Annotated in this window: 56 protein-coding genes and 1 pseudogene (1 of these 57 only partly in view); 37 read left to right on the top strand and 20 right to left on the bottom strand. The window is 69.3% G+C overall.

Annotated features, from left to right (window positions below; translation table 11 throughout):
* The 12 genes from LSF15_RS16030 to LSF15_RS15975 form a co-directional block, all read left to right on the top strand.
* On the top strand, nt 1-123 hold the 3' end of the coding sequence (locus LSF15_RS16030; RefSeq protein ID WP_269756532.1) for a GntR family transcriptional regulator. It extends 564 nt beyond the left edge of the window; 123 of the gene's 687 nt are visible here — the last part of the coding sequence; its start codon lies off the left edge, out of view; its stop codon occupies nt 121-123.
* Between the two features lie 130 nt (nt 124-253).
* Nucleotides 254-1,270, top strand: coding sequence for a sugar phosphate isomerase/epimerase family protein (locus LSF15_RS16025; RefSeq protein ID WP_232499564.1), 1,017 nt, complete (start codon nt 254-256; stop codon nt 1,268-1,270).
* Complete coding sequence (locus LSF15_RS16020) at nt 1,267-3,027, top strand: dihydroxyacetone kinase family protein (RefSeq protein ID WP_232499563.1); 1,761 nt, start codon at nt 1,267-1,269, stop codon at nt 3,025-3,027. The genes LSF15_RS16025 and LSF15_RS16020 overlap by 4 nt, the downstream gene beginning before the upstream one ends.
* Before the next feature lie 36 nt (nt 3,028-3,063).
* The gene (locus tag LSF15_RS16015; protein ID WP_232499562.1) at nt 3,064-3,531 is read left to right on the top strand and encodes a ribose-5-phosphate isomerase; all 468 of its coding nucleotides are present in this window, start codon (nt 3,064-3,066) and stop codon (nt 3,529-3,531) included.
* Nucleotides 3,528-4,520, top strand: coding sequence for a 4-hydroxythreonine-4-phosphate dehydrogenase PdxA (locus tag LSF15_RS16010; RefSeq protein ID WP_232499561.1), 993 nt, complete (start codon nt 3,528-3,530; stop codon nt 4,518-4,520). The genes LSF15_RS16015 and LSF15_RS16010 overlap by 4 nt, the downstream gene beginning before the upstream one ends.
* On the top strand, nt 4,517-5,878 hold the full coding sequence (locus tag LSF15_RS16005) for an MFS transporter (protein ID WP_232499560.1): 1,362 nt from the start codon (nt 4,517-4,519) through the stop codon (nt 5,876-5,878). Before LSF15_RS16010 ends, LSF15_RS16005 begins: the two co-directional genes overlap by 4 nt.
* Nucleotides 5,875-6,798, top strand: a complete 924-nt coding sequence (locus tag LSF15_RS16000; RefSeq protein ID WP_232499559.1) for an amidohydrolase family protein — start codon at nt 5,875-5,877, stop codon at nt 6,796-6,798. Before LSF15_RS16005 ends, LSF15_RS16000 begins: the two co-directional genes overlap by 4 nt.
* On the top strand, nt 6,791-7,636 hold the full coding sequence (locus tag LSF15_RS15995; RefSeq protein WP_232499558.1) for a triose-phosphate isomerase family protein: 846 nt from the start codon (nt 6,791-6,793) through the stop codon (nt 7,634-7,636). The genes LSF15_RS16000 and LSF15_RS15995 overlap by 8 nt, the downstream gene beginning before the upstream one ends.
* A gap of 121 nt (nt 7,637-7,757) precedes the next feature.
* Nucleotides 7,758-8,735, top strand: coding sequence for a tripartite tricarboxylate transporter substrate binding protein (locus LSF15_RS15990; protein WP_232499557.1), 978 nt, complete (start codon nt 7,758-7,760; stop codon nt 8,733-8,735).
* A complete protein-coding gene (locus LSF15_RS15985) occupies nt 8,735-9,295 on the top strand; it encodes a tripartite tricarboxylate transporter TctB family protein (protein ID WP_232499556.1) in 561 nt (186 codons plus the stop codon). The genes LSF15_RS15990 and LSF15_RS15985 overlap by 1 nt, the downstream gene beginning before the upstream one ends.
* 3 nt (nt 9,296-9,298) lie before the next feature.
* Complete coding sequence (locus LSF15_RS15980) at nt 9,299-10,816, top strand: tripartite tricarboxylate transporter permease (protein WP_232499555.1); 1,518 nt, start codon at nt 9,299-9,301, stop codon at nt 10,814-10,816.
* Between the two features lie 247 nt (nt 10,817-11,063).
* A complete protein-coding gene (locus tag LSF15_RS15975; protein ID WP_232499554.1) occupies nt 11,064-13,430 on the top strand; it encodes an arylsulfatase in 2,367 nt (788 codons plus the stop codon).
* 101 nt (nt 13,431-13,531) lie between these two features.
* Here LSF15_RS15975 and LSF15_RS15970 read toward each other — a convergent pair whose 3' ends face one another.
* The gene (locus LSF15_RS15970) at nt 13,532-13,927 is read right to left on the bottom strand and encodes an SHOCT domain-containing protein (protein ID WP_232499553.1); all 396 of its coding nucleotides are present in this window, start codon (nt 13,925-13,927) and stop codon (nt 13,532-13,534) included.
* A gap of 268 nt (nt 13,928-14,195) precedes the next feature.
* On the opposite strand from LSF15_RS15970, the gene LSF15_RS15965 reads away from it, so the two are divergent.
* Complete coding sequence (locus LSF15_RS15965) at nt 14,196-14,543, top strand: carboxymuconolactone decarboxylase family protein (RefSeq protein WP_232499552.1); 348 nt, start codon at nt 14,196-14,198, stop codon at nt 14,541-14,543.
* A gap of 25 nt (nt 14,544-14,568) precedes the next feature.
* Here LSF15_RS15965 and LSF15_RS19090 read toward each other — a convergent pair whose 3' ends face one another.
* Entirely contained in the window at nt 14,569-16,818 is a 2,250-nt protein-coding gene (locus LSF15_RS19090) for a winged helix-turn-helix domain-containing protein (protein WP_232499551.1), read from the bottom strand.
* A gap of 92 nt (nt 16,819-16,910) precedes the next feature.
* On the opposite strand from LSF15_RS19090, the gene LSF15_RS15955 reads away from it, so the two are divergent.
* From LSF15_RS15955 to LSF15_RS15940, 4 genes are all read left to right on the top strand, one after another.
* Nucleotides 16,911-17,726, top strand: coding sequence for a hypothetical protein (locus LSF15_RS15955; RefSeq protein WP_232499550.1), 816 nt, complete (start codon nt 16,911-16,913; stop codon nt 17,724-17,726).
* 29 nt (nt 17,727-17,755) lie between these two features.
* Complete coding sequence (locus tag LSF15_RS15950; RefSeq protein ID WP_232499549.1) at nt 17,756-18,550, top strand: ferritin-like domain-containing protein; 795 nt, start codon at nt 17,756-17,758, stop codon at nt 18,548-18,550.
* Nucleotides 18,551-18,847: 297 nt separating this feature from the next.
* A complete protein-coding gene (locus LSF15_RS15945; protein WP_232499548.1) occupies nt 18,848-19,690 on the top strand; it encodes an aggregation-promoting factor C-terminal-like domain-containing protein in 843 nt (280 codons plus the stop codon).
* A 267-nt stretch (nt 19,691-19,957) separates the two neighbouring features.
* Nucleotides 19,958-20,827 carry an aggregation-promoting factor C-terminal-like domain-containing protein gene (locus LSF15_RS15940; protein ID WP_232499547.1) on the top strand — a complete coding sequence of 290 codons (870 nt, stop codon included), beginning with the start codon at nt 19,958-19,960 and terminating at the stop codon, nt 20,825-20,827.
* 75 nt (nt 20,828-20,902) lie between these two features.
* On the opposite strand, the gene msrA is transcribed toward LSF15_RS15940, so the two are convergent.
* Entirely contained in the window at nt 20,903-21,424 is a 522-nt protein-coding gene (gene msrA / locus LSF15_RS15935) for a peptide-methionine (S)-S-oxide reductase MsrA (RefSeq protein WP_232499546.1), read from the bottom strand.
* A complete protein-coding gene (gene msrB / locus LSF15_RS15930; RefSeq protein WP_232499545.1) occupies nt 21,421-21,909 on the bottom strand; it encodes a peptide-methionine (R)-S-oxide reductase MsrB in 489 nt (162 codons plus the stop codon). The genes msrA and msrB overlap by 4 nt, the downstream gene beginning before the upstream one ends.
* A 223-nt stretch (nt 21,910-22,132) precedes the next feature.
* Between msrB and LSF15_RS15925 the strand changes: the two genes are divergently transcribed.
* Both LSF15_RS15925 and LSF15_RS15920 read left to right on the top strand, forming a co-directional pair.
* Nucleotides 22,133-23,191, top strand: coding sequence for a YihY/virulence factor BrkB family protein (locus LSF15_RS15925; RefSeq protein ID WP_232499544.1), 1,059 nt, complete (start codon nt 22,133-22,135; stop codon nt 23,189-23,191).
* 50 nt (nt 23,192-23,241) lie between these two features.
* On the top strand, nt 23,242-23,748 hold the full coding sequence (locus LSF15_RS15920) for a nitroreductase family deazaflavin-dependent oxidoreductase (protein WP_232499543.1): 507 nt from the start codon (nt 23,242-23,244) through the stop codon (nt 23,746-23,748).
* Between the two features lie 5 nt (nt 23,749-23,753).
* On the opposite strand, the pseudogene LSF15_RS19230 reads toward LSF15_RS15920, so the two are convergent.
* A pseudogene (locus LSF15_RS19230) lies at nt 23,754-23,969 on the bottom strand (LysR substrate-binding domain-containing protein); the annotation flags it as partial.
* Between LSF15_RS19230 and LSF15_RS19225 the strand changes: the two are divergent.
* Genes LSF15_RS19225 through ligD form a run of 3 tightly spaced genes read left to right on the top strand, consistent with a single transcriptional unit; the run spans nt 23,944 to nt 25,792 of the window.
* Nucleotides 23,944-24,528, top strand: a complete 585-nt coding sequence (locus LSF15_RS19225; protein WP_372460041.1) for an EamA family transporter — start codon at nt 23,944-23,946, stop codon at nt 24,526-24,528. The pseudogene LSF15_RS19230 and the gene LSF15_RS19225 sit on opposite strands and share 26 nt — an antisense overlap.
* A complete protein-coding gene (locus LSF15_RS15915; RefSeq protein ID WP_232499542.1) occupies nt 24,435-24,719 on the top strand; it encodes a DUF2277 domain-containing protein in 285 nt (94 codons plus the stop codon). The genes LSF15_RS19225 and LSF15_RS15915 overlap by 94 nt, the downstream gene beginning before the upstream one ends.
* Before the next feature lie 53 nt (nt 24,720-24,772).
* The gene (gene ligD / locus LSF15_RS15910; protein WP_232499541.1) at nt 24,773-25,792 is read left to right on the top strand and encodes a non-homologous end-joining DNA ligase; all 1,020 of its coding nucleotides are present in this window, start codon (nt 24,773-24,775) and stop codon (nt 25,790-25,792) included.
* 8 nt (nt 25,793-25,800) lie between these two features.
* Here ligD and LSF15_RS15905 read toward each other — a convergent pair whose 3' ends face one another.
* From LSF15_RS15905 to LSF15_RS15895, 3 genes are read right to left on the bottom strand one after another with little or no spacing between them, the layout of a single operon-like run.
* Nucleotides 25,801-26,799, bottom strand: coding sequence for a PDR/VanB family oxidoreductase (locus tag LSF15_RS15905; protein ID WP_232499540.1), 999 nt, complete (start codon nt 26,797-26,799; stop codon nt 25,801-25,803).
* Complete coding sequence (locus tag LSF15_RS15900) at nt 26,796-28,514, bottom strand: HAL/PAL/TAL family ammonia-lyase (RefSeq protein WP_232499539.1); 1,719 nt, start codon at nt 28,512-28,514, stop codon at nt 26,796-26,798. Before LSF15_RS15900 ends, LSF15_RS15905 begins: the two co-directional genes overlap by 4 nt.
* Entirely contained in the window at nt 28,511-29,353 is an 843-nt protein-coding gene (locus LSF15_RS15895) for an IclR family transcriptional regulator (protein ID WP_232499538.1), read from the bottom strand. The genes LSF15_RS15900 and LSF15_RS15895 overlap by 4 nt, the downstream gene beginning before the upstream one ends.
* 126 nt (nt 29,354-29,479) lie before the next feature.
* Here LSF15_RS15895 and LSF15_RS15890 point away from each other — a divergent pair, with 126 nt between their 5' ends.
* Nucleotides 29,480-30,679, top strand: a complete 1,200-nt coding sequence (locus tag LSF15_RS15890; protein WP_232499537.1) for a cytochrome P450 — start codon at nt 29,480-29,482, stop codon at nt 30,677-30,679.
* 30 nt (nt 30,680-30,709) lie between these two features.
* Here the strand turns inward: LSF15_RS15890 and LSF15_RS15885 are convergent, their stop codons facing one another.
* On the bottom strand, nt 30,710-31,498 hold the full coding sequence (locus tag LSF15_RS15885; protein ID WP_232499536.1) for an isocitrate lyase/PEP mutase family protein: 789 nt from the start codon (nt 31,496-31,498) through the stop codon (nt 30,710-30,712).
* Nucleotides 31,482-32,321: a cytochrome P450 family protein gene (locus LSF15_RS15880; protein WP_232499535.1), complete on the bottom strand. Its 840-nt coding sequence runs from the start codon at nt 32,319-32,321 to the stop codon at nt 31,482-31,484. The genes LSF15_RS15885 and LSF15_RS15880 overlap by 17 nt, the downstream gene beginning before the upstream one ends.
* 64 nt (nt 32,322-32,385) lie before the next feature.
* On the opposite strand from LSF15_RS15880, the gene LSF15_RS15875 reads away from it, so the two are divergent.
* A complete protein-coding gene (locus tag LSF15_RS15875) occupies nt 32,386-33,066 on the top strand; it encodes an ArsR/SmtB family transcription factor (RefSeq protein ID WP_232499534.1) in 681 nt (226 codons plus the stop codon).
* A 28-nt stretch (nt 33,067-33,094) separates the two neighbouring features.
* Here the strand turns inward: LSF15_RS15875 and LSF15_RS15870 are convergent, their stop codons facing one another.
* Complete coding sequence (locus LSF15_RS15870; protein WP_372460043.1) at nt 33,095-33,739, bottom strand: GTP pyrophosphokinase; 645 nt, start codon at nt 33,737-33,739, stop codon at nt 33,095-33,097.
* 195 nt (nt 33,740-33,934) lie between these two features.
* Between LSF15_RS15870 and LSF15_RS15865 the strand changes: the two genes are divergently transcribed.
* Nucleotides 33,935-34,783, top strand: coding sequence for an MBL fold metallo-hydrolase (locus tag LSF15_RS15865; RefSeq protein ID WP_232499533.1), 849 nt, complete (start codon nt 33,935-33,937; stop codon nt 34,781-34,783).
* Here the strand turns inward: LSF15_RS15865 and LSF15_RS15860 are convergent.
* Nucleotides 34,762-35,172, bottom strand: a complete 411-nt coding sequence (locus tag LSF15_RS15860) for a YchJ family protein (protein WP_232499532.1) — start codon at nt 35,170-35,172, stop codon at nt 34,762-34,764. The two genes, LSF15_RS15865 and LSF15_RS15860, sit on opposite strands and share 22 nt — an antisense overlap.
* A gap of 144 nt (nt 35,173-35,316) precedes the next feature.
* Between LSF15_RS15860 and LSF15_RS15855 the strand changes: the two genes are divergently transcribed.
* A complete protein-coding gene (locus LSF15_RS15855) occupies nt 35,317-36,147 on the top strand; it encodes a DUF948 domain-containing protein (RefSeq protein ID WP_232499531.1) in 831 nt (276 codons plus the stop codon).
* Nucleotides 36,148-36,169: 22 nt separating this feature from the next.
* Here the strand turns inward: LSF15_RS15855 and LSF15_RS15850 are convergent, their stop codons facing one another.
* The 3 genes from LSF15_RS15850 to LSF15_RS15840 are packed head-to-tail and all read right to left on the bottom strand — an operon-like array spanning nt 36,170 to nt 37,545.
* Nucleotides 36,170-36,856 (bottom strand): NAD(P)H-hydrate epimerase, encoded by a 687-nt coding sequence (locus LSF15_RS15850; protein WP_232499530.1) that lies wholly within the window; start codon nt 36,854-36,856, stop codon nt 36,170-36,172.
* The gene (locus LSF15_RS15845) at nt 36,856-37,149 is read right to left on the bottom strand and encodes a GNAT family N-acetyltransferase (protein ID WP_232499529.1); all 294 of its coding nucleotides are present in this window, start codon (nt 37,147-37,149) and stop codon (nt 36,856-36,858) included. The genes LSF15_RS15850 and LSF15_RS15845 overlap by 1 nt, the downstream gene beginning before the upstream one ends.
* A gap of 24 nt (nt 37,150-37,173) precedes the next feature.
* Nucleotides 37,174-37,545 carry an RNA-binding S4 domain-containing protein gene (locus LSF15_RS15840; protein ID WP_232499528.1) on the bottom strand — a complete coding sequence of 124 codons (372 nt, stop codon included), beginning with the start codon at nt 37,543-37,545 and terminating at the stop codon, nt 37,174-37,176.
* 55 nt (nt 37,546-37,600) lie between these two features.
* Here LSF15_RS15840 and LSF15_RS15835 point away from each other — a divergent pair, with 55 nt between their 5' ends.
* Complete coding sequence (locus LSF15_RS15835) at nt 37,601-38,050, top strand: NUDIX domain-containing protein (RefSeq protein ID WP_308188483.1); 450 nt, start codon at nt 37,601-37,603, stop codon at nt 38,048-38,050.
* Between the two features lie 7 nt (nt 38,051-38,057).
* Here the strand turns inward: LSF15_RS15835 and LSF15_RS15830 are convergent, their stop codons facing one another.
* Complete coding sequence (locus LSF15_RS15830) at nt 38,058-38,885, bottom strand: DUF1295 domain-containing protein (RefSeq protein ID WP_232499527.1); 828 nt, start codon at nt 38,883-38,885, stop codon at nt 38,058-38,060.
* Nucleotides 38,886-38,917: 32 nt separating this feature from the next.
* On the opposite strand from LSF15_RS15830, the gene LSF15_RS15825 reads away from it, so the two are divergent.
* The 4 genes from LSF15_RS15825 (at nt 38,918) to LSF15_RS15810 (ending at nt 41,432) form a co-directional block, all read left to right on the top strand.
* Nucleotides 38,918-39,541 (top strand): CDP-alcohol phosphatidyltransferase family protein, encoded by a 624-nt coding sequence (locus tag LSF15_RS15825; RefSeq protein WP_232499526.1) that lies wholly within the window; start codon nt 38,918-38,920, stop codon nt 39,539-39,541.
* A 56-nt stretch (nt 39,542-39,597) separates the two neighbouring features.
* Nucleotides 39,598-40,068 carry an FHA domain-containing protein gene (locus tag LSF15_RS15820; RefSeq protein ID WP_269756531.1) on the top strand — a complete coding sequence of 157 codons (471 nt, stop codon included), beginning with the start codon at nt 39,598-39,600 and terminating at the stop codon, nt 40,066-40,068.
* Entirely contained in the window at nt 40,068-40,760 is a 693-nt protein-coding gene (ftsR, locus tag LSF15_RS15815) for a transcriptional regulator FtsR (protein ID WP_232499525.1), read from the top strand. The genes LSF15_RS15820 and ftsR overlap by 1 nt, the downstream gene beginning before the upstream one ends.
* 126 nt (nt 40,761-40,886) lie before the next feature.
* Nucleotides 40,887-41,432: a MerR family transcriptional regulator gene (locus tag LSF15_RS15810; protein ID WP_232499524.1), complete on the top strand. Its 546-nt coding sequence runs from the start codon at nt 40,887-40,889 to the stop codon at nt 41,430-41,432.
* A gap of 108 nt (nt 41,433-41,540) precedes the next feature.
* On the opposite strand, the gene LSF15_RS15805 is transcribed toward LSF15_RS15810, so the two are convergent.
* Complete coding sequence (locus LSF15_RS15805) at nt 41,541-42,377, bottom strand: ParA family protein (protein WP_232499523.1); 837 nt, start codon at nt 42,375-42,377, stop codon at nt 41,541-41,543.
* Between the two features lie 75 nt (nt 42,378-42,452).
* On the opposite strand from LSF15_RS15805, the gene LSF15_RS15800 reads away from it, so the two are divergent.
* Genes LSF15_RS15800 through def form a run of 3 tightly spaced genes read left to right on the top strand, consistent with a single transcriptional unit; the run spans nt 42,453 to nt 47,790 of the window.
* The gene (locus LSF15_RS15800; protein WP_232499522.1) at nt 42,453-45,857 is read left to right on the top strand and encodes a pyruvate carboxylase; all 3,405 of its coding nucleotides are present in this window, start codon (nt 42,453-42,455) and stop codon (nt 45,855-45,857) included.
* 38 nt (nt 45,858-45,895) lie between these two features.
* Entirely contained in the window at nt 45,896-47,287 is a 1,392-nt protein-coding gene (locus LSF15_RS15795) for a MinD/ParA family ATP-binding protein (protein WP_232499521.1), read from the top strand.
* Between the two features lie 11 nt (nt 47,288-47,298).
* On the top strand, nt 47,299-47,790 hold the full coding sequence (gene def / locus LSF15_RS15790) for a peptide deformylase (RefSeq protein WP_232499520.1): 492 nt from the start codon (nt 47,299-47,301) through the stop codon (nt 47,788-47,790).
* Nucleotides 47,791-47,909: 119 nt separating this feature from the next.
* Here the strand turns inward: def and LSF15_RS15785 are convergent, their stop codons facing one another.
* On the bottom strand, nt 47,910-49,745 hold the full coding sequence (locus LSF15_RS15785) for an AMP-dependent synthetase/ligase (RefSeq protein WP_232499519.1): 1,836 nt from the start codon (nt 49,743-49,745) through the stop codon (nt 47,910-47,912).
* A gap of 151 nt (nt 49,746-49,896) precedes the next feature.
* On the opposite strand from LSF15_RS15785, the gene LSF15_RS15780 reads away from it, so the two are divergent.
* From LSF15_RS15780 to LSF15_RS15770, 3 genes are all read left to right on the top strand, one after another.
* On the top strand, nt 49,897-50,847 hold the full coding sequence (locus LSF15_RS15780; protein ID WP_232499518.1) for an ROK family glucokinase: 951 nt from the start codon (nt 49,897-49,899) through the stop codon (nt 50,845-50,847).
* A 49-nt stretch (nt 50,848-50,896) separates the two neighbouring features.
* On the top strand, nt 50,897-51,586 hold the full coding sequence (locus tag LSF15_RS15775; protein WP_232499517.1) for a lysophospholipid acyltransferase family protein: 690 nt from the start codon (nt 50,897-50,899) through the stop codon (nt 51,584-51,586).
* A 77-nt stretch (nt 51,587-51,663) separates the two neighbouring features.
* Entirely contained in the window at nt 51,664-53,034 is a 1,371-nt protein-coding gene (locus LSF15_RS15770) for a class II 3-deoxy-7-phosphoheptulonate synthase (protein ID WP_372460037.1), read from the top strand.
* 94 nt (nt 53,035-53,128) lie between these two features.
* Here LSF15_RS15770 and pknB read toward each other — a convergent pair whose 3' ends face one another.
* Both pknB and LSF15_RS15760 read right to left on the bottom strand, forming a co-directional pair.
* On the bottom strand, nt 53,129-55,045 hold the full coding sequence (gene pknB / locus LSF15_RS15765) for a Stk1 family PASTA domain-containing Ser/Thr kinase (RefSeq protein WP_232499516.1): 1,917 nt from the start codon (nt 55,043-55,045) through the stop codon (nt 53,129-53,131).
* Nucleotides 55,046-55,125: 80 nt separating this feature from the next.
* Nucleotides 55,126-56,205 carry a LysM peptidoglycan-binding domain-containing protein gene (locus LSF15_RS15760; RefSeq protein WP_232499515.1) on the bottom strand — a complete coding sequence of 360 codons (1,080 nt, stop codon included), beginning with the start codon at nt 56,203-56,205 and terminating at the stop codon, nt 55,126-55,128.
* Nucleotides 56,206-56,213: the final 8 nt, after the last annotated feature.

Here is a 56,213-nt window from a genome sequence, read left to right as displayed (position 1 = left end):
GCCGAGCACGGCCTGATCCTCGCGGCCATGCGCGCGGGCAATGCAGAGCTGGCCAGAAAGACGATGCACGACCACATCTGCGGTGTGCGTCTGCGTTCTATCGCCGACTCCCAGCAGCAGTAGTCACGCTCGCCGACTCGACGGCGGGTGCGGAGTCGGACGGTGCGGTTGACGGATATCTCCTCTCATGTATCCTATAGGAAACATGATTTGGCCGATCGGAACTCCCGACGGCACACAACGAGGTGTACGAATGCCCCATACCCGTGAGACCTGGCCGATCGCGGCCGCACTCCATCAACTCGCCCGTTCCGAGGTCCAGCACGCGGGCGCCTCGCGCTGGCTCTCCGACCTGCAGCAGGTGAAGGACGTCGGGTTCGACGCCATCGACCTCACCGACAACTGGCTGAAGATCGGCGATCTGACGCGGGCGCGACGCGATGAGTTCCGGGTCGTCACAGAGCACCTCGGACTCGCGGTTCCCGCCCTCTCGATCACCCGGCGCAGCGTCATCGATCCGATGGCAGGCGACGACAATCTCGCCTACACGCACCGCACCCTCGAGGCTGCCGCAGAGCTCGGCGTCGGCGTGCTCTCGCTCGGTCTGCACCGCCCACTGACCGCGGCGCAGCAACAGGCGCTCTGGTTCTGGACCGAACCCGGGCACAGCGACCCCGAGGGTGATGCCGACACGTGGAATCTCGCCGTGCGGCGGTTCCGCGAAATCGGCGAGCATGCTGCCGATTACGGCATGCTCGTCTCACTCGAGCTCTACGAGGACACCTACCTCGGGACGTCGTCGAGCGCGGTGCGACTCGTCGAGGACATCGACCTCCCCAACGTCGGGCTCGACCCCGACCTCGGCAACATCGTGCGACTGCACCGCCCGATCGAGGACTGGCGCGAGATGCTCGCCGCCATGCTGCCGTACACGAACTACTGGCAGGTGAAGAACTACACCCGCGTCGAGGCGTCGGGCGGCGTGGTCAGTACGCACCCTGTTCCGCTCGAATTGGGTGTCATCAACTACCGCGACGCCATCCGCGACGCGGTCGCCGCAGGATTCGACGGCGTGCTGTGCTGCGAGCACTACGGGGGCGACGGGCTCGGAGTGAGTGCGATGAACATGCGCTACCTGCGCACACTGCTGCCCGCGACATCCGCCGCCACGGTCGTCGCCGCGCCCGAACTCGACGCGGTCGACGTTGCCGCGCAAGCGAAATCCCCGACCCACGTCACCGAGAAGCAAGCAGAGGAGAACGTGGCATGAGTCATCTCATCACCGACGCGGCAACCTTCGCCGCCGACGCCATCGACGGATTCGTCGCGGCGAACCCCCGCTACGTCCGCCGCGTCGACGGCGGAGTCGTGCGCTCGACCGTGATCCCCCGTGGACGGGTCGCCCTCGTCGTCGGCGGCGGCTCCGGTCACTACCCGGCGTTCGCCGGGGTGGTCGGTCCGGGCCTCGCCGCCGGCGCCGTCTGCGGCAACATCTTCGCCTCGCCTGCCACCGGCCAGGTGTCGCGTGTCGCCCGGGCGGTCGAACGCGGCGCGGGCGTGCTGCTCAGCTATGGCAACTACGCCGGAGACGTCCTGCAGTTCGGCCAGGCCGAAGAGCGATTGCGCGGTGAGGGCTACGACGTGCGCACCGTCGTCGTCACCGACGACATCGCGAGCGCGCCCGCCTCCGAGCGTCACCGCCGCCGGGGCATCGCGGGCGACCTGACCGTGTTCAAGATCGCGGGTGCCGCGGCCGAGGCCGGATTGTCGCTCGACGAGGTCGAGCGCCTCGCCCGGCTCGCCAACGAGCGCACGCGGTCGCTCGGCGTCGCATTCAGCGGGTGCACACTGCCCGGCGCCGACGCGCCGCTGTTCACCGTCGAGGCTGGCATGATGGCCGTCGGCCTCGGCATCCACGGCGAACCCGGCCTCGAAGACCTGCCCGCCCCGACCGCGCGAGGCCTCGCCGAACTGCTGGTGAGCCGGCTGCTCGCCGAACTGCCCGACGGCGTCGACCAGGCTCGCGGCAGCCGCGCCGTCGTGCTGCTCAACGGCCTCGGCACCTTCAAGTACGAAGAACTCTTCACCGTGTTCGGCGCGGTCGCATCCGAGCTCGAGACCGCCGGAGTCGATGTCGTCGACGCCGTGTGCGGCGAACTCGTGACGAGCCTCGACATGTCGGGCGTCTCGCTCACCCTGCTCTGGGTCACCGACGAGCTCGCCGAGCTCTGGGTGGCGCCGGCCGACTCACCCGCGTTCCGTAGGAGCGCGATCGACGCCGAAATCGATGACGCGGCCATCGAAGTCGCCGATGTCGCAACCGGCGCTGCGGGAGAGGTCGACGATGCCGAGCAGCAGCGCGCCGCGGCATCCGCACTCGACCTGCTCCGTACCGCCCACGCAGCGATCATCGAAGGTGCCGAGGAGTTCGGACGCATCGACGCTGTCGCCGGTGACGGCGACCACGGCATCGGCATGAGCCGAGGGGTCACCGGTGCGCTCGCCGCGGGCGAGCGGGTCGTCGCGCAGGGCGGGGGCATCGTGCGCCTGCTCGCCGAGAGCGGCGAGGCGTGGTCGGAGCACGGCGGGGGCACCTCGGGCGCGCTCTGGGGCATGGCGCTCGCCAGTGCCGGAACGAGTATCGCCGCCGACCGGACTGAAAGCGCTGCCGGTGCCGGTGCCGCGGATGCTGCACCCGACGCGCGGGCGGTTGCGCGCGCGGTCGCGGCGGCCCTCGCGGGAGTGCAGCGACTCGGAAAGGCCGAGGTCGGCGACAAAACGCTGATCGACGCGTTCGCGCCGTTCGCCGTGGAGCTCATGTCGGCCGTCGACCGCGGCGAAACGCTCGCCGCGGCATGGTCGCGGGCCGCGGACGCGGCGCAGGCTGCCGCAGATGCCACCGCACAGCTCGAGCCTGCCCTGGGGCGAGCCCGCACCCACGCGCGGCGGAGCCTGGGACATCCCGATGCCGGAGCCGTCAGCTTCGCTCGCATCGTCACCGCCGTCGGGCAGTCGCTGCAGGCCTGACCGACCCCCACGACACTTGAGAGAATAGGAAGATCAATGACTGAACCACTGCGAATCGTCGTCGGGTCCGATGACGCCGGATACGAATACAAGGAGGCGCTGAAAGCGCTGCTCTCAGCCGACCCTCGTGTCGCATCAGTCACCGACGTCGGTGTCGATGCCGACGGGCACACCGCCTATCCGCACATCGCCGTCACGGCCGGCCGTTCGATCCGCGCCGGTGAGGCCGATCGGGCTCTCCTCGTGTGCGGCACCGGACTCGGGGTCGCAATCGCAGCGAACAAGGTCCCCGGCATTCGCGCGGTCACGGCGCATGACTCCTTCTCGGTTGAGCGCAGCGTGCTCTCGAACGACGCCCAGGTGCTCACCATGGGCCAGCGTGTGATCGGGCTCGAACTCGCCAAGCGACTCGTGCGCGAGTGGCTCGACTATCGCTTCGACCCCGCTTCGGCGTCCGCCGCGAAGGTCGAGGCCATCGAGAGCTACGAGGTGGCCGCATCATGACCGCCCGCCGCCCCCGCATCGCGCTGACCCTCGGCGATCCGGCCGGCATCGGCCCAGAGCTCGCCGCCAAACTGCTCGCCCGCCCCGAGACCACGGCGCAGGCCGACGTCTACGTGCTGGCCGACGCCGCCGAGCTGGCAGTGGCCGCGCAGGTGGCCGGCGTCGAAGTTCCCCTCGCCGACACTCCATCGGTCGGCTACGCGACACTGCTCGACGACGACTCGCTGCCCGGCGATCCCATCCCCGCCCAACAGGTGAGCGTCGAAGCAGGTGCTCGCGCCATCCACCAGCTCACGCGCGCCCTCAGCATGGCGAACGCCGGAGAGATCGACGCGATCGTGTTCACTCCACTCAACAAGACCAGTCTGAAACTGGCCGGCATGGATCACGAGGACGAGCTGCGCTGGTTCGCACACGAGCTCGGCTTCACGGGCGTCACCAGTGAGCTCAACGTGCTCGAGGAGCTCACCACTGCCCGCGTCACGTCGCACATCCCGCTGTCCGAGGTGGCGGCCAACATCACGGCTCCGCGCGTGACCGCGGCCATCGAACTGCTGAACGAGACGCTCAAGGGTGCAGGGCACACCGCTCCGCGCATCGGGGTGGCTGCGCTCAACCCGCACGGTGGCGAGAACGGCAACTTCGGCCGCGAGGAGATCGACGAGATCGGCCCCGGGGTCGAGGCGGCCAAGGCGCTCGGCATCGACGCGCACGGCCCGTTCCCGTCCGACACGATCTTCGCCGCGAAGCGAACCGATTTCGACGGCATCGTCACGATGTACCACGACCAGGGCCAGATCGCCATGAAGCTCATCGGGTTCGACAAGGGCGTCACGATACAGGGCGGCCTTCCGGTGGTCATCGCGACCCCGGCGCACGGCACCGCGTTCGACATCGTCGGCAAGGGAATCGCCGGAACCGGCGCCACCGAGCATGCGTTCGACCTCGCCGTCGGCGTCGTGAACCAGAAGCTGCGGGCCGAGTCATGACCACGACCACGACCAAGGCCACGACCTCGAAGCGAACCTGGGTGCGCTGGCAGATCTTCTCGATCCTCTGGATCCTCGTGCTGCTGAACTTCATCGACCGTGCGACCCTCTCGGTCGCGATGCCGTTCATCGCCGAAGAGCTCGAGCTCACCCCCGAGGCGCAGGGCGTGCTGCTCGGCTCCTTCTTCTGGACCTACCTGCTCTTCCAGATCCCGGGTGGCTGGCTGCTCGACAGGTTCGGGCCGCGCAGGATCGTCGGCGGCGCCGGCGTGGTGTGGGGGTTCTTCCAGCTCATCGGCGGGTTCGCGACGAGCGGGCTGTTCCTCACCTTCACCCGTCTGGGCCTTGGAGCCACCGAGGCACCGGTCTTCCCCGCCGGCGCCAAGCTCAACGCGAACTGGCTGCCGGCGAAGGAGCGCGCCCGTGGTGCCACGTTCGTCGACGCCGCGGGCCCGTTCGGCGCTGCCGTGGGCGGACTGATCGTCGCCCTGATGATCGGTGCCTTCGGAGGATGGCGCATGGCGTTCATCGTCACCGGTGCCATCACGATCGTCGTCGCTGCGCTGTTCGCCCTCTACCTGCGCGACACTCCTGCCCAGCACAAAGGCGTCAACGAGGCCGAGCTCGCGCACATCGGCAGTGATGAGGCATCTGTCGACACTGCGACCGGCCCGCTGCCCCGCGCCGCCGACTACCTGCGTTCTCGTTCGTTCTGGGGTCTCATGTTCGGGCGTCTCGGCTGGGCGACCGTATGGTGGGGCATCATCTCGTGGACGCCGTCGTACCTTTCAACGGCGCTCGACTTCGATCTGGCCGGACTCGGCTGGGGCACGTTCCTCGTCTACGGCATGGGCGTCGTTGGCCAGTTGGTCGCCGGCTACACCGCAGACCGCTGGCGTCAGGCGACCCCTCGCTTCAACCTCGTGATGAAGACGATCTTCGGTGTTTCGGGCCTTGGCACGGCCATTGCGATCTTCTCGCTGCCAGGCGCGACCGATGGCGCCGTCGCCCTCGCCCTACTGAGCACGGCGGTGTTCTTCATCAACTTCGGCGGTCTCTACTGGGCGATTCCCGCCTGGCTGGCACCCAAGAAGCAGGTCGGCACGGTAGGTGGCGTCATGAACGTGGCCTCGTCGGGCGGCGGTGCGCTTGCGCCGATCGTCATGGGCTTCGCCATCGGGGCGAGCGGCGGCAGTTTTGCGGGCTCGTTCGTGTTCCTGGGCGTATGCGCCACGGTCTATCTGCTCGGCTCGATGCTCATCGACTTTCGCAAGCCGATGGCGCATGCGCGCGACCGCACAGGCGACGCGGCAGCCGTCGACGAGGCGGGTGCGGAGACCATCGGATCGGGTCGATGACTCGCTACGAGGGTGGCATCGTCGATGCCCACCACCACTTCTGGGAGCCGTCACTCGGGCGCAACCCCTGGTTGCTGCCCGAGGCGGCCATCCCGTTCCGCTACGGCGCCTACGACGAGATCAAGCGCGACTATCTGCCCGACGACCTGCTGGCGGATGCCGCGGGGTTCCGCATCGTGGGAACCGTGACCATGGAGACCGAGTGGGACAGCGACGACCAGGTCGGTGAGATGGCCCACATGATCGGCATCGCCGAGCGGTTCGGCCTTCCGAATGCCGCTGTGGCCGCCGCGACGCTCGACGCCCCAGAGGTTGAGGCGACGCTCGAGCGGTTGGCGGGCATTTCGCTCGTGCGCGGCGTGCGGCACAAGCCCGGTCAGGCGGCGTCCGCTGCGCTCGCCGCGTCGACGACGACGCTGCTGGTCGACCCGCAGTGGCAGGCGGGCTACGCGTTGCTCTCGAAGTACGGTCTGGACTTCGAGCTGCAGACCGCGTGGTGGCACCTCGACGATGCGCTGATGCTGGCCCGTCGACATCCCGAGACGCCGATCATCCTGAATCACGCCGCGCTGCCGAGCGATCGGTCACGGGAGGGCATCGAAGGATGGGCCGCGGCGCTCACCGAGATCGCGGCGGCGCCGAACGTGTCGATCAAGATCTCGGGCATCGGCCTCGCCGGGGTGCCCTGGACCGTCGAGGGCAATCGCGAGATCGTCGAACGCACGGCCGAGATCTTCGGCCCCGAGCGCATCATGTTCGCGAGCAACTTTCCCGTTGACGGCCTCACGGGCAGCTATCGCGACATCATGGGCGGCTTCATCACGATTGCCGAGTCGTGGAGCGCCGACGAGCAGCGGGCGGCGTTCCTCGCGAACGCGGTGCGCATCTACCGACTCGATGAGCGGCTGCTCGATGCGTGAGCCACTGACCGAGGTCGCGACATCCGATCGGCCGCGCGGTTTCATCGGCGTGAGTACCAAGGCGTACCTCGGCCAGGCGCAGACCGTGTCCTGGCTCGACGGCATCGCCGCAAGCCTCGATGCCCAGCCGTCGCTGGCGTCAGGCGGGGTGACCCTGTTCGTCATCCCCGCATTCCCGCTCATTCCCGCGGCGCTCGAGCGGCTCTCACCGCGCGGTGTCGTCATCGGAGCGCAGACAGTGAGCTGGGGGAGCGGCGCGCTGACCGGTGAGGTCTCGGCCGGATTGCTGGCCGAGATGGGCGTGGGCATCGTCGAGATCGGCCACGCCGAACGTCGTGCGCACTTCGGCGAGACCGACGAGATCGTCGCGCGCAAGGTGCGTGCTGCGCTCGACACGGGGCTGACGCCGCTGCTCTGCATCGGCGAGACCGATCGCGGCACTGTCGCCGATGCGGTCGAGTTCTGCCGAGCCCAGGTGGCCTCGGCGCTCGGCGACTCGCGCCACGCCCTGAGTTCGGTCGTGCTCGCGTATGAACCGATCTGGGCGATCGGCGCGAGCGAGCCGGCGCCCGCCGAGTACGTGAGTGCGGTCGTCGCAGGACTCCGCGCGGCGCTGCACGCTGAGCGACCGGATGTCGCTCACGCAACCTCCGGGTCGGACGCCGACGTCGCCGTGATTTACGGGGGCAGCGCGGGTCCCGGACTGCTGCGGGAACTCCCGGGCGTCGACGGACTCTTCCTCGGCCGGTTCGCGCACGACCCCTCCGCGTTCGTTCGCGTCGCGGGGGAGGCACTCGAACTGCGAGCGCTGTCGGCGGAGGACGTCCTTCCGGGGTAGCGGATCGCTCGATCGGCAACTTGCAGCCCGGCAAGATCATAAATCCGATAGGATCTTTGATTGAGCCACACTCTCCCTCGACTAACACGAGGGCAACCCGAGAAATCAAAGGAGATAGACAATGGCGTCAACCACGGCCAAATTCGCCGCGATCGGTGCGGTCACCCTGCTCGCCCTCACCGGATGCAGCAGCGCTGCTGCTGGCTCGACGAGCGGCGATCAAGAGGGTGGATTCGCGCCCTCAGGCGATGCACGAATGATCGTGCCGTTCAGCGCCGGCGGCGGAAGCGACCTCAGCGGTCGCGCCATCGCCGCAGGGCTCGAAGAGGTCACGGGAGTGAACATCTCGGTCGAGAATCGCGAGGGCGGCTCCGGCGCCGTCGGCTACTCGCACTTCCTCGCGCAGGAGGGCAAGGACAACTACCTGCTCGCCGCCGAGACCGCCATGCTCGCACTGCCCCTGACGCAGGACGTGCAGTTCGACTACACGAGCTTCACGCCGATCATGAAGCTCGGCGACGACTTCACCCTGCTCGTAGTGGCACCTGATTCGCCGTACGAGACCTGCACCGATGTCGTCGACGCCGCCGAGAAGGAGCGCGTCGTGGCCGCGGTCTCGGGCGCGACGAGCCTCGACGAGATCGTCTTCACCCTGGTGGAGGATGCCACGGGCGTGAGCTTCGACCGCGTCCCATTCGAATCCGGGTCCGAGGTGCTCGCGTCGCTGCTCGGGGGCAAGATCGACGTCGCCTCCTTGAATCCCGGTGAGGTGCTCGGCCAGCTCGAATCCGGCGACCTGAAGGCACTGTGCTCATTCTCGGAGGAGCGCTACGAGTATGACCAGCTCGCCGACATCCCGACCGCGAAGGAACAGGGCGTCGACGTGTCGTTCGCGCAGTTCCGCGGCTTCATCGCGCCGGGCGGCATCACCGACGAGGCGCGTGAGTACTGGATCGACGCCGCAAAGGAGTTCGAGCAGTCCGACGCATACGCCGAGTACATCGAGAGCAACGTCATGCAGGCGAACGCCGTCTACGGCGACGACTTCGTGACCTACCTCGAGGGCAACAACGCCGACCTCCAGAAGGTGCTGCAGTAGTGGAATCGCCACGACTCCAGGTCGCCGGCATCGCGTTCACCGCGGTGCTGGCGGCCGTCGGCGCCGCCGCGGTCGTCGGCGGCCTCGGGTACGGCGCGGTCGATGACGCCGGCCTCGTCGGGCCTGGGTTCATGCCGATCTTCGCCGGCGGGCTGATGCTGATCTTCGCCCTGATCGACATCATGCAGCGCGTGCGCCACACGGTCGTCGCCAACCGGGACGCGAAGCTCGCGCTCGACACGTCGTCGTTCGAGGCGCTCGAGCACGAACTCGAAGACGAAACGAAGCTCGATGTCGACATCTTCGGGCGCTCGCAGCGATTCCGCAATCGCCAGCTCGTCGCCGTCATCGGCATTCTGGTCGTCACGCTGCTGCTCGTGAACGTGCTCGGCTTCATCCTCGCGTTCGGCCTGATGCTGGTCGCGATCGCGGTCCTCGTCGAGCGCCGTGCCTGGCTCTCGTCCGTCATCGTCTCCGTCGTGGCGCTCGCCGCGGCCTACCTGATCTTCGGGGTCTTCCTGCGCGTGCCGCTGCCCCAGGGTCTGCTGGGAATCCTCTAGCTCATGATCGACAACCTCCTCCTCGGCTTCCAGACGGCACTCACGCCCGAGAACCTGCTCTGGTGTTTCATCGGCGTGCTCATGGGCACCATCATCGGCCTCATGCCGGGCCTCGGTTCGACCACTGGTGTCGCGATCCTCATCCCGCTCACGCTCACGCTCGAGCCCGTCACCGCGCTCATCATGCTCGCCGGCATCTACTATGGCGCGCAGTACGGCGGCACCATCACGTCAGTGCTCATCTCGACACCAGGCGAGGCCGCGAGCGTCGTCACCACGCTCGACGGCTATCAGATGGCGCGAAAGGGGCGTGCCGGCGCGGCACTGGCGATCAGCGCCATCGGCTCGTTCGTCGCCGCGATCATCTCGCTCGCCCTGCTGATGGCACTCGCGCCGCCGCTGGCCGACCTGGCGCTGAACTTCGGCCCGGTCGAGAACCTCGCCATCATGATCCTCGGTCTCGTGATCGTGGTCAGCTTCGCGGGCGGTTCGATGGCCCGCGGGCTCATGATGGCCGCGGCCGGGCTCCTCATCTCGACGGTTGGCGTGGCAACGGGCTTCAGCGATGCGCGCTTCACCTTCGGCAACATCGACCTGCTGGGCGGCATCCCGTTCGTCGAGGTGATGATCGGCATCTTCGCCGTCGGCGAGGTGCTGTACCAGATTCGCATCGGGGCGGCCGAGCCGATCAAGGCCAGGTTCCGCGACATGCTCATCACGAAGGACGAACTCAAGCGAAGCGCCGGACCCATCGTGCGCGGCAGCGGCATCGGGTTCGCGCTCGGCATCCTGCCCGGCGCCGGCTCGACACTCGCGTCGTTCATGTCGTACGGCATCGAGAAGAAGGTCTCGAAGAACCGCCGCCTGTTCGGCAAGGGCGCGATCGAGGGCGTCGCCGCCCCCGAGAGCGCGAACAACGCGGCGGCCAACGCCAACTTCGTTCCCACGCTCGCGCTCGGCATTCCGGGTGGCGGCACCACCGCCGTGTTGCTCGGCGCATTCACGATCTACGGTCTCCAGCCGGGCCCGCTGCTCTTCGAGACGCAGCCCACCCTCGTCTGGGGTCTGCTCGTGTCGTTCTTCATCGGCAACGTGCTGCTGCTCATCCTGAACCTGCCGCTCGCGCCGGTCTTCGCCCAGATGCTCCGGATCCCGTACGGCTTCCTGTACCCGATCATCCTCCTGACGAGCTTCATCGGCGCCTACGCGGTGAGCAACAACATGTTCAGCGTGGTGCTGGTGCTCATTTTCGGCCTGCTCGGCTACGTGATGAAGGAACTCGACATGCCGGTCGCGCCGCTCGTGCTCGGCCTCGTACTCGGTCCACTGTTCGAGAAGGCGCTCGTGCAGACGTCCGCGCTCGGTCAGGGTGACTTCTCGATCATGCTCGAGAGCCCCATCTCGGTCGTCATCCTCGCACTCGCACTGCTCATGGGCGTAGGGCCGATGCTGCTCGGAAGGCTTCGCGTTGCGCGACGGTCGCGTCGATCGGTGACCGAGTCCGAGAAGGTGGACGTGTAGCTGCATCAGAAGGGCAGCGCGACTCCGGTGACGACCAGCCAGAGCGGCCAGGCGATGTACGTGAACCGTCCGAGCGCGTGGCCAGCACGACCGTGAGCTGCGCGAAGGTGTGCGAACCACGCGGTCGCTCACTGCGCCGGGCCCGGGCGAAGCGGCATCCGTCACCGGCAATCATGCGGTCTGCGTGATGCGGGCGGTCGTACCCGCAGTGAGACTGACGCGGACAGACCCCACGGGAGGAAATGTCATGCGTCCCGACCGTCACGCCCGCACGATGCTGCCGATCCCGGATCGGCCGTCGCCAGGTCTCACGACCTACGATGCCAAGGATCCCGATACGGCGTACCCGCCGATCGAGCCGCTCCTGCCGCCCGAGGGTGCGCCGAACGTGCTGATCGTGCTGATCGACGACACGGGGTTCGGCGCGTCGAGCGCGTTCGGCGGTCCGTGCGCCACGCCGAATGCCGAGAAGCTCGCCGCAGGCGGCCTGAAGTACAACCGCTTCCACACGACGGCGCTCTGCGCGCCGACCCGTGCGGCGATGCTCAGCGGACGCAACCACCACTCGGTCGGGATGGGCAGCATCACCGAGACGGCGACGTCGGCGCCCGGCAACAGCTCACTCAAGCCGAACACCAAGGCGCCGTTGGCGATGACGCTCAAGCTGAACGGATATTCGACGGCGCAGTTCGGCAAGTGCCATGAGGTGCCCGTGTGGCAGTCGTCGCCGATGGGCCCATTCGATGCCTGGCCGTCGGGGGGCGGCGGGTTCGAGGCGTTCTACGGATTCATCGGTGGCGAGAACAACCAGTGGGACCCGGCGCTCTATGAGGGCACGACTCCGGTTGAGCCGCCGGCGACTCCCGAGGAGGGCTACCACCTGACCGAGGATCTCGCCGATCACGCCGTCAGCTGGATCCGCACGCAGAAGGCGCTGATGCCCGACAAGCCGTTCTTCGTGTACTTCGCGCCCGGCGCGACGCACGCCCCGCACCACGTGCCGAAGGAATGGGCCGACAAGTACACGGGAACGTTCGCCGACGGCTGGGATGTGCAGCGGAAGAAGACGTTCGCACGGCAGAAGGAGCTCGGGGTGATCCCGGCCGACGCCGAACTCACCCCTCGGCACGCCGAGATCCCCGCATGGGACGACATGCCTGCCGAACTCAAGCCCGTGCTCGAGCGCGAGATGGAGGTCTATGCCGGGTTCCTGGAGCACACCGACCACCATGTGGGCCGCGTCATCGACGCGATCGACGACCTCGGAGTGCTCGACAACACGCTCATCTACTACATCATCGGCGACAACGGTGCATCGGCAGAGGGCACCGTGAACGGCGCCTTCAACGAGATGGCCAACTTCAACGGGATGGCCGCCCTCGAGACGCCCGAGTTCATGCTCTCGAAGATGGACGAGTTCGGCACTCCGACTTCGTACAACCACTACGCGGTCGGTTGGGCGTGGGCGATGGATGCCCCGTTCCAATGGACGAAGCAGGTGGCGTCGCACTGGGGCGGCACCCGGAACGGCACGATCGTGCACTGGCCGGCGGGCATCACCGAGAAGGGCGGCCTGCGCTCGCAGTTCACGCACTGCATCGACGTGGCGCCCACGATCCTCGAAGCCGCCGGGCTGCCCGAGCCGACCATGGTCAACGGAGTGCAGCAATCGCCGATCGAGGGCACCAGCATGCTCTACTCCTTCGATGAGCCCGATGCGGCAGAGCGCCATGATCTGCAGTACTTCGAGATGTTCGGCAACCGCGGCGTGTACTACAAGGGCTGGAGCGCAGTCACCAAGCACCGCACGCCGTGGGTCATGGTCGGCGGCACGCTGGCGGCGTTCGACGACGACGTCTGGGAGCTCTACGACGGCAGCACCGACTACAGCCAGTCCCGCGACGTCTCTGCCGAGTATCCCGACAAGCTGCACGACCTGCAACGGCTCTTCCTGATCGAGGCCGTGAAGTACAACGTGCTCCCGATCGACGACCGCACCGCCGACCGGCTCAACGCCGACATCGCGGGGCGTCCGACGCTCATCCGCGGCACCTCCCAGCAGTTCTTTCCCGGGATGGGCCGGCTCTCGGAGAACAGCGTCGTCAGCATCAAGAACAAGTCGTTCTCGGTGACGGCCGAGGTCGACGTGCCCGACGGCGGCGCGAACGGCGTGATCATCGCGCAGGGCGGTCGCTTCGGCGGCTGGAGCCTCTATGTCAAGGACGGCAGGGCGAAGTTCGTCTACAACGTGCTCGGCATCCAAGAATTCGCGACCGAGGCCGACCAGCCGATCCCGGCGGGAACGCATCAGGTGCGCGTGGAATTCGCCTATGACGGCGGCGGTCTCGCGAAGGGCGGCGACGTCACGTTGTACCACGACGGCGAAGTCGCCGGAAACGGCCGGGTGGGCGCCACCCAGCCGATGGTCTTCTCCGCCGACGAGACGACCGACATCGGCTACGAGTCGGGTACGGCGGTCAGCACCGACTACACCCCGCAGACCAGCCGCTTCACGGGCAAGATCCACTGGGTGCAGATCGACCTCGGCGACGACGACCACGACCACTTCATCGATCCCGACGAGCGCATGCGGGTCGCGATGGCGCGGCAGTAGCAACCGCGAATCGCGGTCGCGTCACTCGGATGTCGCGACACGCACGTGAAGGCCGGTCGTCCCGCGGGACGACCGGCCTTCACCGTTGAGCAGCGCCTGGGCTACGAGGACTGCAGGGCCTTGGCCTTCAGCGCGTCGAACTCGGCCTGCGTGATCGTGCCGGAATCGAGCAGTTGCTTGCTCTTCTCGATCTCGGCGGCCGCCGAGGACGCGCCGCTGCCTGCAACGCTGCGGATGTAGTCGGCGTTCTGGGCCTGGGCCTGCTGTGCGATCGCTGCACTCCGCTCGCCCATGCTGCGCCCGCGAACGATCAGGTAGATGAACGCGGCGAGGAACGGCAGGAACACGAGGAAGAGCACCCAGAGCGCCTTCGCCCAGCCATTGAGCGTGCGATCGCGGAAGATGTCGACGATCACCGAGATGAAGATCCAGATGCACGCGATGACGATGTAGAACCAGAACAGCCAGACCAAGAAATCCCAGAAGGAGTTCAACATGGGAGGCCCCTTTCACCTCGGCGACGCCGCCACTCGGCGTCTGCCTGCCCGAACCGTAGCGCCGGGGCATCCCGCTCACATCATGCAGATCGGACGAACCGCACCGCAGCCCGGCGATCCGCGATCGAATCACGTCATCTGCATGATGCGGCGGCAGCGGATGTCCCGTGGACTGGCTTCTGCCAGGACGAGCCCGCCGCGGGGTCGCAGATCGGCCCGACCGGCTGCAACACCTTCTACCGCAATCGACGCACGAGGGGGCGACGCCTTGGACTACACAGACCGCCTGCGGCGACTCGCGATCAACGATGAGCGGCTGGGAGACGGAGAGATCGGCGAGGTCTCCCTCGGCGAGGTCGGCGTCGAGCCGCGCGTCGTGGCACTCGCACGAATCGCCGCGCTCGCGGCAGTGGGCGGCGCCGAACCGTCGTTCGGGTCACTCGTCGACGCCGCGGTCAGCGCCGGGGCCACCCCCGACGAGATCGTCGACGTCCTCGTCGGGGTCATCCCCGTCGTCGGGCTCCCACGCATCGTCGCGGCGGCGCCGAAAGTCGCGATGGCGCTCGGTTACGACCTCGACGACCTCGGTGATCTCGGCGGGTTCGGCACTCGGTGAGCGGCAACCGGACCGGGGCGAACCGTCAGGCGCCGAGCAGGCCCATCACGACGGCACGCTCGACCGCGTCGCTGCGCGTCGAGACGCCCAGCTTGCGATAGATCGAACCGACCTCCGAACTCACCGTGTTCCGCGAGATGAAGAGGCGTTCGCCGATCTCGCGGATCGACAGGTGCGTCTGCAGGTACGGCAGCAGCCGCAGTTCAGCGGGAGTGAGGGGCGGGCCGCCGGCCGGGTCGGCGACCTCGGTCGACGAGATCGACACCCGGAATTCGGCGACCTCGTCGACGAGGATACCGAGCGCCGGACGGCGTCGCAGGATGTCATCGATCTCGCGTAGCAGGTGCCGCGCGGTCGCGTGATCGCCCAGCCCCCAGTGCAGCTTGGCCAGCTGCAGTCGCAGACGGGTGGCGAGGTATGGGATCGCGTAGGTGCAGGTCGGCCGGGTGCGCATGGCTCTCGTCAGTTGACGCTGCACCTCGGCCAGGTCGCCATCGTGCATCGCCAGACGAGCCGCACCCGCGAACGCGAGAACGGCGGTCGCGTAGTCGTGCATGCGGTAGCGGTCGATCGCGGCAAGCGCGGCATGCACGTGGCTCGCCGCCTCGTCCCACCTGCCGTCGTCGAGCGCGATCAGGCCCAACTCGGACTCGCTCACGATGAGCACGTCGGCGTTGCCGCGCGCCTCAGCCGTGGCGGAACACTCGGAGAAGGAGACCTGTGCCTGGTCACGTGCGCCGCTGAGCAGCTGCGCCTCGCCGAGCAGGACGAGGGCCTGATCGCGCCATTGGCTCCACACCGGCTCGGACGCGACGGCGTATGTCGCGTCGGCGAGCGCCTGCGCCGGGCCGTCGGCGCACATGATGGAGCGCAGCATCGCGCGGGCGGACGCGAACGACGACGAGCCGTCATCGGGCGTCTCATCGAAGGTCGCAGCGCTGAGCACCGCAGCCCAGCGTTCGGCATCGTTCGCCTGCCCGGTGAGTGCGGCGATCCATCCCGCGAGCACGGCGAGCGGCGGATGCGCCCCGATCGCCCGATCGCCGAGTGCCCTGAACCACCGTTGCACGGTCGCCAGCTGCCCGGTCTGGTAGGTCGTGAGCGCGATCGAGGAAACGAGGTGGGTCGCCCGGTCTCGCTCGGCGTCGTTGTCGAGCAGGTGCTCGATGGCCATCGCCGGCGAGCCGCTGAGCTCGAACCAGTCCGCGGCCCGCAGTCGCAGTCCGACGATCGTGTCGGGTTCGACACGACGCAGTTCGCCGAGCAGGAACTCGCGGAAGAGTGCGTGGTACCGGTACCACTCGCGCCGACGATCGAGCGGAACCAGGAAGACATCGGATGCCTCGAGCTCGCGGAGCACGTCCGGTGCGGTGCCGGTCCCGAGCACGGCATCGCAGAGCGGCGCCGTGAATCGATCGAGCACGGCCGTGCGGCGCAGGAATCGTCGGTGTTCCTCGGGTAGCTTCGCCAACGACTCGCGATAGAGGTAGTCGGCGACGTAGCGGTCGTCGCCGGCGACCGCCATGGCGCCGCCACCGTCTCGGGCGATCGCAGCTGCCAGGAACAGGCCGACCGGCCAGCCCTCGGTACGTTCGACGACCCCGATGGCGTCGTCTCGGTCGAGCGGCACCTGGACACCCGCGAAGATCTGCTGGGCGCCCGACGCGTCGAGCGCGAGATCGCCTGCCGTGATCTCGAACGCATCACCCGCGGCGCGAAGGCGTGGCAGATGCGGCTGCTCGCCACGACTCGCGGCGACCACCTGCGATCCGCGGGGGATTCCGGCGAGCACGACGCTCAGCACGTCGTGGCATGCGGGCGAACGCAGTTCGTGCAGGTCGTCGATGATCAGCACGAAGGGCGTGGGTGCTGCGCGGAATGCGGCGGCGAGCAGGGGCGCGGCGCGACCCAACGCCGACACGCCGTGGCCGCGCACGTCGACCGCGAGGTGGTCCATGCCGGGCCTGATGCCTGCGTAGGCCGATGCAAGCAGTGCGAGCACCGCCGCCGGATCGTCGTCGAAGCGGTCGAGCGATGCCCACGCGACCGGCCTGTGCTCGTGATGCGCCCACTCGGCGAGCAGCGTCGACTTGCCGTATCCGGCCGGTGCGGTGACCCCGACGACCCGAAGGCCGCTGACTCGTGCCGAGTCGATGAGCGCGGCGCGACTCACCCAGCCTCGTGCCGGACGATCGGGAACGGTGAGCTTCGCGTCGAGGAGGAGTCGGTCGAGTTCGACCGCTGACGTCGGTGGTGCCGGGGCTTCCTCGAACACGCTCGAATCCTACGGTTGCGCGCGTGCGGCCTCAATATCCCCCATCTGGGGGTGGGGTTTGGCTTCCGATCGGTTGGAGTAGTTTGAACGGCATGCGGACGCGGGAGTTCGATGTCGGCGAGTTCACTCGCACGGCCCGCGGCAGCCTGCGCGACGAGCTCGACCTCACGAGCTTCGGCGCAGCGCCGCTCGCACCCGAGGCAGTGGTCGTGCTCGGGGCGCTCGGCGACCTCGAGGGCGCCACGATGGCGCACCTCCGCAACGTGCTCGTGACGCCGACGCACAAAGACGCCCGAGTGACCGCGTTCCTCGTGACCTGGGCGTTCGAGAAGTTCTGGATCGCCGACGCGCTTGGCGCGATCGTCGACGCGAACGCCGGGGGGTCGTCCGCGTCGAGTGGGGTCGCGGATGCCCCAGCCACGCGTCGTGGCACCCGGCACGCGCGCGGACCGGTACGACGGGCGCTCGCCGGATTCGTCCAGGGCGAGCCGATCGTCGGCGCGCACACCATGGCGGGGCTCGTCGACGACTGGGCGTTGCAGGACGTCTACGAGCGACTGTCGAGCGACGCCGCAGACGGCGGCGCACTGACCGCCGTCATCGAAACGATCCTCGCGGTGAAAGCACGGCACACCGCATTCTTCGAGGAGGAGTCCCGCCGCCGGCTCGCGGCCTCGCCGAGCGCGGCGCGACTCGCGCGCCGCGAACTGCGCCGCTCGCCGTGGCCGCTCGGTGCCGCCGCCATCGATCCCGTGCGCCTGCGGGCGCTGGCGCGGTTCGCCTGGTCGGGCGCAGCCGGCGCCGAGCGCCTCTCATCGCTCGAACGGCGGATCGCCGAGCTGCCGGGGATCGGGGCATCCGCCGCGTCGGCCGTCCGCGCGAGCCTCGCGCGCGACGCGGCCGACTGAGTGCATGGATGCAAGCCGAAGGGGACCCAGTGGCGTTCGACATCGACAGGTACACCGCGACGTCCGTCAGCGTGCACTGGGACGACCTCGACCTCGACGACTTCCGGCGGCACCCGCTGCCCGAGCGCTCGCTTCGCACGCTCCGGTACATGGCCGACGTCGAATACCACACGGTCTGCTACACCCGCGACCTGCTGACCACGCCGTCGCACCGCGAGCCCGACGTCAGCGCCTTCATGACGATGTGGAACCGCGAGGAGTTCTGGCACGGCGAGGCGCTCGCCGCAGTGCTCGCGATGCACGGCGTTGCGGTCGACTACGACGTGCTCAAGGCGAACCGGCTCAAGTTGGGCTGGAAGGACCGGCTCGACCCCATCAAGCAGTCGGTCCTCGGCTCCCTCGTCGGCGCCGACTTCGTCGCCGTGCACATGTCGTGGGGCGCCGCGAACGAGTGGTCGGCGATCACGGCCTACCAGCGCATGGCGGAACTGGAGGAGCATCCGGTGCTCGCCGAACTGCTGCGCCGCATCGCGAAGCAGGAGGCCAGGCACGTCGCGTTCTACACCTCTCAGGCGCGCGACCGGCTCACGGCGAGCACGAAGGCGCAGAAGGCGACACGCTTCGCGCTCAGCCGGTTCTGGGCGCCGGTCGGCTCGAGCATCAATTCGGTCGACGACGTGCGACACGTCATGACCCACCTCATGAGCGGCCCCCAGGGGCGCCGCGCGGCGCGCAAGGTGGACGACAGCATCAGCGGGATGCCGGGCCTCGGCGGGCTCACGATCGTGCAGGACGCCCTCGACCGTCTCGGCGTCCCTGCCTGAGCACGGTCGGATCGCGGCCTCGACGCCGGCTGTGAGCGGTGGGGACGGTGGCTGAACGCCGGCTGTACCGGGGGTTGCGGACCTGAGGAAGGCTCCCTATTCTTTCGCCGATATTGGCAACTCCCGCGAGCGGAAGGCGCTCGTGGACCGAGCGACCGGAATCGATCGGCACGTGAGCGGCGCGATTCCACGGTGATCCACATGCGAGACGACCCCCAGAACCCCCAGACGTCCGCGTCCGAACCAGCGGGCGAGGCTGCGCCACGACCGAACCGGGCGCGCGGGGATCGTTGGCGGATGGTGCTCGCGATCGGCGCGGTCGTCGGGATCGCCGCGACCACCGGCACCGGGCTGCTCGTGCGCACCGCGGCGGACGAGACTGCCGCGCGCATCGCCGCGACCGAGGAGCTGACCGCGAGTGTCGACCTCGCCGCCGACCAGCTCGACGCTCACGGACTCATGCTCACCGCCCGGGCGGCCCGCGATGCCGAGATCACCCTCGACGGGGCCGCCGAGACGATCGCCGCGGCACGCGGCAAATCCGATGCCGCCGAGCTCGAGGCATCCGTGGCCGCATTGCGGGTGTTCCAACTGCTCGCGCCCGAACGCATCTTCGAACTCGTCGACATCGCCGACGCCCAGGCCGCGACGGTGCGTGCCGAGGTCGCCGAGTTCGACCGCATCGCCGCCGAGAAGGCCGCGGCCGAGAAGGCGGCGGCCGAGCGCGCGGCCGCCGAGCGCGCCGAAGCCGAGCGGGCGGCCGCCGCGCAGGACGAGCCGTCCTCGCCCGACCAGTCGAGTGCAGGACCGGGGTCGTCGCCCGCTCCGCCGGCGAACCCGAGCGAGGCCCAGGCGATTGCGCGAGACCTGATGGCGGCCCAGTACGGCTGGGGTCCGGCCCAGTTCGGATGCCTCGTGGCGCTCTGGAACTACGAGTCGGGATGGAACGTCTACGCCAGCAATCCGAGTGGCGCGTACGGGATCCCGCAGGCGCTGCCCGGCTCGAAGATGGCCTCCGCCGGAGCCGATTGGGCGACCAGCGCGCGCACCCAGATCATCTGGGGACTCGGCTACATCGCCGGCCGCTACAGCACTCCCTGCGGCGCCTGGGCGCACGTCGAGGCCAACGGCTGGTACTAGACGGTCGGGTGCCCGGCATTCGACGATCGGGGGCACCGACCGCAACCAGGTTCGGATGACTTTCACAGAAATATATGAGGTTTCGTCCAGAACATCTCGTCAGACTGGCCACTTCGCCCAGGCGCCCCCGCGTCTGAGGAACGTCGAGAGAAGGATCGTGGCGCGCCAAGCATCACGAACCGCCACGTGAAAGTTATGCAGAACCAGTCTTCTTCCCCTGATTCCCCCAAGCACAACACCCCCAACCCGCCTTCCGAGGGCACTCCGGTGCTCACCCGCAGGGCGCTGCGCAGCCGTCGCGGTTGGCGCCGAGGACCCGTCATCGCCGCAGGTGCCGTCGTCGCTGTCGGTGCCCTCGTCGGCAGCGGCTTCGCCCTGCAGTCGGCCGTTGCCGCGCAGAACGAGAGCATCGCCGCGACCGAGGCGCTCAGCGCAGCGACCGACCTGCGCGTCGAGCAGCTCGGCTCCCACGCCGGCATCCTCGAGGCGCGCGCCGTGAAGGACGCGCAGGACACCCTGACCGGTGCCAAGGACACGCTCGCCAAGGCGAAGGGCAAGGCCGACGCGACCGAGCTCGCATCGTCGGTCGCGGCACTGGGCGACTTCCGCCTGCTCGCCCCCGAGCGGGTGTTCGAGCTCGCCGATGTCACCGCGGAGCATGCCGCCGAGGTGACGACCGCCGTCGCCGAAGCCGACCGCGTCGCCGCCGAGAAGGCGAAGGCCGCTGCGGCTGCCGCGGCCGCGGCGAAGGCTGCAGCCGAGGCTGCCGCCGCAGGCGAGGCCGAGCAGAACTCGGGATCCTCGGGCACGTCACGTCCTTCAGGCCCCTCGAACCCGAGCGGCGCGCAGGCGATCGCCCGCGACATGCTCGCCGCGCGCGGCTGGGGCGCCGACCAGTTCGGTTGCCTCGTCTCCCTCTGGGACCGTGAGTCGGGCTGGAACGTCTACGCCCAGAACCCCTCGAGCGGCGCGTACGGCATCCCGCAGTCGCTGCCCGGCGACAAGATGGCCTCGGCCGGCAGCGACTGGCAGACCAACCCCGCAACGCAGATCGCCTGGGGCCTCGGCTACATCGCCGACCGCTACGGCAGCCCCTGCGGGGCGTGGGACCACTCGGAGTCGGTGGGCTGGTACTAGGCCAGAGCGCTCACGAGAACGCGGAAGGGCCGCGGTGGATCGCATCCACCGCGGCCCTTCGTCGTTCAGTCGAGGCTACGCGACCGTCTCGGCATCGCGCCTGGGCAGCTTCCACCCGGGCCGCACGAAGTGGCAGGTGTACCCGTTGGGGTAGCGCTCGAGGTAGTCCTGGTGCTCGGGCTCGGCCTCCCAGAACGGGGCGGCCTCCTCGATCGTCGTGACGACCTTCGCGGGCCACAGCCCCGATGCGTCGACGTCGGCGATCGTATCGAGCGCGATCTCCTGCTGCTCGCCGCTCTGCGGGAAGATCGCCGAGCGGTAGCTCGTGCCGATGTCGTTGCCCTGACGGTTCAGCGTCGACGGGTCATGCACCTGGAAGAAGAACTCCAGCATGTCGCGGTAGCTCGTCTGCTCGGGGTCGAAGACGATCTCGATCGCCTCGGCGTGCCCGGGATGGTTGCGATACGTGGCGTTCGCGTTCTGCCCGCCCGTGTAGCCGACGCGGGTCGAAACGACTCCCGGGCGCTTGCGGATCAGGTCCTGCATGCCCCAGAAACACCCGCCGGCGAGAATGGCGGTCTCGGTGCGGTCGGTCATGATGCGTCCTCCTTCTCGGATGTCGCGGACGCGGCATCCGTCGTCGTGAACAGGTCGCGGTACTGCGCGTACCCCTGCGCCTCGAACTCGGCGAGCGGCACGAATCGCAGTGCGGCCGAGTTCATGCAATAGCGTAGGCCGCCGGCGTCGGCGGGCCCGTCGTCGAAGACGTGGCCGAGGTGGCTGTCGGCACCCGCCGAACGCACCTCGACCCGCTTCATGAACAGTGAGCGATCGACCTTCTCGGTGACCGCGTCGGCATCGATCGGCCGAGTGAAGCTCGGCCAGCCCGATCGGCTGTCGTACTTGTCGGTCGATGCGAACAACGGCTGGCCCGAGACGACATCGACATAGATACCGGGCTCATGGTGGTTCCAGTACCGGTTGCGGAAGGCGGGCTCGGTCGCATCCTCCTGCGTCACTCGGTACTGCTCGGGGGTGAGACGGGCGACCGCCTCCTGAGTCTTGCGGTAATCCTCTGACAAGGTCGTTCCTCCTTCATCGGCGACGCTGGCTGCGGCGCCTCGACGCCGGGCACCCACCATCGGTGAGTGCTCGCGCGTCATCAGGGAGAACGGGTGACGGCGCCCTGCTGTTCCGCATCACACCCCTGTCCGCTGTGACTTCGCTGTGAGCGCGCGATCGTCAGGATGGTCGTCGAGCATGGCGACCTGCCCAGCTCCGCACTCGGCTCAGTAGCCTGATGGGGTGGGGGACGATCAGAAGCAGAAGCGACCGGGTGGGCCGTTCGCCGGGGTCATCGCGTTGACCGAGCGAGTGACGGCGTGGGCGCTGGCGAGGAAGCCGGTGCGGGCGATGCTGTGCTACCTCGAGCACCACGGCGCCATGCTCGCCGACAGCATCACGTATCGCACGCTCTTCTCGGTGTTCGCCGGAGTGTTCCTCGGTTTCGCGATCGCGGGGTTGTGGCTCGCCGGTCGCCCCGAGGCGATGCGGGCACTCATCGAGACCCTCGACGCCGTCATTCCGGGACTCGTCGGCGAAGAAGGGCTCATCCACCCCGACGATCTCGTGCAGCCGCTCACGCTCAGCATCGCCGGTGCACTCGCGCTCCTCGGCCTCGTCGGCGCGGCCATCGGTGCGATCGGGTCGCTGCGCATCGCGTTCCGCACCCTCGGCGACCTTCCCGACGAGCAGACGTTCTTCGTCTGGGTCCTCGCGCGCGATCTCGTGCTGGCGATCGGATTCGGGGCGCTGCTCGCCGCGACCGCAGCCGTGACCTTCTTCGGCACGGCGGCAGTCGACACTGTGTTCGGCTGGTTCGGCGTGTCGACCCGTGATCCCGCGTACGACGGCACGCTCCGGGTGCTCTCGATCGTCCTGATCTTCGCGATCGACACGGTCGTCGTTGCGGCCATGTTCCGGATCCTGTCCGGCCTTCGGCCCAGTGCGCGCTCGCTGTGGAGCGGCGCCGTCATCGGCGGCATCGGTCTCACCGGGCTGCAGGAACTCTCGAGCCTCTTCGTGGGCGGAGCGACCGCCAACCCCTTGCTCGCATCGTTCGGGTCGCTCATCGCGCTGCTGCTGTGGTTCAACCTCTCGGCTCAGGTCATCCTGATCGCCGCCGCCTACATCGTGACCGGCATCGATGATGAGCGTGATCGGGTGAGCGCCCGGTACGGCGCCCCGACCGCTGCGATCCGGCGGATGCAGCGCGCGGAGCGCCGCGCGTCGATCGCGGCGGCCGAGTTGGCAGATGCCCGAGCCGCGGTCGAGCGCGAGCGTGCGGCATCGCGAAGCGGGTGAGCCTGAGATCGGGCCTTCCGGGGCGTCTCGTCGGCGACGAGACTGGGCGGATGCCCACCGTGCAGCAGATCGTCCGCTCCGTCATCGCGCCGCTGACCCGCACCCGCGTGTTCCGGGCCCTCGCGCCGGTGGTGCTGCCGCCGCTCGAGTGGGTCGTCGGGCGCATCTCGGGCGGGCGCGTGCAGTTGAGCGGACTGCTCGTGCCGTCGCTCGTGCTGCACACGATCGGCGCGAGATCGGGAGAGCCACGTGACACCCACCTGATGTACACGGCCGACGGCCGCGGTCGGGCGATCGTCGCCGGCACGACGTTCGCGCAGGAGCGGCATCCGGGGTGGACCTACAACCTGATCGCGCACCCCGATGCCTCGATCACGGTGCGTGGCCGGCGCATGCCGGTGCGGGCGACTCTCGTCGGCAACGACGAGCGCGACGAGGCGTGGGCGCGCATCGAGTCGCAATGGCCCGGGTACCGACACTACGAACGCGATTCGGGGCGTGTCGTCCGGCTCTTCCTGTTGCGTCCGGTCGCCGACCGCCGCAGCCCCGCGATGTGAGGGGCCTATGGTTCGGTGCGGCCTGCGCGCGCGCCTGATTCGGCGAGCAGGCGCACCGCGCGACGGATGACCGGACTGTCGGCCATCGAGCGGCGATAGGCGACGCGCACCTCGCGCACCTGGCTGTGGTCGCTGAGTGGACGGGCGACCGCACCGGCGGGGAGCCGAGCTCGGCCGAGACGCGGTACCAGGGCGATGGCGACTCCGTCGCGGGCGAGTTCGACGAGCGAGGCCGCGCCCGCGTCGCTCGAGCAGGACCGCGTCGAGTTCGCGTTCGAGCTTCTTCACCTGCTGCGAGACCGGTTCCTGCTCGTCGCAGTGCCCCTCGTGTTCCTCGTGCCCAAGCCGAACGCGCCGTGGCGGGTCATCATCGGCATCGGGCTGTTCATGAGTGCCGGGCAGTTCGGGCTGCTGTTCACCGCCATGCACCTCGGCCTGCCGGCAGGACTCGCCGCCGTCGTGCTGCAATGCCAGATGATCTTCACCCTGATCATCGGTGCGCTGGCGCTGCGGGAGCGACCGACCCGCATGCAGCTCGTCGGCGCTCTCGTCGGCGTCATCGGGCTCGGTGTGGTCGCGCTCGGTCGATTCGAGGCCGCACCCTGGGTCGCGGCGGTCGTGCCGATCGCGCGGTCGGTTCCCCCCGAACCGACCCGGCTCCCGTGTTGCGGGGTTAGCATCGGGGCATGTGCAGGAACATCCACACCCTCCACAATTTCGAACCGGCCGCGACGAGCGACGAGGTGCACGCGGCGGCGCTGCAGTACGTGCGCAAGGTGAGCGGGTCGACGAAACCGTCGAAGGCGAACGCCGAGGCGTTCGAACGTGCCGTCGCCGAGATCGCGCACATCACGCAGCACCTGCTCGACGATCTCGTCACCACGGCCCCGCCGAAGGACCGCGACGTCGAGGCGGCGAAGGCACGTGCCCGCGCCGCACGTCGCTACGCGGAGCTGCCCGCGAGCGCATAGGCACGCGGCGGGGTCGCTGCGCACCGCGCACGAAGGGGAGTAGCGTCGCTGGCATGGCCGCCGACGCGATCGAGATCACTGTCCCAGGTCCGCACGGCGATCGCACCGTGCGCATCTCGAGTCCGTCACGCGTGATCTGGCCCGAGACGGGCATCACCAAGCTCGAACTCGCCGAGTACCTCGTCGCCGTCGGCGATGCGTTCGTCGCGGCGAACGGCGATCGGCCGATCTCACTGCAACGCTTCCCGGGCGGAGTCGACGGCGAGCAGTTCTTCTCGAAGAATCCGCCGAAGGGCGCACCCGAGTGGGTGCGGTCGGTGCCGGTGACCTATCCGAGCGGGCGCAGCCACCCGCAGCTCGTCATCGACGAGCCGGCCACCGCCGTGTGGGCGGCGCAGATGAACACCATCGTGTTCCATCCGTGGGCGTCGCGCGCCGGGCGCAGCGACAACCCCGATCAGCTGCGCATCGACCTCGATCCTCAGCCCGGCACCGGATTCGCCGAAGCCGTGCCGGTCGCCCTCGCGCTTCGCGAGCTGCTCGCCGAGGTCGACCTCACCGCGTTCGTGAAGACGTCGGGCAGCCGCGGCATCCACGTCTTCGCGCCGATCGACGCCGAGCACGAATTCCTCGACGTGCGCCACGCGGTGATCGCGCTCGGGCGCGAGCTCGAGCGACGCATGCCCGACGAGGTCACCACCAAATGGTGGAAGGAGGAGCGCGGCGACCGCATCTTCATCGACTACAACCAGGCGAACCGCGACCGCACGATGGCGGGCGCCTACAGCCCGCGCCCGCTTCCGACCGCCACCGTGTCGTGCCCGATCGAGTGGGATGAGGTCGAGGCGACCGACCCCGGGCAGCACACGATTCGCAGCGTCCCGGCGCGGCTGGCCGAGCACGGCGACCCCTGGGCGACGATGCACGAGCACCCCGGCCGCATCGACACGGTGCTCGAGTGGTGGCAACGCGACCTCGATGACGGGCTCGGTGAACTGCCGTTCCCGCCCGACTTCCCGAAGATGCCCGGTGAGCCGATGCGCGTGCAGCCGAGCCGCGCGCGCAAGGGCTGACCGCGCCGTCAGAGGTCGAGCACGAGCCGTGCACCGATGCACCGCGAGACGCAGATCATCATCGTCTCGTTGCTCGCCCGTTCCTCGTCGCTGAGCAGGTGGTCGCGATGATCGGGCATGCCATCGATCACCGGGGTCTCGCAGGTGCCGCACACTCCCTCGCGACAGGAGTTCAAGGCGGGGATCCCGGATCGGCCCACGGCCTCGAGGATCGATTCGTCGGCGGCGACCGCGATCTCGGTGCCATCGGGCAGTTCGACGGTGAACGGGGCGTCGTCGAGTCGCGGCGATGCGTCGACACCGGTGAAGCGCTCGACATGCACCCGCGTCGCCCGGTCGGGGCTCGCGGAGGCCCAGCCGACGACCGCGTCGATGAGTCGGGTCGGACCGCAGGCGTAGAGCTGAGCCGCTTCGCCGGCCGGGGCCGTCGAGCGGAGCTCGGCGTCGAGCGCATCGAGCCGGGTGCCGAGGTCGAGCGAGCCGGCCGCATCCTTCGGGTGCACCATGACCCGATCGCCGAAGCGATCGAGGTCGGCCGTGAACGCCATCGAGGCACGGCTGCGTCCGAGGTACAACAGCCTCCAGGGCGCACCGGATGCCTCGGCCGCGGCGATCATCGGAACCAGCGGAGTGATTCCGATGCCGCCGGCGACGAACAGCTGCGGATGCGTGCCGTCGCGGTAGCGGAAGTTGTCGCGCGGGGGTGAGGATTCGAGTACGTCGCCATCGCGCAGTTCACGGCAGAGGAACGCCGAGCCGCCGCGTCCGTCGGGTTCGTCGAGTGCGGCGATTCGCCATACGTCGCGACTCGTGGGATCGGAGCAGAGTGAGTAGTGGCGCACGAGCCTGCCCGGAAGCCGCAGTTCGAGGTGGTTGCCGGGCTGCCATCGCGGAAGCGCGCCGCCGTCGTCCCGGGTGAACGTGATCGCGCGCACCCCGGCTGCGGCGGGCTCGAGGCGGACGACCCGGAGGGCGAGGAGGGCATTGGCCGACACGGTCGTGGTCATGAGTCGTCCCTCGGGCCGGAGCCGGAGCCGGAGCCGGGGCCGGCGACGGCGTCGAGGGCGGCGTCGACCGCGCGGACGACCTCGCCCTGCGCGACGAGCGCGTGCGCCGCCCGCTGTCGCGGATACAGCGCGACATCGCGGCGAAGGTGGCCGATGGGCCGCCCGTCGCTCGCGGGCGTCGCGCGAACGAGGGCGAGGGCGGCGCGGCTCGCGGTGCCCATGTCGTCGGCGGAGTGAGTGCCGACCCCGTCGATCGCGCATCGAAGTTCGAGCGCCTGTGCTGCCATCAGCAGCTCGGTCGCGACGACATGCTGGATGTTCTGTACGATCTGGCGCGCGTGACGACCGGCGTTGTTGGCCATCGAGACGTGGTCCTCCTGGTTCGCCGAGGTCGGGATCGAGTCCACGCTGTCGGGGTGGGCCAGCGTCTTGCAGTCCGACACGAGTGCTGCTGCGAGGTACTGCGGGAGCATGTAGCCGCAGTCGAGTCCGACCTTGGCGCTGGCGACGAGCATGTCGGGCAGGCCCCGGCTCAGGGTGCCGTCGTCGAGACGGAAGAGTCGTCGCTCGGTGATGTTGCCGATCTCGGTGACGACGATCGAGAGGAAGTCGGCGGCGAAGGCGACGTACTCGGCGTGGAAGTTGCCGCCCGACACGGCCTTCAGCGACCGCGACGCCGGCAGTGACGGGAAGATCAGGGGGTTGTCGGTGGCCGCGTTGATCTCGGTCTGCAGGATTCCCTCGACGAAGTCGAGGGTGTCTGCGACGGGCCCGTACACCTGCGGCACGCATCGCAGCGAGTACGCGTCCTGCGGCGGTTGGCGCATGGGATCGTGATCGCGGTCGCCCGTCACGAGGCGACTGCCCGCCAGGAGCTGCCGCATCCGGGTGGCGACGGAGATCTGCCCCCGTTGCCCTCGTGCCTCGTGCAACTCGGCGATGAATGCGTCGCCGAACCCGAGCAGGGCTTCGATCGACATCGCCGCCGTGATCTGCGCGGTCTCGAGCAGCACCCGTGCATCCCAGAGGGCGAGCGCCGCCTGGGCTGCCGAGAAGGAGGTGCCGTTGAGCAGGGCGAGGCCGTCCTTCGCGGTCACGCGCACGCGTGTCAGTCCGGCGTGCCGCATGGCCTCGACCCCGCTGACGACATGCCCGTCGACGATCGCCTCGCCCGAGTCGAGGGGATCGTCGTCGCCCGTCGGCGGTGCGGTGAGCACGATCGCGATATGAGCGAGGGGGATGAGGTCGCCGCTGGCGCCCAGTGAGCCGAACTCCGGCACGGCCGGGTAGACGTCATGGTTCAGCATGTCGATGACGCCCTGCACGAGCGTTGGGTCGACACCCGAGTGACCCTGTGCGAGGCTCACCGCGCGGATGAGCATCGTCGCGCGCACGACCTCCTCATCGACCGTGCGACCGACCCCGGTCGCGTCGGCGAGGATGAGCCGACGGCTGAGCTCTGCCGCATCGGCCGGGTCATCGAACGCCGCGCGGCCGGCGAGGGACCCGAACCCGGTGTTGATGCTGTACACGGGCTCGACGGGTTCTCCGGCGGCCATGCCGCGCATGAGGTCGTCGACCCATGCGCGACTCGCGATCATGCGCGACAGGCATGCCGGATCAAGAGCGACACGACGGCGATCACGGGCGACGGCGACGAGGTCGTCGACGCTGGTGGGACGATCGCCGATGAGCAGGGGAGTGGGTGCGGTCATGTGATCTCCGGGTCGATCGGGGTGGACGATTCGGTTGGCGCCGGTGTCGGCGGCGACCATGCCTCGAGGGACTCGCTGAGGTCCCGTGCCGCGTCGCTCAGGAGGGTTCGCACGCGGGCGACCCATTCGCGGGAGCCGCAGCGCGACTCGGGGCCGGCGACGTTCAGCGAGCAGACGGCCTCACCGCCGAAGAACACGGGCACCGCGACCGAGACGGAGCCCGTGTCGTATTCGCCACGTGACACCGTCCAGCCCGCTTGCCGGGTGGCATGCAGGCTCGCGCGCAACCGTGCCGCGTCGAGGGTGGCATCGGTGTACCGCGTGAGCCCGCTCGCGACCACTCGCTCCACGATCGATGGCGGCGCCCAGGCGAGCAGCACCCGCTGCCCCGCGCCCGCATGCAGCGGCAGCAACTGGTTCACGGCGAACGTGTACCGGATCGCCTTGTCGGGTTCTGCGCGGCTCACGCACACGGCATGCGTGCCGACCCGCACGATCATCACCGCGGTCTCCCCGACCTCGTCGACGATCCCGGCGAGCACCGCCGGTGCGACCGACGCCAGGAACGTGGTCGCGAAGTTGCCGCCGGCGAGGCCGATGAGCGACGGGCCGGGTTCGTAGCGGCCATGGGCGGCCGCGACGAAGCCGCGCTCGCCCAACCGGCGCAGGTATCGGTAAGTGGTGCTCGGCGGCAGTCCGACCGCCGCGGCGATGGCGGCCGGCGTGTGCTCGCCCGGTGCCGCGATCACCTCGAGGATCGCGAGGCCGCGCTCGAGCGAGGAGTCGGCACCGATCACCGCCGACGCCGACGCATCGCGGCTCGAGAGCGACTCGGCCATGGTCACCTCACTTCGTCCTCGTCATGCACCATGCTCGACCCCGAACGAGCGGACTGACAAGAGCGATTCTCACTCACTGGGAATCGCGCTGGCGGCCCGTCGCCGCCGCGGGCTACGGTGACGCCCATGACGACCCCCGAGCAGTTGCCGCACTTCGACGACGACCCCTATGACGACGCGAATCTCGCCGACCCGTACCCGCTCTTCGAACGCATGCGCGCCGCGGGCCCGGCGGTCTGGCTCACGCGCCACGGCGTGGCCGCGTTCACGCGGCACGCGCCCGTCCGCGAGATCCTCGTCGATCACGACACCTTCGTCTCGGGCGCCGGTGTGGGCCCGAAGAACCTCCACCATGAACCGGCATGGCGGCCGCAGGGCATCCTCGAGTCGGATCCTCCGATCCACACGGCGATGCGCACCGCCATGGTCGACGTCATCTCGCCACGCGGTGTGCGTGCGCTCCGTGACCGGTTCCAGGTCTTCGCCGACGAACTGGTCGACGACCTCGTGGAGCGGGGCACGGTCGATGCGGTCGGCGATATGGCCGAGGTGTTTCCGATCCATGCGTTCGGCGACGCGGTCGGCATTCCGCGCGAGGGGCGCGCCGAGAACCTCCTGCCCCATGGCGCCATGAACTTCAGTGCATTCGGGCCCGACAACGAGCGTTCCCGTGCGTACTTCGCACATGGCGAGGGCACCCGGGACTGGGTCATGATGAACTGCGCGCGCGAGAACCTGATGCCCGACGGGCTCGGAGCGAAGGTCTGGGAGCACGCCGACGCCGGGCGCATCACTTCGGATCAGGCGACGTTGCTCGTGCGCGCCCTGCTTTCGGCGGGGCTCGACACCACGGCATTGGCGATCGGCAACACACTCGCGTGCCTGCTGGCCGACCCCGACGCGTGGGCGCGGGTGCACGAGAACCCCCGCCTCGTGAGGTTCGCCATCGACGAGGCGCTTCGCATCGAGTCGCCGTTCCAGTCGTTCTTCCGCACGGCGTCGGTCGACACCGTCTTCCACGGCATCGAACTCGCCGCCGAGACGAAGGTGCTCGTGTTCCCGGGTGCCGCCAATCGCGACGCCGAGCAGTGGGGCGACGACGCGGCGCGATTCACGATCGATCGCCAGGCGGGCGGCCACCTCGCCTTCGGGATGGGCATCCACCAGTGCGTCGGCCAGCCGATCTCACGACTCGAGATGGAGGTGCTGCTCACCACACTCGCAACGCGAGTGAAGCAGTTGCGACCGGCCGGCGAGCAGCGTCGGTTCCTGCACACCACGCTCAGGGGTTGGTCGTCGCTCCCGGTGGAGCTCGTCGCGGCCTGACCTTCGCATGCAGAGGACCGAGCCGGGTCGTCAGTCGAGCGCGACGACGTCGTCGTAGCTCGGAGTGCTGGTCGGCTGGCGCAACTCGCCTTCGCCCGACGAGGTCGCGGTCTCGGCAAGTGCTCCCAATGCGGCGCGGAAGAGGAGCGAGCCGGTGCTGACCCGCGCCACGCCGAGGCGGGCCAGTTCCGCGACCGGGATGCGCTGCTGCACGAGCACGTTGAGCGGCGCCGCGATCGATGCGGTGAGCGCAGAGACGGTGGCCGGCGCCAGCACGCCGGGCACGAACACCCCCGTCGCCCCGGCCGCGAGGTAGCGATCGGCGCGGGCCACCGCGTCGGCGTGCCTCGAGGCCGTGTCGGCGTCGCCGCCGATCCAGAACACGTCAGTACGCGCGTTCAGGTAGAGGTTCGGTACGGCCGCGGCGATCGCGGAGATCTTCGCGGCCGCGAGCGATGGATCGACGAGCTGACCGGCGGTGTCGGAGTCCTCGATGTTGACCCCGACCGCCCCGAGGCCGGCCAGTTCGGCGACGTACGACGCGACCTCGGCGGGATCACTCGAGAAGCCCGCCTCGATGTCGGCCGTGACCGCGATTCCCGCGCCGGCGATCCTCCGCACGAGGCCGAGCGTGTCCTCCGCGATCTCACCGGCACCGTCGCGCGGGCCGGCAGTGAACGCGACGCCGAGGCTCGTGGTCCCCACGACGGGATGACCCGACGCGTGCAGCCAGCGCGCCGAAGCGAGGTCCCACGCATTCGGAAGGAAGAGCGGCGAGCCGGGCCGGTGGAGGTTTCGGAACTCAGTCGGCGTCAGCATCGGGCGATCCCTCCTCGCGTTCGGCGGGCACGGCGTCGCGGACGTCGAGCGGTCGCCTGAGTTCATCGACCGCCGCCGTCGCGATGACGATGGCGTGGTGCGGCGCCGGACAACGACGGGCGCCCGTCCCGAAGGCGAGGTCTGCTCCGTCGAGGCGCAGGACCACGAGCTCACCGCTGGGTGCGACTCGGCGCGTCACCGCCACGGGGGCGTCCTGCTCGAGTGCCTCGCGCAGCAGTTCGAAGGTCGAGTGCCGGGCGTGGTCGTCGGACGCGAGCAGGCGCATCGCGCTCTCGATGACGGCGCGAGTGGCCGCCCACGCCTGTACGAGCAGCTGCACCTCGAGCGCGCGGGTGCCGGCGTCGGCGCCCGGCGCGAGCGCGAGCAGGCGCTCGATCGCGGCATCCTCGGCGACCGGGTCGTCCGCGACCCCGGTGGCATACCGATCGGCGACGAGGGCCACGAGTTCTGCGAGCCCGTCGGCCTCGTCGAACCCGAGCATGTCGGCGAGGCTCGCGACGGGCACGCCGCGCGCAACGTGAGCGGCCAGGGCGGCCGCGTCGTGGGCGGTGCGATCGGCGAGCGCCCGCGCGCGCCTCGTTCGCGTCGTGGCGGCGTCGGCGAGCGCTCCGAGGTTCAGGTGCGTGAGGCGTGCGTCGAGCTGCGCGCGCCGGCCATCGTGGATCGAGCCGTTCGCGAAACGCGAGACCGTTGCCCGGAATCGATCGAATGGGCCCGTCGCCGCGACATCCGCCTCGGGGACTCGGAATCCCGGATCCGTGAGGATGCGTTCGACCTGGCCGGGATCGGAGATGATCGTCATGGTGCCACCGTACGACCGCAACGTTTCGGCGCCCATCGAAGTGTGCCCGACGTATCGTGGGGGCATGGACGGAGACGCCGACCTCGCCACGCCCGCCCGGCTCATGGGGGAGCCCGCACGTGCCGCGATGCTGCTCGCACTGCTCGACGGCCGTGCGCTGCCCGCCTCCGACCTCGCGGGGATCGCCGGGGTGAAGCCCTCGACCGCGAGTGCGCACCTCGCGCAACTGGTCGAGGGCGGGCTGGTCACCGGCCGCAGGCTCGGTCGCCACCACTACTTCTCGCTGGCGGGACCAGAGGTGGCGAACGCCGTCGAGGCGCTCCAGCTGCTCGCACCGCGCCGCGAGGTGACCTCGTACTCGCAGTCGAAGGCGACCTCACGGCTCGCCGAGGCGCGTTCGTGCTACGACCACCTCGCGGGCCGAGTCGCGCTCGACCTGGCCGATGCGCTCGTCGCCGAGGGCGCCCTCGCCCCGCTCGTCGCCGGTACGCCGGGGGCCGTCCTCGATGCTCGCGGCCCGCTCGCAGCCCGTCTCGGCATCGCGTCGGCGATCGCGATCGCCTCACGACGGCCGGCGGTGCGCGGCTGTCTCGACTGGACCGAGCGCCGGCCGCACATCGCAGGAAGGCTCGGTGCGCACCTGCTCGTGCGGCTGCTCGACGACGGATGGGTCGCGCGCGTGGCCGGCGACCGATCCCTGCGGGTCACCGCCGAAGGTCGGGCGCAGTTCGCCGCGCTCGCCTGATCTACGGCCGCGGTGGCCGCGGTTCGACTCAGACCGCGATGTCCCGGTTCGCGTGGGGCAGCCGGGGCGCACCGTGCACCTCGCGGTGGAGTCGCTCCATGCGTGCGTCGAGCTCTGAAGCCGTGTGCGCCGCGTCGGTCAGCCCGTCGAGCAGCTCCTTCGGGATCTGCTTGTCGTACTTGTAGTAGATCTTGTGCTCGAGGCTCGCCCAGAAGTCCATGGCGATCGTACGGATCTGCACCTCGACGGCCACGGGGTGCGCGCCCGTCGACAGGAACACCGGCACCTCGACGATCACGTGCAGGCTCTGGTAGCCGTTCTCCTTCGGCTCCTTGATGTAGTCCTTGACCTTGAGCACACGGATGTCGCGCTGCGCCGTGAGCAGTTCGAAGATGCGGTACGCGTCGGAGACGAAACTGCACGTGATGCGAACGCCCGCGATGTCGGTGATGGTGTCGCGGATCGTGTCGAACGTGGGCTCGATGCCCTTGCGCCGCATCTTGTCGATGACGCTGTCGAGGCTCTTCAGCCGGCTCGAGATGTGCTCGATCGGGTTGTAATCGTGCGTCTGGCTGAACTCCTCGCGCAGGATCGAGAGCTTCGTGATCACCTCGTCCATGCCGAACTTGTAGCGCAGCATGAACCGTTCGGTCTCGTCGCGCAGCGCCCGCATCTCGTCGAGCGTCTGCCCGTCGATGGTCTCGAGGGTGCGCTGGGCGCGGTCGGTGAGCATGGGCGGGGTCTTCGGATGTCTCGTTGACTGGATTCCGTCGAGCGGGGTCACGTGCTCCACCGTACGGCGGGATCCTCTGGGTTCCCTTTGATTCGACCCCGGAGTTCGCTGCGGGCTGATCGCTACGCTCGAGTCATGGCTGAATGGCACAGCGTGGCGCCGGGCATCCACCAACGCCGCTACGACCCCTTCGACATCTCGATCGTCGTCATCGAGGGCGACGACGGCGTGCTGCTCGTCGACACCCGGGCGGAGCCCGGCGAGGGGGAGGCGCTGCGCGACGACGTGCGCGAGCGGTTCGACCGCCCGGTGCGGTGGATCGTGAACACGCACGCGCACTTCGATCACACGTTCGGCAATCAGGTCTTCGGCCCCGACACGGCGACGGATGCCGCGATCCACGGTCACGAGAACATCGCGATCCATTTCGCCGAGCATGAGGAGCCGCGGCTCGCCGCGTGGCGCGCCGACCCGACGCGGGAGCCCGGGCGGCACTGGCATGACGTGCGGCTGACGCCGCCGACGCATCCGGTCGGCACGCCGACGACGCTCGATCTCGGCGGTCGCATCGTGGATCTCCTCCCGCAGCCGCCGGCGCACACCGACACCGACCTGGTCGTGTTCGCCCCGGCCGAGCGGGTGTGGATCCTCGGCGACCTCGTCGAGGAGTCGGGGCCGCCCATGTACGGCTCAGGGAGCTTTCCGCTGCAGTGGCCGGGCGTCCTCGCCGCCCTCGCCGACGAGATGGCGCCGCGCGATCTCGTCATTCCCGGTCACGGCCGCGTCGTCGATCGCACGTTCGTCTCCCGGCAGGCCGGTCAGCTGCGGCTCGTCGCCGACCGGTTGCGAGCCGCGCACGACGACGGTCTCACGGCTGTCGAGGCGCTCGCGCGCCACCACGACTGGCCGATCCCGCTCGACTTCCTCGTCAGTGCGGTCGAACGTGCCTACGTTCAGCTTGATCAGACGTCGCCGTCGACGTAGTACCAGCGGCCTTCCTCGCGGGTGAAGCGGCTCGTCTCGTGCAATTCGCCCCGGTCGCGGTCGGCGCGGTAGCGGGCGACGAATTCGACCACGCCCGAGGTGTCGAGTGGGCCGCCCCGGTCGGTGCGCACGATGTCGAGGCGGTACCAGCGCAGCGACGCATCGGTCTCGAGTGCTGCCGGGCGGGTCGACGGATGCCACGTCGCGAGCAGGTATCCCGCGTCGCCGATGACGAACGCCGTGTAGCGCGACCGCATGAGCTGCACCGCGGTCGGGGCGAGCGCCGACCTGCTGAGCAACCGCCCGCAGCAGGCGCCGAAGACCTCCCCGCTCAGGCACGGACAGCGGTCACCGGGAGCCGGCGCAGGCGGGGGTTCGGCAGTGGGCATGCCTCAAGTATCGAGCGGGGCACCCATGGTCTGCACAGGTGAAACCGAGGATCTGTCCAGATTCACCCGGCAGAGTGTCTGACTTGTGCCCGCGCTCGGGGGCCGTCCCCCAACCACATCACAGCCGAGCGACCCACTGAACCTATGCGCAACGACACTTCTGACACGCCCGAAACCGAACTCGACTCGCTCCACCCCCGCCGCGGCGCCCGCCGCCGACGCACGAACCGCAAGCGCCTGATCATCGCCGGCGCCATCGCCGCGACCGGCCTCGTCGTCGGCACCGGCTTCACGGTGCAGTCTGCGATCTCCACCCAGGCCGCGATCGACGCGACGACGGCCCTCACCGAGTCGTCCGGCGTGCAGCACGAGCAGCTCGACGCGTACGCGACGATCGCCTCCGAGCGCACGCGTGCGAACGCAGAGGACACGATCACGGCCGCCAACGCCACGCTGGCCGCCGTCGACGGCAAGGTCGATGCGTCGAGCCTCGCCTCGTCGGTCGCCTCGCTCGGCGAATACGAGACCCTCCCGATCGACGACGTCGTCGATCTCGCAGCCCAGACCCGCGCCGAGGCCGAGAAGGCCCGGATCGCCGCGGCCGAGTACGACCGGGTGCAGGCCGAGAAGGCGAAGGCCGCGGCTGAGGCGCTCGCGCGCCAGAACACCCCCGAGGGTGCCAAGGCGGCAGCCCGCGAGATCGGGGCCTCGAAGTACGGCTGGGGCGAGGGCGAGTTCCAGTGCCTCGTGCAGCTGTGGCAGAAGGAGTCCGGCTGGTCGTACACGGCCATGAACGCATCGAGCGGCGCGACCGGCATTCCGCAGGCGCTTCCCGGCAGCAAGATGGCCTCGGCCGGCTCCGACTGGGCGACGAACGCCGCGACGCAGGTCGCTTGGGGTCTCGGCTACATCGCCGACCGCTACGGCAACCCGTGCAGTGCATGGGGGCACTCGCAGTCCGTCAACTGGTACTGATCGACCGGTTCGCCGGCCTCGGTCACCCGCGCTCGACGAGCGGCGTGAACCGATCGAGCTCCGCACCGAGTCCGAGGTCGATCACGCGCAGCTCGCCGGCGTAGTCGGCTCCGGGCTCGAGCAGCAGGCCGGCCTTCGCGGCGCCGAACGTGACGGTGACGTCGGCGGCGAGCACTGCCCGGTCGGGCACCGAACCGTCGTCGGGATGGATCCCGCTCGGCAGGTCGACGGCGACGACGATCGGCCGGTCGGCCGCGGCCAGCACGGGGAGCACTCCGACGACGAGCTCACGGGCGCGACCGCGCAGTGCCGGGTCGGCGCTCGTTCCGGTGCCCAGGATCCCGTCGACGATCACGGATGCCCCGGCTGCGAGCCGCGCGATCTGCGCAGGATCCACCTCACCGAGGATGCGGACGCCCGACCGCTCGGCAGCGGCGCGCGCCTCGGCGTGCAACCGTGGGCCGGTCGGAACGACCTCGACGCGCGCGCCGTCGCCCGCGAGCTCCGCAGCGGCGAACAGGGCATCCCCGCCGTTGTCGCCGCTGCCGGCGAGCACGAGCACCGAGGGCGTGGCATCGGCGGAACGAGCGAGTTGCTCGCGCACGACCGCGGCAAGCGCTGCCGCGGCCATGCGCATGAGCGGCTCGCCACGGTCGAGGTGAGGCTTCTCGGCCGCTCGAACCTGCGCGGCGGTGTACCCGGCGACCATCACATCAGGCGTTCGTCGAGCATCGACCGCCGATCGGGGTGCCGGTCGAACCACTCGCCGACGTACCAGCAGCTGGGCACGATGTGGCGGCTCGAGGTCGCCTCGACGTCGTTGACCGCGAACTCGACGAGGTCTCCGGCCAGGCCGGCCCCGCGATAGGTCGGATTCGTGAACGTGCGGGTGAAGGCGACCGCCTCGCCGAGCACTCGGTAATCGAGCACGCTCGCGATGCCGCCGTCGACCCGCAGCACGTAGCGGCGGGCATCGGGCTCGTGACTGAGTTCCTTGCGCACGCCTTCAGGCTACGCCGTCCGCGCTCAGCGCCTGCGGAGGCGGTCGAGGTCGCGTCGCTCGCGCTTCGTCGGGCGACCGGCGCCGCGATCGCGGGTCACCTCCGCGGCCACGGACTCCCGCGGAGGCGGCGGGGGAGTGCGGTCGTCGACCGCCTCGGCAGCGACCGCCGCCGACACGCGCTTGACGAGCGTGCGACGCACGATGAGCTGCCGGTCGAACCCTGCGATGCGCACCCGTACCTCGTCGCCCGGACGCACCGGCTGCGCCGCCTTCGCACGCTCGCCGTTCACGCGTACATGCCCGGCTCGGCATGCGGCCGTAGCGGCCGATCGGGTCTTGAACTGACGCACTGCCCACAACCACGCATCGATGCGCACCGGTGAGTCGCCGTTCATATCACCAGCCTACGGCTCTTGCCGAGATCCCAGCCGAGTGCGGCATGCTGGAGGCATGGGTGCGAAGAGCGGTGACGCCTGGGTCGAAGGTCCGGGTGGCGCACGCTACTGGGGGCGCTACGGCGCCGCCGGCCTGCTCGCCGTGAGCCCGCAGCGCGAGGTGCTGCTGCAGCACCGCGCGCACTGGAGTCACTTCGGGGGCACCTGGGGGGTGCCGGGGGGTGCGCGGCACGAGCACGAGAGTGCCGTCGATGCGGCGGTGCGCGAAGCAGGCGAAGAGGCAGGAGTGCCGCCCGACCTGATCGTGGTGCGGTTCACGTCGGTGCTCGACCTCGGCTACTGGTCGTACACCACCGTCGTCGCCGACGCCACCGAGCGATTCGAACCCGTGGTCAGCGACCCCGAGAGCATCGAGCTTCGCTGGATCTCCGTCGATCGGGTCACCGAGCTCGACCTGCACCCGCGATTCGCCGAGTCCTGGCCCGCGCTCGCGGTGCAGGTCTGATCTCCACTCAGGCCGTGCGCTCGCCCGCTGCCGCCGGGCGGCGCGGGAACCACGGCACGAGCGGTGACGTGCGCGCCCGGTAGTCGTCGTAGGCGGGGTACTTCGATCGCGAGATGCTCTCGGTGAAGATCGTGGAGCCGATGAACAGCGTCGTCAGCATGACCGCCCCGACGACGGTCCAGTGCAGCCAGACGCCGGTCGCCGCGACCGCGAACCCGTAGAACACCCACCACTGCGCCTGCTCGAAGAAGAAGTTCGGGTGCCGTGAGTACCGGAAGAGACCGGTCTGCAGGAATCCCGGCTGCGGGGTGCGGCCGGCCGTACGCTCACTCGTCTTCCACCGGTGGAACTCCCACTGCTGCTGGTCGGCGACCGTCTCGCCGACGAGGAACGCCAGGAAGCATGCCGCGAGCGCGATGTCCCAGCCGCCGAACGGTGCCGTGCCCGCCTCCGCGACCGTGAACGCCGGCACGGTGAACGCGAGGATGACGGCGTTCTGGTAGATCGAGATGAAGAGCAGGTTGAACGCAGCGAACTGCGGCTGCGACATCCGACCGCGCAGCACGGCCCAGCGGTAGTCCTCACCGCCTGGCCGATAGCCGCCCTTGCGGGCGAAATTGAACGTCAATCGGATGCCCCACAGCGTGACGAGCGAAGCCAGGAGCAGGAGTCGAGGGGTGAATTCGCCGCCCGCGGCGAACACCCACACGTAGATGACCGGGGCGATCGACCAGATGCGGTCGACCCACGAGTACTCGCGGGTGATGAGCGAGGCGACCCAGGTGGAGAGTGCGATCGCAACGCCGATGACGAGACACACGAGCAGGGGACTCATGGCCGAATTGTACGGCTCGATAGGATCGTGATGTGGCAGGGGAACGGTCGGGGGAGATCGGTTCGGAGGTCTGGACGATCCCGAACATCCTGAGCATGCTCCGGCTCGCGCTCGTGCCGGTATTCCTGGTCTACATCGTGCTCGGCGATTACGTCGTGGCGCTCGTGGTGCTCGTGGTTGCGAGCCTCACCGACCTGCTCGACGGCTTCCTCGCGCGCCGGCTCGGCCAGATCACCCGCCTCGGGCAGCTGCTCGACCCGGCGGCCGACCGCCTGTACATCTTCGCCGCCCTCGTCGGCCTCGCCGCGCAGCAGTTGGTGCCGTGGTGGATCGTCGTCATCATCGTCGCTCGCGACGTGTTCCTGCTGATACTGGGCGTCGTCCTCGCCAACCACGGGTTCGGTCCGCTGCCGGTGCACCAGCTCGGCAAGGTGGCGACGTTCGCCCTGTTCTTCGGGCTTCCGGTGATCATGCTCGGGCTCGCATTCCCGACGATCGCTCCCGTGAGCGAACCGATCGGTTGGGCGATCACGCTCTGGGGTGCCTTTCTCTATTGGTGGGCGGGCATCATCTACGCGATCGAGACCTCGCGGGTCATCCGTATTCCCCGGGTGGCAGACGACTCTCGATCCGATACGCTGGGACAAGGAGGTTAGCCGTGGCGGATTCCGACATGACACAGCCCGACGATGCGAACGAGACAGGAGACGGGTTGTCAACGCCTACCTCGGAGCACCGCATCGCCGACGACGACGACGGAGACACGACGATCGGGTTCAGCCGTGACGCGGCGGCGCAACTCAGTGCGCTCGATGCCGACACGACTGCCGAAGAGCAAGAGGCGATCGCGGCGCTGCCGTCGGGTTCTGCGCTGCTCATCGTGCGCCGGGGTCCCAACAGCGGTGCGAGGTTCCTGCTCGACACCGATGTCACGGTCGTGGGCCGGCACCCCGACGCCGACATCTTCCTCGACGATGTCACCGTCTCGCGCAAGCACGCCGAGTTCGTGCGTCATCGCACCGCGTTCGAGGTCAAAGACCTCAGCTCGCTGAACGGCACCTATTTCGACGGTGTGCGCATCGAGACCGCCCTGTTGAGCGACGGCGCAGAAGTGCAGATCGGCAAGTACCGACTCACGTTCTACGCGTCACGACGCGACCTGGCCCCGGTAGCGAGCGAGTAGTGGCGAGGACCGCTGCGTCGTCGCGCGCGAGCGGCCAGGAACCACTGCTCGGCATCGGCCAGGTGCTCGCGAGGCTTCAGCCCGAATTCCCCGAGCTGACGCCATCGAAGCTGCGCTTCCTCGAGGAGCAACGGTTGGTCTCCCCGGCGCGCACGGCGGCCGGCTACCGCAAGTTCTCGCCCGCCGATGTCGAGCGCATCACGGTCGTGCTCGCCATGCAACGCGACCACTACCTGCCGCTCAAAGTCATCCGCACGCATCTCGAGGCGATCGACGCCGGCGAGACGCCCGCGTTGCCCGGCGCCACGAGCGCCGCGGCGTTCCTCGGGGCAGCCCGCCGGCTGCGACGCGAAGAACTCATCGCCGAGGCCGGAGCGACCCGGGCCCTGCTCGACGATGCGGTCTCGGCCTCGCTGCTGCCCGCGGCCGAGCACTACGGCGACGAGGCGCTCGGCGTCCTGCGTTCGCTCGTCGCGCTTCGAGGCGTCGGCATCGAGCCCCGTCATCTGCGTGGCGTGCGTGCCGCAGCCGAGCGCGAGGCGGCGCTCGTCGAGCGCGCGATCGCGCCGTCGAGACGCGCCGACGCGTCCGACAAGGCCCGTGCCGCCGAGCAGGGCCGCGAACTCGCCGGGCATCTCGAGACCGTGCACTCGAGCGTCGTACGTGCGACGCTCTCGCGACTCGCGCGTTGATCGCGCGACACGCCGTGACGTTCGGCCCGATGTGTTTGGCCGATGCCTGCCTCGTCGGTAGCGTTGTGCACATGCCGTCGGGGAGCCGGTAGTCGGGGAGCCGGCATGAGAGCGAGGGGCGACGAGATGAGTGAGACCGTACCCTCGCGCTACGACCTCGGACTCCTGTTCACCGACGGCCTGCCCGAGTATGAAGACGGCACCGGCTATCGGGGCGCGGTCGCTGCGCGCGCGGCCGGCATCAGCTACCGTCAGCTCGATTATTGGGCTCGCACCCAGCTCGTCGAGCCCACGGTTCGCGGTGCCGCGGGATCGGGCTCGCAACGGCTTTACGGATTCCGCGACATCCTCGTGCTGAAGCTCGTCAAGCGACTGCTCGACACCGGAATCTCGCTGCAGCAGATCCGCACCGCGGTGACGCAATTGCGCGAGTCGGGCGTCGAAGACCTGGCGCAGACCACGCTCATGAGCGACGGCGCGAGCGTCTATCTGTGCACCTCAGACGACGAGGTCATCGACCTCGTCAACCGTGGGCAGGGCGTGTTCGGCATCGCGGTCGGCAAGGTGCTGCGCGAGGTCGAGTCGACGCTCGTCGAACTCGACACGCAGCCCGCGGACCCCATGGACGAGCTGGCCGTTCGGCGCGGCGCGAAGTCGCGCAAGATCTCCTGATCGAGCGCTTCACGCGCATGGTTCGTCACAGAACGTCACGCTCGACGGCGACGGGCGTGCCTCGTGAGGGGCCATCCGTTCGGTTCTGAACGGCGAGAACGCCCCGGGTCAGATGACGTGGGATTCGACCGCGAGCGGTGCGGCGTTGGCATACTCGCCGATGCGAGCCGTGCGCAGCACTCGCTCGAGCAGCGAGTCGAAGTTCGCCGACATCTCTTCGGCACTCTCGCCCGGCCACATGTGCAGCGGCTTCGCCGCACCCTGGGCCTGCTGCAGCGAGGTGCGTTCGGGGAGCTGAGGCGAGAGCACGAGCGGGCCGAACATGTCGCGCAGTTCTTTGATGCGGAACTGGTGCTCGAGCGATTGCACGCGAGCGCGGTTGACGATGATGCCGAGCGGCTGGAGTCGGGGGGAGAGGCCGCGGCGGATCTCTTCGATCGCGCGCAGCGCGCGATCGGCGGCGGCGACCGAGAACAGGCCGGGCTCGGTGACGACGGCGACGCGGTCGCTCGCCGCCCACGCGGTGCGGGTGAGCGCGTTGAGCGATGGCGCGCAGTCGATGAGCACGAGCTCGTAGTCGGCCTCGACATTGGCGAGCGCCTCTTCGAGCTTCCAGATGTCGCGGATCGACGGGTGCGGGCCATCATAGTTGATCGCTGAAGGGCTGCCGATCATGACGTCGATCGTCGAGCTCGGGTTGGACCTCGTCCAACCGCTCGGGGCGATCGCCGACCGCACGATCTTCTCTTTGGGAGAGGCGAGCACGTCGGCGACGTTGAGGTGGCCGGCGACCTGGATGTCCATGCCGGTCGACACATCGGACTGCGGATCGAGGTCGACGACGAGGGTACGGACGCCGCGGGCGAAGGCCGCCGACGCCAGTCCGAGCGTGACGGTGGTCTTGCCGACGCCGCCTTTGAGGGAGCTGACGGAGAGAACGTGCACGAACAGATACGTTACCTTTACTACTCGGGCGATACCTAAACGTTCGCTGTGCGGATTCCGGTCGGAAAGGCTTGCATGTTCACGAAGATCCTGGTTGCCAATCGCGGTGAGATCGCCATTCGCGCGTTCCGTGCCGCCGTCGAGGTCGGTGCGAAGACGGTCGCGGTGTACCCGGTCGAAGACCGCAACTCGCTGCATCGGCTGAAGGCCGACGAGGCGTACCAGATCGGTGAACCCGGGCATCCGGTTCGGGCCTACCTCGACGTCAGCGAGATCATCCGGGTCGCGAAGGAGTCCGGCGCCGACGCCATCTACCCGGGCTACGGGTTCCTCTCCGAGAACCCCGAGCTCGCGCAGGCGGCCGCAGAAGCCGGAATCGCGTTCATCGGCCCGCCGAAGCATGTGCTCGAGATGGCCGGCAACAAGGTCACGGCGAAGGAGCACGCGATCGCCGCCGGAGTGCCGGTGCTGAAGTCCACGCCGCCCTCGCGCGACATCGAGGAGCTCGTCGCACAGGCCGACGAGATCGGATTCCCCGTCTTCGCAAAGGCCGTCGCCGGCGGCGGCGGGCGCGGCATGCGACGCGTCGATTCCAAGGACGACCTGCGCGCCGCCCTCGAAGAGGCGATGCGCGAGGCCGACAGTGCGTTCGGCGATCCCACGATGTTCCTCGAGCAGGCGGTGCTGCGGCCCCGTCACATCGAGGTGCAGGTGCTCGCCGACGCCTCGGGCGAGACCGTGCACCTGTTCGAACGCGACTGCTCGGTGCAGCGACGCCACCAGAAGGTGATCGAGATCGCACCGGCGCCGAACCTCTCCGACGACGTGCGGGCCGCCCTCTACCACGACGCGATCGCCTTCGCGCGTTCGATCGGATACGTGAACGCCGGCACGGTCGAGTTCCTGCTCGACACGGTCGGCGAGCGCGCCGGCCAGCACGTGTTCATCGAGATGAACCCGCGCATCCAGGTCGAGCACACGGTGACCGAAGAAGTCACCGACGTCGACCTCGTCGTGTCGCAGATGCGCATCGCGGCGGGGGAGTCCCTCGCCGAACTGGGGCTCACGCAAGACACCATCCGACTGCGCGGTGCGGCGCTGCAGTGCCGCATCACGACCGAAGACCCCACGGCAGGGTTCCGCCCCGACACTGGCAAGATCACGACGTACCGCTCGCCCGGCGGCGCCGGCATCCGGCTCGACGGCGGCACGATCAACCCCGGCGCGCAGATCAGCCCGCACTTCGACTCCATGCTCGCGAAGCTCACCTGCCGCGGCCGCGACTACACGGCAGCGGTCGCCCGTGCCAAGCGCGCCCTCGCCGAGTTCCGCATCCGCGGCGTGGCCACGAACATCCCCTTCCTCCAGGCGGTGCTCGACGACGCGGCGTTCGTGGCCGGCGACCTCAGCACCTCGTTCATCGACGAGCGCCCGCAGCTGCTGCGCGGACGCGTGTCGAAGGACCGCGGCACGAAGATCCTCAACTGGCTCGCCGATGTCACCGTGAACCAGCCGAACGGCCCGGCCCCCATCAGCGTGAGCCCTGTCGAGAAGCTGCCCGCGCTCGATCTCGCTCAGCCGGCGCCGTCGGGATCGCGTCAGCGCCTGCTCGAACTCGGTCCGACCGGGTTCGCCGCCGCGCTGCGGGCGCAGACCCCGCTCGCAGTGACCGAGACGACCTTCCGCGACGCCCACCAGTCACTTCTGGCCACGCGCGTGCGCACGAAGGACCTCGTCGCGGTCGCCCCCTACGTCGCACGCATGACCCCCGAGTTGCTCTCGGTCGAGGCCTGGGGCGGGGCCACCTACGACGTCGCCCTCCGGTTCCTCGGCGAAGACCCCTGGGAGCGCCTCGCAGCGCTGCGTGAAGCGCTGCCGAACATCAACATCCAGATGCTCCTGCGTGGGCGCAACACCGTCGGCTACACCCCCTATCCCACCGAGGTCACCGACGCGTTCGTGCGCGAGGCATCCGCGACCGGCGTCGACATCTTCCGCATCTTCGACGCGCTGAATGACGTCGAGCAGATGCGGCCGGCGATCGAGTCGGTCCTCGAGACCGGGCACTCGATCGCCGAAGTGGCGCTCTGCTACACGGGTGACCTGCTCGACCCGGCAGAAGACCTGTACACCCTCGACTACTACCTGCGCCTGGCCGACCAGAGCGTCGGCGCCGGCGCGCATGTGCTCGCGATCAAGGACATGGCCGGCCTCCTGCGGCCCTCGGCGGCCGCCCGTCTCGTCGGCGCGCTGCGTGAGCGGTTCGACGTGCCCGTGCACCTGCACACCCACGACACCGCCGGGGGCCAGCTCGCGACGCTGCTCGCGGCGGCCGACGCCGGCGTCGACGCGGTCGACGTCGCGAGTGCACCGATGGCAGGCACCACGAGCCAACCGTCGGCATCGTCGCTCGTCGCCGCACTCGCGCACACCCCGCGTGACACCGGCATCTCGCTCGACGCGGTCTCCGACCTCGAGCCCTACTGGGAGGCCGTGCGACGGCTGTACCGGCCGTTCGAGTCGGGTCTGCCGGGGCCGACGGGCCGCGTGTACCACCACGAGATCCCCGGAGGCCAGCTCTCGAACCTGCGCCAGCAGGCGATCGCGCTCGGCCTCGCCGACGACTTCGAGCTCATCGAGGACATGTACGCCGCCGCCGACCGCATCCTCGGGCGGGTCCCCAAGGTCACCCCATCGTCGAAGGTCGTCGGCGACCTGGCGCTGCACCTCGCCGCGGTGAAGGCCGACCCAGCCGACTTCGCCGAGAACCCCGACAAGTACGACGTTCCCGACTCGGTCATCGGCTTCATGGCCGGCGAACTCGGCGACCTGCCGGGCGGGTGGCCCGAGCCGTTCCGCACGAAGGTGCTCGCCGGCCGCGATGTGCGCATCGGCGTGACCGAGCTCACCGACGACCAGCGAGCCGCCCTCGAAGCCGACAGCATCACGCGGCGCGCGACGTTGAACGCGCTGCTGTTCCCGGCCCCGACGCGGCAGTTCGAGCAGATCCGCGAGCTCTTCGGCGACCTGTCCGTCGTCGACACGGTCGATTACCTCTACGGTCTTCGTCCGGGCTCCGAGCACGTCGTCGAGATCGCCAAGGGCGTGCGCCTCTACGCCGGTCTCGAGGCCATCGGCGAGGCCGACGACAAGGGCATGCGCACCGTCATGACGATCCTCAACGGCCAGTTGCGTCCCGTGTTCGTGCGCGATCGCGGCATCGTCGTCGAGTCGCGAGCGGCAGAGAAGGCGGATGCCTCGCAGCCCGGCCAGATCGCCGCGCCGTTCTCGGGCGTGGTCACGCTGCAGGTCGAGGTCGGCGCCGAGATCGTCGCCGGTCAGAGCGTCGCGTCCATCGAGGCGATGAAGATGGAGGCGGCGATCACCTCACCCGTCGCCGGCGTCGTCGAGCGGGTCGCGATCCCGAAGACGCAGCAGGTCGAGGCCGGCGATCTGCTCGTGGTGGTGCGTGCACGATAGGCTGTCCCGTGGAATGGCGCTGATGAGGAGGGGTCTCGGTGGCTGACGACACGACAGATGACCGAGCCGGGGCGCGCCGCAGCGGCGGCGCGCGCACTGCGGCGGCCGACCACGGTGAACCCGAACCGACGACGGGGGCGCACGCGGCGACGCGGGCGACCGACAACCTGAACCTGAGGCTCGACCTCCCGCCCGCGCCGATGCGCGAAGTACCCGAAGACGAGGTCGCCGTCGCCATCGACGACGTCTCGGTCAACCCGACGGCCCTCGTCGACGGTGATTCCGCGACGCGGTCGGTCGAGGTGATCACGCCGGCGCTCTCGCGCGGCGGATACCGCAATCCCGCTCGCCGTGAGCATTCGCCGTACAGTGCGCTCCTCGCGGCCGACGCCTCGCGGGCACGGCGCGAGCGACTTCACGACGAAGCGGCAGCGCAAGTCGCCGTCGTCGAAACACCGGGTGAGGCACCGGTTCCGGCAGAGGTGCCCGAGACGGCTGAATCACTCACCCCAGACCGCCTGATCGACCTCAACCGCACGACCCGCCCTGCGCCGCACGGCGGCCTCAACCGTTTCGTCTACGAGGCCTCGCTGCATCTCGTGAACCTCGGCGACTCCGCCAAGGTGCGCGCGCACAAGGCGCTGAGCCAGCGCATCCAGAAGCGGTTCGAGGGCGGCGCCCGGTTCGTGCCGGTGCTCACGCGCAAGGGAGGCGTCGGCAAGACGACGATCACCGCGCTGCTGGGCATGGCGCTGGCCGACGCCCGCGACGACCGCATCATCGCGATCGACGCGAATCCCGACCGCGGCACGCTCGCTGAGCGCGTCGACCGGCAGACCCGCGAGACGGTGCGCGACGTCGTCGTGAAGGCGTCGTCGATCGGCGGCTACACCGACTTCTCGAAGTTCGTCTCCCGCGATGAGACGCGCCTCGACATCCTCGCCTCTGACACCGACCCAACGCTCTCCGAGGCGTTCGACGACAACGACTACAACGTTGTCGCGGGCCTCGCCGCCCGGTACTACTCGCTCGTGCTCACCGACTGCGGAACGGGCATCGTGCACTCGGTCATGCGCGCGACGCTGCAGCGCGCCGACTCCATCGTCATCGTCTCGGGCGGCAGCGTCGACGAGGCCCGACTCGCGTCCGAGACGCTCACGTGGCTCGAGGCGAACGGCTTCGGCGAACTCGTGCGCAACGCGGTCGTCGCGATCAACCTCGCAACCCAGGGCACCCACCTCGTGAAGGTCGACGAGATCGAGGCGCATTTCCAATCGCGCGTTCGCGAGATCGTGCGCATCCCATACGACCCCCAGCTCGCCGCCGGTTCCGTCGTGAACTGGAAGGAACTCCGCCCCGTCACGCAGCACGCGGCGCGAGAACTCGCCGCCCTCGTGGTGGAAGGCCTGCCCGCCGAGCGCGGGCACTGATCGGAGCGCAATTGCCGGAACGTCCCATTCGCCTGTTCGGCGATCCCGTCTTGAAGACCGTCTCAGCCCCCGTCGAACAGGTCGACGATCGCGTGCGCGCGCTCGTGACCGACCTGGTCGACTGCGTGCGCATTCCCGGGCGTGCGGGCGTCGCCGCGTCGCAGATCGGGGTGAACCTGCGTGCGTTCAGCTACAACGTCGACGGCGAGGTCGGCTACATCCTCAATCCTGAGATCGTCGAGGTGTCGGGTGACAAGCAGTTGATCGACGAAGGGTGCCTGTCGGTGCCCGGCCTCTGGCACAAGACCCCGCGCTACCCGTTCGCCCGCGTGCGGGGCATCGATCTCGACGGCAACGACATCGAACTCGCGGGCGACGGGCTCATGGCGCAGGCGTTGCAGCACGAGGTCGACCACCTCGACGGGCTGCTCTACCTCGACCGGCTCGAGAAGGACGAACGCCGCAGCGCGATGAAGGCCGTACGTGAGTCCGATTGGTTCTGACGCACGCCGATGCCGGCATCGTGGACGCCGGGCCGTGATCGTGGACGCCGGGCCGTGATCGGGAACGACCGAGGGGCCCTGCGGAGGATTCCGCGGGGCCCCTCAGCAGGTTCAGAAGCTCAGCTCACGATCGAGTGACCTTCGGTGGCCGGTGCGCCCGAGTACATCGCCTCGATGTGCGACGAGAAGTCGTCGAGGATGACGTTGCGCTTGATGCTCATCTTCGGGGTGAGATGGCCGCTGGCCTCGGTGAACTCGGTGGTGAGGATGGTGAACTTGCGGATCGACTCCGCACGCGACACGGTCTCGTTGGCCGCGTCGATCGCCCGCTGCACTTCGGCATTGACGGCGGGGTTCACCGCCGCCTCGTCGAGCGACATGCCCGCGTCTTCGCCGTTGTTGTTGAGCCACACGGGCAGCATCTCGGGGTCGAGCGTGACGAGCGCCGAGATGAAGGGCTTCTTGTCGCCCACCACGACGACCTGGCCCACGAGCGGGTTCGCGCGGATCGGGTCTTCGAGGGCGGCCGGCGCGACGTTCTTGCCGCCCGCGGTGACGATGATCTCCTTCTTGCGCCCGGTGATGGTGAGGAAGCCATCGTCGTCGAAGGAACCGAGGTCCCCGGTCTTGAACCAGTCGCCGTCGAACGACGCCGCAGTCGCTTCGGGGTTGTTCCAGTACTCCTTGAACACGTCGATGCCCTTGACCTGGATCTCGCCGTCGTCGGCGAGGCGCACCGAGACACCGGGCAGCGTCGGGCCGACCGTGCCGATCTTCGACTTCGTCGCGAGGTTCACCGTTGCAGGCGCGGTGGTCTCGGTGAGGCCGTAGCCCTCGAGGATCGTGATTCCGAGCGAGTGGTAGAAGTGGCCGAGGCGGGGTCCGAGCGGCGCCGAACCCGAGACGGCGTACTTGACGTTGCCGCCCATGGCCGCGCGCAGCTTCGAGTAGACGAGCCGGTCGAACAACGCGAACTTGACCTTCAGCCCGAACGGGACCTTCCTGCCCTCCTCGAGCAGCGTCGAGTGCTCGACGGCGACGTCGGCAGCCGCACGGAAGATCTTGCCCTTGCCACCGGCCTCTGCCTTCTGCTCGGAGACGTTGTACACCTTCTCGAACACGCGCGGCACGGCGAGCAGGAACGTCGGCTTGAAGCTGCCGAGCGACGGCAACAGCTGCTTCGTGTCGGCCTGGTGACCCACGCGCACGCCGGCGTGCACCGAGAGGACCGCGATGAACCGGGCGAACACGTGCGCCGTCGTGATGAACAGCAGGGTGGAGGCGCCGTTCGGGTCGAGCACCACCTCGTTGAGCGCGACCGCCGAGTTGCGGGAGAGCTCGACGAAGTTGGAGTGAGTGAGCACGCAGCCCTTGGGCTTGCCGGTGGAGCCCGACGTGTAGATGAGGGTCGCGATGTCGGACCCGACGGCGAGGTTGCGGCGCCGCTCGATCTCGTCATCGGGCACGTCGGCGCCGGCAGCGGCGAGCTTGTCGAGGTCGCCGAGGTCGATCTGCCAGGTGTTGCGGATCGCGGGGAGATCAGGGTGCACCTCGTCGAAGCGCGCGAAGTGGTCGGGGGTCTCGACGATCATCGCCACGGCGCCCGAGTCGCTGAGGTTCCAGCGGACCTGCGCGGGCGAACTCGTCTCGTAGACGGGCACGAGCACGGCGCCGGCGAACCAGGTCGCGAAGTCGATGAGCGTCCACTCGTATCGCGTCTTGCACATGAGGCCGACCTTGTCGCCCGGCTGGATGCCGGCTGCGACGAGGCCCTTGGCCAGGGCGATGACCTGGTCGTAGAACTCGCGTGTGGTGACTGGGGACCAGCCGCCGTCGGCGGTCGGCAGGGAGAACAACACCAGGTCGGGCGTCGCGGCGACGCGATCGACGAGCAGGTCGGTGGCGTTCGCCTCAGGGTCTGGGGCAACCACGGCTGGCGTGGTGAATTCGATCACGGTAGCTCCTTCGGCACCGGGCGTGTCGCGCCGTGGTCGGGTCTCTGCGCGGCCTCGGCATTGGGGTCGTCTACACTCTAGTCGTTGCTCGCGTTGGCTACTGCCCGGGCACGCCTCTGCCTCATCCTTCCCCTGAAAGGCGGCTCCCCGGGTGCACGCGATCGGAATCGACATCGGCGGGACGAAGATCGCCGGAGCTGTGGTCGACGAACTCGGCGCGATCGTGCGCAGCGAGCGCGTCCCGACCCCTGCCGGGGACGTCGCGAAGCTCGAAGACGCCGTCGTCGCCATGATCACCTCGCTCGCGGCCGACGAGGAGGTCGCGGCGGTCGGCGTCGCCGCCGCCGGGTTCATCGACGCGGCCCAGTCGATGGTCTACTACGCTCCGAACATCGACTGGCGCAATGAACCGTTCCGCGAGAAGCTCGAGGCCCGTGTCGGCAAGTCGGTCGTCGTCGACAACGACGCCAACGCCGCCGGATGGGCGGAGTTCCGCTTCGGCGCGGGCCGCATGGTGAGCGACATGGTCATGCTCACGATCGGCACCGGCGTCGGCGGCGCCGTGGTGGCCGGTGACCGACTCTTCCGCGGGGGCTTCGGCGCCGGCGCAGAACTCGGCCACATGCGCGTCGTCCCCGACGGGCTCGCGTGCGGGTGCGGGCAGCGTGGATGCCTCGAGCAGTACGGTTCCGGCCGCGCACTGCTGCGCATGGCGAACGAGGTCGCCGATGCCGGGGGAGTCGGGCGGGCCCTCGCGAAGGCCCGCGACGAGCACGGCACGCTCGATGGGCGACTCGTCGGATCGCTCATGATGGCCGGAGACGCGGGTGCACTGACGGCCCTGCGCGAACTCGGTCATTGGCTCGGCCAGGCGGCGGCGAGCCTCTCGGCGATCCTCGACCCGCAGCGGTTCGTGTTCGGCGGCGGGGTCGCTGAAGCCGGTGAGCTGCTGCTCGAGCCCATCCGCGAGGCCTACGCCGAGCACCTTCCGGCACGCGGCTATCACCCCGAGCCCGACTTCGTCATCGCCGAGCTCGTGAACGATGCGGGCGTGGTTGGAGCGGCCGACCTCGCCCGGGTGTGGGTCGACGAGCACGCGTGACGTGCCGGCGCTAGGCTGAGGTGTTGCGTCACGGGGAAGGGAACGCACGGTGTTCTACTGGATCATGAAGCACCTCGTGGTCGGTCCGATCCTGCTGGCGATCTTCCGACCGTGGATCGTGGGCCTCGAGAACGTGCCGAAGTCCGGTGCCGTCGTGCTCGCCTCGAACCACCTCTCGTTCATCGACTCGATCTTCCTGCCCCTCGTCGTACCGAGGCCCGTGGTCTTCCTTGCGAAGAGCGAGTACTTCACGGGCAAGGGGCTGAAGGGCTGGGCGACGCGCGTGTTCTTCCAGGCGGCCGGCCAGCTGCCGATCGATCGTTCGGGCGGCAAGGCTTCCGAGGCGTCGCTCAACACGGGTCTCAAGGTACTCGCCGAGGGCAGCATCCTCGGCATCTACCCCGAGGGCACGCGCAGCCCCGACGGCAAGCTCTACCGCGGTCGCACCGGCGTCGCGCGCATGGTGCTCGAGTCGGGCGTCCCGGTCGTCCCGGTGGCCATGATCGGCACCGAGCACGTGATGCCGATCGGCACTCGTCTCCCGAAGGTGCGGCGCATCGGCATCATCATCGGCGAGCCGATCGACTTCACGCGCTTCGAGGGCATGGAGGGCGACCGGTTCGTGCTGCGTTCGGTCACCGACGAACTCGTGTACCGGCTGCGCGGCCTCAGCGGCCAGGAGTACGTCGACGTCTACGCGAGTTCGGTCAAGGAGCAACGGGCCCTGCAGTCGCGGTAGGCTCGGAATGCGGCGGCGCGACCTGCGTCGCCGTTTCGTTTCCGGCGCACTCGCGCCCGACCCTCCAGGACACTCCCGTGGTACAGCTCGCCGAGCCCGTCGTCTTCGCAGATCCCTCCGTGATCGCGGGGCTCGACTATTGGCGCACGCTGCCGATCAAGCAGCAGCCCGCGTGGCCCGACCCCGAGGCGGCACACGCGGCATCCGCTGAGCTCGCGACCCTGCCGCCGCTCGTGTTCGCGGGCGAGGTCGACACGATGCGCGCGCGCCTTGCCTCGGCCTCGCGCGGCGAAGCGTTCCTGCTGCAGGGCGGCGACTGCGCCGAGACCTTCGCGGGGGCCACCGCCGACCAGATCCGCAACCGCGTGAAGACGGTGCTGCAGATGGCCGTCGTGCTCACGTACGGCGCGTCGATGCCCGTCGTGAAGATGGGCCGCATGGCGGGCCAGTTCGCGAAGCCCAGATCGAGCGACTCCGAGACCCGCGGCGACGTGCAGCTCCCGGCGTACCGGGGCGACATCGTCAACGGCTACGACTTCACGCCCGAGTCGCGTGCGGCCGATCCGCAGCGTCTGATCCGCGGTTACCACACGGCGGCGTCGACCCTGAACCTCATCCGTGCGTTCACGCAGGGCGGGTTCGCCGACCTGCGTCAGGTGCACTCGTGGAATCAGGGCTTCGCCCAGAACCCCGCGAACGCCCGCTACGAGTCGCTGGCGCGCGAGATCGATCGCGCCGTCAAGTTCATGCACGCGTGCGGCGCCGACTTCGAGGCGCTGAAGTACACCGAGTTCTACACGGGCCACGAGGGCCTGCTCATGGACTACGAGCGCCCCATGACGCGCATCGACTCGCGCACCGGAACGCCCTACGTCACGTCGGGCCACTTCATCTGGATCGGCGAGCGCACACGCGAGCTCGACGGCGCCCACGTGGACTTCCTGTCGCGGGTGCGCAACCCGATCGGCGTGAAGCTCGGGCCGACGACGACGCCCGAGGTCATGCTCGAGCTCGTCGAGAAGCTCGACCCCAACCGCGAGCCGGGCCGCCTGACGTTCATCACCCGCATGGGTGCCGGCAAGATCCGCGACGCGCTGCCCCCGCTGCTCGAGGCGATCAAGCGCAGCGACGCGAATCCGCTGTGGGTCACCGACCCCATGCACGGCAACGGCATCACGACCCCGAACGGCTACAAGACGCGTCGCTTCGACGACGTCGTCGACGAGGTCAAGGGCTTCTTCGAGGCGCACCGGGCCGCGGGCACGCACCCCGGCGGCATCCACGTCGAGCTCACGGGCGACGACGTCACCGAGTGCCTCGGCGGTTCCGAGCAGATCGACGAAGCGACACTGGCGACCCGCTACGAGTCGCTCTGCGACCCGCGACTGAACCACATGCAGTCGCTCGAGCTCGCGTTCCTCGTCGCCGAAGAGCTCGCCGCACGCTGACATCGGTCGAGGCGGGGCATCCGATCGGATGTCCCGCCTCGTCGTATCGGGGCCCGAAGTGCGCCGCCGACGTCGGCGGCGACTGCTCGGGCGGTCAGAACCCGGCGAAGTTCACCGTGACGGTGGAACCGCGGAGCGCAGTCTCGTCGGCGGCCGGAGTCGTCTTCGAGACGACGAATGCCCCGGGCGCGACGTCGGCCAGAATGTTGTAGTCGAGGTCGAATCCCGCGTCGCGCAACTGCGTGCCGGCTTCCTGCCAGTTCAACCCGACGACGTTCGGCACCGCGACCAGGTCGGGGCCCTTCGAGACGGTGAGCCTCACCGTGTCTCCGGGGCGCATCGGGTCGTTCAGCCAGTCGGCGGTCACCACGCTGTCCTTCGCCACCTCATTGTGGAAGATGGGTTCGGCGAATTCGACCTCGAGTCCTGCGGCGTCGAGTCTCGCCTCGGCGTCGCCGACCGGCAGCCCCTCGACCGGAGGAACCCGCCCCACCGAGACGACGAGCGTGATCGCGCCGCGTTCGGGGTAGGTCGCGCCGAGCGCGGCACCGTCGGCGTCGAGTGCGGCGATCACGAATCCGGTCTCGACCTCGGCCGAGAACTGCTGCGTCGCGGCTTCTGCGACGGTGAACGCGTCCAGTGCCTCGCGTGCCGCATCCTCGGGTGTGCCGATCACCGCGGGTACCTCGAGGATCTCGGGCCCTTCGGAGACGTAGAGTGTGACGGTCGAGCCGCGTTGAGCCTGGCTGCCGCCCGGCGGGTCGGTGTCGGCCACCTGACCTTGCGGGACGACCGGATCGGTGCGCGAGGAGGGCTCGACCACGAAGCCGGCCTCTTGGAGTGCCGCGGTCGCCACGTCGGGAGCGAGTGTCGACGTGTTCGGCACCGTGGCGAATGAGCCCGGGCCGGCGCCGAAGTACCACCCGGTGCCCGCGGCGAGGCCGGTGAGCAGCAGCACGAGCGCGAACAGCCAGTATCCGCGGCGGCGTCGGCGGGCGGCACTCGTCGAGAGCGCCGCCGTGTCGTCGACGTCGGATGTCTCGTGGGTGGCGGTGGCGACGAGCGCGGCACCGCCCAGCACCTGCGTGTCGGCGGTCGCGCCGGCGGTCATGGCCGACACGTCGGGCAGCACCATCGTCGCCTGTGTGGTGATCGGAAGGTGCGACGCTCGGATTCCCGGCTCGATCTCGCGCAGGCGGTCGAGCATCTCGCGGGCGTCACGGGGCCGTTCGTCGGGGTCGCGTGACGTCGCCCACGCGACGAGTTCGTCGATCTCGGCAGGCACGGCCGGGTTCTTCGAACTCGGTGCCGGCACCGAGTCGTTGGCGTGCTGATAGGCGATCTGCATCGGCGCCTCGCCGACGTACGGCTGTTCGCCGGTGAGCATCTCGTACATCATGATGCCGACCGCGTAGATATCGCTGCGGGCATCGGCGACCCCGCGGGTGACGAGCTCGGGGGAGAGGTAGGCGATCGTGCCGAGCAGCGCCTGCCCGGTGGCCGTGTTGGCGCTCGCGGCGCGCGCGAGCCCGAAGTCGCTGAGCTTGATGCGACCGTCGTCGGCGAGGAGCACGTTCTCTGGCTTCACGTCGCGGTGCACGATGCCGGCCTTGTGCGCGGCCGCGAGCCCCGAGAGCACGGCATCCATGATGTCGACGGTCTGCTCGGCGGTGAGCCGCTTGTAGTCCTTCAACAGGTCGCGCAGGGTGATGCCCGGTAGGTACTCCATGACGAGGTACGCCATATCGGCGTCCTGCCCCTGGTCGAACACGTTCACGACGTTGGGATGGGCGAGGCGCGCGGCCGAGCGGGCCTCTTGCACGAAGCGGGTCTTGAAGGTGTTGTCGTCGGCGAGATGGCCGTGCATGATCTTGAGGGCCACACGGCGCTCGAGACGCAGGTCGGTCGCGAGGTACACCGTGGCCATGCCGCCGCGCGCGATCCGCGAGCGCACCTGATAGCGGCCGTCGATCAGACGGCCGATCATGGGGTCGACGGGCGCGGTGGTCACGCTCAGAGTCTACGAAAGTCCATATGCCGCGGCCGTTGCAAACGCCGTCGACCCCCTGATCGCAATGCCATCGTGATGCGTCAGCCGAGCTCGGCGAGCCACGCCCGCGCCGAGACCTCCCACTTGGCGTAGTGGTCGGGATGTGCGCTCAGCTGCACGGCCTGGGCCGCCTCGGTGACGGTCATCGACTCCCACCCCGCGATGTCGAGGAGCCCGCGAGTGCGTCCCGGATTCGGGTTGGCGTCACCCCCGAAGAACGCCGTCGTCGCACGAACCGGGTCGAGCACCTCGTCGACGGTGCCCCAGCCCTCGCTCGGCCGTTGCTGGAAGAGGCCCTGCGAGTCGAGGTGGCCGCGATGGAGGTTGCGCAGGCTCGATTCCTGCGCCGCCGCGGCGAGCGCCACCACGATCCCCGAGTCGGGAATCCCGAGGCGGCGGCCGGTCTCGACGATGATGATCGCGTTCGCGCGCATCTCGTCGGTGAGCAGCACCGTCACCGACGCCACCGTCGGCGAGGGTGCGGCCGCCGCCGACGGGGCCTCGACCGCCGGCTCGGGCGGCGCCTCGGTCGGCACCGGCGCGATCCCCGTCGACGGCAGCACGATCGTCTCACCCGGGAAGATGAGCGACTGGCGGCCGAGTCCGTTGGCTCGCAACACGACATCGAGGTCGAGTCCGTGCTGCGCGGCGATGCCGCTCACCGTGTCGCCCGCGACGACGGTGTGCTTCACGATCTCGGCTGACGGGTTCGGTGGCGGCGGAGCGGCGTGCGACGTGCCGCCCGGCAGGGCGAGTCGTTGCCCGGGGAAGATCAGGCTCGACCAGCCGAGTCCGTTCTGTGCGAGCACCTCGGCCGTCGAGAGTCCGTAGCGTTCGGCGATGCCGCTCACCGTGTCGCCGTCGGCGACCACGATCTCGGACGGCACCGCGGTCGTCGCGACGGTCGAGGCCTGCGTGGTCGCGCCCGTCTGCGCCTTGGCCTTCGGCTGGCGCTTGACCTGGTGCGGTGCGGCCTCGGCCGGCTGGGCGATGCCGAGGGTCACCGCGATCGTGCTCGCGATCGCGAGCGGCAGCGCAAGTGCGCCGCGGATGGCGCGTGGTCGACGTCGTTCGTCGTCGTTCGCCGTGCGCCCCCCGACGCCGTCGACGTGGTCGACCATGGTTCCCC

Origin of the sequence: Agromyces humatus, assembly GCF_021228295.1 — a bacterium.
Taxonomy (GTDB): Bacteria; Actinomycetota; Actinomycetes; order Actinomycetales; family Microbacteriaceae; genus Agromyces; species Agromyces humatus.
This window is presented reverse-complemented; position numbering and strand designations above follow the sequence as displayed.

Bases quoted from the DNA above. Each gene is read 5' to 3' on its own strand.
- LSF15_RS16025 (WP_232499564.1), top strand. From the start codon at position 254: ATGCCCCATACCCGTGAGACCTGGCCGATCGCGGCCGCACTCCATCAA.
- LSF15_RS16020 (WP_232499563.1), top strand. From the start codon at position 1,267: ATGAGTCATCTCATCACCGACGCGGCAACCTTCGCCGCCGACGCCATC.
- LSF15_RS16015 (WP_232499562.1), top strand. From the start codon at position 3,064: ATGACTGAACCACTGCGAATCGTCGTCGGGTCCGATGACGCCGGATAC.
- LSF15_RS16010 (WP_232499561.1), top strand. From the start codon at position 3,528: ATGACCGCCCGCCGCCCCCGCATCGCGCTGACCCTCGGCGATCCGGCC.
- LSF15_RS16005 (WP_232499560.1), top strand. From the start codon at position 4,517: ATGACCACGACCACGACCAAGGCCACGACCTCGAAGCGAACCTGGGTG.
- LSF15_RS16000 (WP_232499559.1), top strand. From the start codon at position 5,875: ATGACTCGCTACGAGGGTGGCATCGTCGATGCCCACCACCACTTCTGG.
- LSF15_RS15995 (WP_232499558.1), top strand. From the start codon at position 6,791: ATGCGTGAGCCACTGACCGAGGTCGCGACATCCGATCGGCCGCGCGGT.
- LSF15_RS15990 (WP_232499557.1), top strand. From the start codon at position 7,758: ATGGCGTCAACCACGGCCAAATTCGCCGCGATCGGTGCGGTCACCCTG.
- LSF15_RS15980 (WP_232499555.1), top strand. From the start codon at position 9,299: ATGATCGACAACCTCCTCCTCGGCTTCCAGACGGCACTCACGCCCGAG.
- LSF15_RS15975 (WP_232499554.1), top strand. From the start codon at position 11,064: ATGCGTCCCGACCGTCACGCCCGCACGATGCTGCCGATCCCGGATCGG.
- LSF15_RS15970 (WP_232499553.1), bottom strand. From the start codon at position 13,927: ATGTTGAACTCCTTCTGGGATTTCTTGGTCTGGCTGTTCTGGTTCTAC.
- LSF15_RS15955 (WP_232499550.1), top strand. From the start codon at position 16,911: ATGCGGACGCGGGAGTTCGATGTCGGCGAGTTCACTCGCACGGCCCGC.
- LSF15_RS15945 (WP_232499548.1), top strand. From the start codon at position 18,848: ATGGTGCTCGCGATCGGCGCGGTCGTCGGGATCGCCGCGACCACCGGC.
- msrA (WP_232499546.1), bottom strand. From the start codon at position 21,424: ATGACCGACCGCACCGAGACCGCCATTCTCGCCGGCGGGTGTTTCTGG.
- LSF15_RS15920 (WP_232499543.1), top strand. From the start codon at position 23,242: ATGCCCACCGTGCAGCAGATCGTCCGCTCCGTCATCGCGCCGCTGACC.
- LSF15_RS19225 (WP_372460041.1), top strand. From the start codon at position 23,944: ATGGCGACTCCGTCGCGGGCGAGTTCGACGAGCGAGGCCGCGCCCGCG.
- LSF15_RS15915 (WP_232499542.1), top strand. From the start codon at position 24,435: ATGTGCAGGAACATCCACACCCTCCACAATTTCGAACCGGCCGCGACG.
- ligD (WP_232499541.1), top strand. From the start codon at position 24,773: ATGGCCGCCGACGCGATCGAGATCACTGTCCCAGGTCCGCACGGCGAT.
- LSF15_RS15905 (WP_232499540.1), bottom strand. From the start codon at position 26,799: ATGACCACGACCGTGTCGGCCAATGCCCTCCTCGCCCTCCGGGTCGTC.
- LSF15_RS15900 (WP_232499539.1), bottom strand. From the start codon at position 28,514: ATGACCGCACCCACTCCCCTGCTCATCGGCGATCGTCCCACCAGCGTC.
- LSF15_RS15895 (WP_232499538.1), bottom strand. From the start codon at position 29,353: ATGGCCGAGTCGCTCTCGAGCCGCGATGCGTCGGCGTCGGCGGTGATC.
- LSF15_RS15890 (WP_232499537.1), top strand. From the start codon at position 29,480: ATGACGACCCCCGAGCAGTTGCCGCACTTCGACGACGACCCCTATGAC.
- LSF15_RS15885 (WP_232499536.1), bottom strand. From the start codon at position 31,498: ATGCTGACGCCGACTGAGTTCCGAAACCTCCACCGGCCCGGCTCGCCG.
- LSF15_RS15880 (WP_232499535.1), bottom strand. From the start codon at position 32,321: ATGACGATCATCTCCGATCCCGGCCAGGTCGAACGCATCCTCACGGAT.
- LSF15_RS15875 (WP_232499534.1), top strand. From the start codon at position 32,386: ATGGACGGAGACGCCGACCTCGCCACGCCCGCCCGGCTCATGGGGGAG.
- LSF15_RS15870 (WP_372460043.1), bottom strand. From the start codon at position 33,739: ATGCGGGCGCTGCGCGACGAGACCGAACGGTTCATGCTGCGCTACAAG.
- LSF15_RS15865 (WP_232499533.1), top strand. From the start codon at position 33,935: ATGGCTGAATGGCACAGCGTGGCGCCGGGCATCCACCAACGCCGCTAC.
- LSF15_RS15860 (WP_232499532.1), bottom strand. From the start codon at position 35,172: ATGCCCACTGCCGAACCCCCGCCTGCGCCGGCTCCCGGTGACCGCTGT.
- LSF15_RS15855 (WP_232499531.1), top strand. From the start codon at position 35,317: ATGCGCAACGACACTTCTGACACGCCCGAAACCGAACTCGACTCGCTC.
- LSF15_RS15850 (WP_232499530.1), bottom strand. From the start codon at position 36,856: ATGGTCGCCGGGTACACCGCCGCGCAGGTTCGAGCGGCCGAGAAGCCT.
- LSF15_RS15840 (WP_232499528.1), bottom strand. From the start codon at position 37,545: ATGAACGGCGACTCACCGGTGCGCATCGATGCGTGGTTGTGGGCAGTG.
- LSF15_RS15835 (WP_308188483.1), top strand. From the start codon at position 37,601: ATGGGTGCGAAGAGCGGTGACGCCTGGGTCGAAGGTCCGGGTGGCGCA.
- LSF15_RS15830 (WP_232499527.1), bottom strand. From the start codon at position 38,885: ATGAGTCCCCTGCTCGTGTGTCTCGTCATCGGCGTTGCGATCGCACTC.
- LSF15_RS15810 (WP_232499524.1), top strand. From the start codon at position 40,887: ATGAGTGAGACCGTACCCTCGCGCTACGACCTCGGACTCCTGTTCACC.
- LSF15_RS15800 (WP_232499522.1), top strand. From the start codon at position 42,453: ATGTTCACGAAGATCCTGGTTGCCAATCGCGGTGAGATCGCCATTCGC.
- LSF15_RS15760 (WP_232499515.1), bottom strand. From the start codon at position 56,205: ATGGTCGACCACGTCGACGGCGTCGGGGGGCGCACGGCGAACGACGAC.